The sequence below is a fragment of the Thiocapsa roseopersicina genome, from assembly GCF_900106925.1.
Taxonomy (GTDB): Bacteria; Pseudomonadota; Gammaproteobacteria; order Chromatiales; family Chromatiaceae; genus Thiocapsa; species Thiocapsa roseopersicina.
Genome location: NZ_FNNZ01000006.1, coordinates 55,392 through 113,062, shown reverse-complemented (window position 1 = coordinate 113,062; position 57,671 = coordinate 55,392). Strand labels below are relative to the sequence as shown.

At 63.0% G+C, this 57,671-nt stretch carries 44 protein-coding genes and 1 riboswitch (2 of these 45 cut by a window edge); of the genes, 24 read left to right on the top strand and 20 right to left on the bottom strand.

The features are described from left to right. Positions 1-797: the 5' end (the start) of a YfhO family protein gene (locus tag BLV04_RS08630; protein ID WP_093030082.1), read on the bottom strand. It extends 1,675 nt beyond the left edge of the window; the window shows 797 of its 2,472 coding nt (coding positions 1-797); its start codon is at positions 795-797; its stop codon lies off the left edge, out of view. A gap of 121 nt (positions 798-918) precedes the next feature. Between BLV04_RS08630 and xrtH the strand changes: the two genes are divergently transcribed. The 10 genes from xrtH to BLV04_RS08580 all read left to right on the top strand — a co-directional run bounded on the left by xrtH (position 919) and on the right by BLV04_RS08580 (position 14,611). Beyond that, on the top strand, positions 919-1,575 hold the full coding sequence (xrtH, locus tag BLV04_RS08625) for an exosortase H (protein WP_093030080.1): 657 nt from the start codon (positions 919-921) through the stop codon (positions 1,573-1,575). Then, positions 1,562-2,191, top strand: a complete 630-nt coding sequence (locus tag BLV04_RS08620) for an exosortase H-associated membrane protein (protein ID WP_093030341.1) — start codon at positions 1,562-1,564, stop codon at positions 2,189-2,191. The genes xrtH and BLV04_RS08620 overlap by 14 nt, the downstream gene beginning before the upstream one ends. 12 nt (positions 2,192-2,203) lie before the next feature. After that, positions 2,204-4,582 (top strand): O-linked N-acetylglucosamine transferase, SPINDLY family protein, encoded by a 2,379-nt coding sequence (locus BLV04_RS08615; protein ID WP_093030078.1) that lies wholly within the window; start codon positions 2,204-2,206, stop codon positions 4,580-4,582. Then, complete coding sequence (locus BLV04_RS08610) at positions 4,579-7,023, top strand: tetratricopeptide repeat protein (protein WP_139191888.1); 2,445 nt, start codon at positions 4,579-4,581, stop codon at positions 7,021-7,023. The genes BLV04_RS08615 and BLV04_RS08610 overlap by 4 nt, the downstream gene beginning before the upstream one ends. A gap of 456 nt (positions 7,024-7,479) precedes the next feature. Then, positions 7,480-8,526 carry a hypothetical protein gene (locus BLV04_RS08605; protein WP_093030074.1) on the top strand — a complete coding sequence of 349 codons (1,047 nt, stop codon included), beginning with the start codon at positions 7,480-7,482 and terminating at the stop codon, positions 8,524-8,526. A 234-nt stretch (positions 8,527-8,760) separates the two neighbouring features. Then, positions 8,761-10,548 (top strand): beta propeller repeat protein, encoded by a 1,788-nt coding sequence (locus tag BLV04_RS08600; protein WP_093030072.1) that lies wholly within the window; start codon positions 8,761-8,763, stop codon positions 10,546-10,548. Between the two features lie 118 nt (positions 10,549-10,666). After that, positions 10,667-11,842 (top strand): glycosyltransferase, encoded by a 1,176-nt coding sequence (locus BLV04_RS08595; protein WP_093030070.1) that lies wholly within the window; start codon positions 10,667-10,669, stop codon positions 11,840-11,842. A gap of 168 nt (positions 11,843-12,010) precedes the next feature. Continuing rightward, on the top strand, positions 12,011-13,117 hold the full coding sequence (locus tag BLV04_RS08590; protein ID WP_093030068.1) for an acyltransferase family protein: 1,107 nt from the start codon (positions 12,011-12,013) through the stop codon (positions 13,115-13,117). 80 nt (positions 13,118-13,197) lie between these two features. Continuing rightward, complete coding sequence (locus tag BLV04_RS08585; protein ID WP_093030066.1) at positions 13,198-13,836, top strand: class I SAM-dependent methyltransferase; 639 nt, start codon at positions 13,198-13,200, stop codon at positions 13,834-13,836. A 112-nt stretch (positions 13,837-13,948) separates the two neighbouring features. Continuing rightward, positions 13,949-14,611: a sulfotransferase gene (locus BLV04_RS08580; protein WP_139191886.1), complete on the top strand. Its 663-nt coding sequence runs from the start codon at positions 13,949-13,951 to the stop codon at positions 14,609-14,611. An 80-nt stretch (positions 14,612-14,691) separates the two neighbouring features. Here BLV04_RS08580 and BLV04_RS08575 read toward each other — a convergent pair whose 3' ends face one another. The 3 genes from BLV04_RS08575 to BLV04_RS08565 all read right to left on the bottom strand — a co-directional run bounded on the left by BLV04_RS08575 (position 14,692) and on the right by BLV04_RS08565 (position 22,179). Then, complete coding sequence (locus tag BLV04_RS08575; RefSeq protein WP_217633676.1) at positions 14,692-16,635, bottom strand: glycosyltransferase; 1,944 nt, start codon at positions 16,633-16,635, stop codon at positions 14,692-14,694. 82 nt (positions 16,636-16,717) lie between these two features. Further along, positions 16,718-17,491, bottom strand: a complete 774-nt coding sequence (locus tag BLV04_RS08570) for a hypothetical protein (protein ID WP_093030060.1) — start codon at positions 17,489-17,491, stop codon at positions 16,718-16,720. A 59-nt stretch (positions 17,492-17,550) separates the two neighbouring features. After that, positions 17,551-22,179, bottom strand: coding sequence for a glycosyltransferase (locus BLV04_RS08565; RefSeq protein WP_175534550.1), 4,629 nt, complete (start codon positions 22,177-22,179; stop codon positions 17,551-17,553). Positions 22,180-22,959: 780 nt separating this feature from the next. Here BLV04_RS08565 and BLV04_RS24860 point away from each other — a divergent pair. The 6 genes from BLV04_RS24860 (at position 22,960) to BLV04_RS08535 (ending at position 30,805) form a co-directional block, all read left to right on the top strand. Continuing rightward, complete coding sequence (locus tag BLV04_RS24860) at positions 22,960-25,035, top strand: glycoside hydrolase family 99-like domain-containing protein (protein ID WP_217633675.1); 2,076 nt, start codon at positions 22,960-22,962, stop codon at positions 25,033-25,035. Beyond that, positions 25,029-26,384, top strand: a complete 1,356-nt coding sequence (locus BLV04_RS08555; RefSeq protein ID WP_245731802.1) for a glycosyltransferase — start codon at positions 25,029-25,031, stop codon at positions 26,382-26,384. Before BLV04_RS24860 ends, BLV04_RS08555 begins: the two co-directional genes overlap by 7 nt. A 62-nt stretch (positions 26,385-26,446) precedes the next feature. After that, complete coding sequence (locus BLV04_RS08550; protein WP_175534548.1) at positions 26,447-27,811, top strand: glycosyltransferase; 1,365 nt, start codon at positions 26,447-26,449, stop codon at positions 27,809-27,811. A gap of 16 nt (positions 27,812-27,827) precedes the next feature. After that, positions 27,828-28,856 carry a glycosyltransferase family 2 protein gene (locus BLV04_RS08545; protein WP_175534547.1) on the top strand — a complete coding sequence of 343 codons (1,029 nt, stop codon included), beginning with the start codon at positions 27,828-27,830 and terminating at the stop codon, positions 28,854-28,856. 93 nt (positions 28,857-28,949) lie between these two features. Next, a complete protein-coding gene (locus BLV04_RS08540; RefSeq protein ID WP_093030050.1) occupies positions 28,950-29,801 on the top strand; it encodes an ABC transporter permease in 852 nt (283 codons plus the stop codon). Between the two features lie 11 nt (positions 29,802-29,812). Continuing rightward, positions 29,813-30,805 carry an ABC transporter ATP-binding protein gene (locus BLV04_RS08535; RefSeq protein WP_093030049.1) on the top strand — a complete coding sequence of 331 codons (993 nt, stop codon included), beginning with the start codon at positions 29,813-29,815 and terminating at the stop codon, positions 30,803-30,805. 4 nt (positions 30,806-30,809) lie between these two features. Here the strand turns inward: BLV04_RS08535 and ubiB are convergent, their stop codons facing one another. The 6 genes from ubiB to hslV form a co-directional block, all read right to left on the bottom strand. After that, complete coding sequence (gene ubiB / locus BLV04_RS08530; RefSeq protein WP_093030047.1) at positions 30,810-32,471, bottom strand: ubiquinone biosynthesis regulatory protein kinase UbiB; 1,662 nt, start codon at positions 32,469-32,471, stop codon at positions 30,810-30,812. Beyond that, positions 32,468-33,118, bottom strand: a complete 651-nt coding sequence (locus BLV04_RS08525; RefSeq protein ID WP_093030045.1) for a ubiquinone biosynthesis accessory factor UbiJ — start codon at positions 33,116-33,118, stop codon at positions 32,468-32,470. Before BLV04_RS08525 ends, ubiB begins: the two co-directional genes overlap by 4 nt. Beyond that, on the bottom strand, positions 33,115-33,864 hold the full coding sequence (gene ubiE, locus BLV04_RS08520) for a bifunctional demethylmenaquinone methyltransferase/2-methoxy-6-polyprenyl-1,4-benzoquinol methylase UbiE (protein ID WP_093030043.1): 750 nt from the start codon (positions 33,862-33,864) through the stop codon (positions 33,115-33,117). Before ubiE ends, BLV04_RS08525 begins: the two co-directional genes overlap by 4 nt. 219 nt (positions 33,865-34,083) lie before the next feature. Further along, entirely contained in the window at positions 34,084-34,446 is a 363-nt protein-coding gene (locus tag BLV04_RS08515; RefSeq protein ID WP_093030041.1) for a gamma-butyrobetaine hydroxylase family protein, read from the bottom strand. A 157-nt stretch (positions 34,447-34,603) separates the two neighbouring features. Continuing rightward, the gene (gene hslU / locus BLV04_RS08510; RefSeq protein ID WP_093030038.1) at positions 34,604-35,935 is read right to left on the bottom strand and encodes an ATP-dependent protease ATPase subunit HslU; all 1,332 of its coding nucleotides are present in this window, start codon (positions 35,933-35,935) and stop codon (positions 34,604-34,606) included. Positions 35,936-36,125: 190 nt separating this feature from the next. Continuing rightward, entirely contained in the window at positions 36,126-36,671 is a 546-nt protein-coding gene (gene hslV / locus BLV04_RS08505; RefSeq protein WP_093030036.1) for an ATP-dependent protease subunit HslV, read from the bottom strand. 481 nt (positions 36,672-37,152) lie between these two features. Here hslV and BLV04_RS08500 point away from each other — a divergent pair, with 481 nt between their 5' ends. The 6 genes from BLV04_RS08500 to BLV04_RS08475 all read left to right on the top strand — a co-directional run bounded on the left by BLV04_RS08500 (position 37,153) and on the right by BLV04_RS08475 (position 44,556). After that, complete coding sequence (locus BLV04_RS08500) at positions 37,153-39,876, top strand: glycosyltransferase (RefSeq protein ID WP_093030034.1); 2,724 nt, start codon at positions 37,153-37,155, stop codon at positions 39,874-39,876. Positions 39,877-39,950: 74 nt separating this feature from the next. Next, complete coding sequence (locus tag BLV04_RS08495; RefSeq protein WP_093030032.1) at positions 39,951-41,051, top strand: class I SAM-dependent methyltransferase; 1,101 nt, start codon at positions 39,951-39,953, stop codon at positions 41,049-41,051. 51 nt (positions 41,052-41,102) lie between these two features. After that, positions 41,103-42,233 carry a DegT/DnrJ/EryC1/StrS family aminotransferase gene (locus BLV04_RS08490; RefSeq protein ID WP_175534546.1) on the top strand — a complete coding sequence of 377 codons (1,131 nt, stop codon included), beginning with the start codon at positions 41,103-41,105 and terminating at the stop codon, positions 42,231-42,233. Continuing rightward, positions 42,217-43,185: a glycosyltransferase family 2 protein gene (locus BLV04_RS08485; protein ID WP_093030028.1), complete on the top strand. Its 969-nt coding sequence runs from the start codon at positions 42,217-42,219 to the stop codon at positions 43,183-43,185. Before BLV04_RS08490 ends, BLV04_RS08485 begins: the two co-directional genes overlap by 17 nt. Then, positions 43,178-44,152 carry a WxcM-like domain-containing protein gene (locus tag BLV04_RS08480; protein ID WP_093030026.1) on the top strand — a complete coding sequence of 325 codons (975 nt, stop codon included), beginning with the start codon at positions 43,178-43,180 and terminating at the stop codon, positions 44,150-44,152. Before BLV04_RS08485 ends, BLV04_RS08480 begins: the two co-directional genes overlap by 8 nt. After that, a complete protein-coding gene (locus tag BLV04_RS08475; RefSeq protein ID WP_093030024.1) occupies positions 44,149-44,556 on the top strand; it encodes a GtrA family protein in 408 nt (135 codons plus the stop codon). Before BLV04_RS08480 ends, BLV04_RS08475 begins: the two co-directional genes overlap by 4 nt. Positions 44,557-44,724: 168 nt before the next feature. Here BLV04_RS08475 and BLV04_RS08470 read toward each other — a convergent pair whose 3' ends face one another. The 10 genes from BLV04_RS08470 to BLV04_RS08430 all read right to left on the bottom strand — a co-directional run bounded on the left by BLV04_RS08470 (position 44,725) and on the right by BLV04_RS08430 (position 54,558). After that, positions 44,725-46,206 carry a hypothetical protein gene (locus BLV04_RS08470; RefSeq protein ID WP_093030022.1) on the bottom strand — a complete coding sequence of 494 codons (1,482 nt, stop codon included), beginning with the start codon at positions 46,204-46,206 and terminating at the stop codon, positions 44,725-44,727. Between the two features lie 124 nt (positions 46,207-46,330). Further along, a complete protein-coding gene (locus tag BLV04_RS08465) occupies positions 46,331-46,702 on the bottom strand; it encodes a diacylglycerol kinase (RefSeq protein ID WP_093030020.1) in 372 nt (123 codons plus the stop codon). Beyond that, a complete protein-coding gene (gcvPB, locus tag BLV04_RS08460; RefSeq protein WP_093030336.1) occupies positions 46,699-48,168 on the bottom strand; it encodes an aminomethyl-transferring glycine dehydrogenase subunit GcvPB in 1,470 nt (489 codons plus the stop codon). Before gcvPB ends, BLV04_RS08465 begins: the two co-directional genes overlap by 4 nt. A 156-nt stretch (positions 48,169-48,324) precedes the next feature. Next, a complete protein-coding gene (gene tpx, locus BLV04_RS08455; RefSeq protein ID WP_093030018.1) occupies positions 48,325-48,822 on the bottom strand; it encodes a thiol peroxidase in 498 nt (165 codons plus the stop codon). A 222-nt stretch (positions 48,823-49,044) separates the two neighbouring features. Then, positions 49,045-49,179, bottom strand: coding sequence for an SUI1 family translation initiation factor (locus BLV04_RS25865; RefSeq protein ID WP_281241826.1), 135 nt, complete (start codon positions 49,177-49,179; stop codon positions 49,045-49,047). After that, positions 49,176-50,546, bottom strand: a complete 1,371-nt coding sequence (gcvPA, locus tag BLV04_RS08450; RefSeq protein WP_093030016.1) for an aminomethyl-transferring glycine dehydrogenase subunit GcvPA — start codon at positions 50,544-50,546, stop codon at positions 49,176-49,178. The genes BLV04_RS25865 and gcvPA overlap by 4 nt, the downstream gene beginning before the upstream one ends. A gap of 250 nt (positions 50,547-50,796) precedes the next feature. After that, a complete protein-coding gene (gcvH, locus tag BLV04_RS08445) occupies positions 50,797-51,189 on the bottom strand; it encodes a glycine cleavage system protein GcvH (RefSeq protein WP_093030014.1) in 393 nt (130 codons plus the stop codon). A 173-nt stretch (positions 51,190-51,362) separates the two neighbouring features. Beyond that, positions 51,363-52,454 carry a glycine cleavage system aminomethyltransferase GcvT gene (gene gcvT / locus BLV04_RS08440; protein ID WP_093030012.1) on the bottom strand — a complete coding sequence of 364 codons (1,092 nt, stop codon included), beginning with the start codon at positions 52,452-52,454 and terminating at the stop codon, positions 51,363-51,365. 387 nt (positions 52,455-52,841) lie between these two features. Beyond that, a riboswitch (glycine riboswitch) is annotated at positions 52,842-52,930 on the bottom strand. 372 nt (positions 52,931-53,302) lie between these two features. Then, positions 53,303-53,821 (bottom strand): SCP2 sterol-binding domain-containing protein, encoded by a 519-nt coding sequence (locus BLV04_RS08435; RefSeq protein ID WP_175534545.1) that lies wholly within the window; start codon positions 53,819-53,821, stop codon positions 53,303-53,305. A gap of 197 nt (positions 53,822-54,018) precedes the next feature. Continuing rightward, a complete protein-coding gene (locus tag BLV04_RS08430) occupies positions 54,019-54,558 on the bottom strand; it encodes a zinc ribbon-containing protein (RefSeq protein ID WP_093030010.1) in 540 nt (179 codons plus the stop codon). Between the two features lie 260 nt (positions 54,559-54,818). Between BLV04_RS08430 and leuS the strand changes: the two genes are divergently transcribed. Both leuS and BLV04_RS08420 read left to right on the top strand, forming a co-directional pair. Further along, entirely contained in the window at positions 54,819-57,479 is a 2,661-nt protein-coding gene (gene leuS / locus BLV04_RS08425) for a leucine--tRNA ligase (RefSeq protein WP_093030008.1), read from the top strand. A 26-nt stretch (positions 57,480-57,505) separates the two neighbouring features. Next, a protein-coding gene (locus BLV04_RS08420) for an LPS-assembly lipoprotein LptE (protein ID WP_245731801.1) crosses the window boundary here: on the top strand, positions 57,506-57,671 show its beginning. It continues 392 nt past the right edge of the window; only the first 166 of its 558 coding nucleotides appear in the window; it begins with the start codon at positions 57,506-57,508; its stop codon lies off the right edge, out of view.

Genomic DNA, 57,671 nt, shown 5'->3' with positions numbered 1-57,671 from the left:
ACCCGAGGGGCGTCGATCATCTGCGTTGCGATCGGCAGAAACCACGCGGAGCTGATCAGGACACCGAGCAGGGCGAGTCCCGCCAAGACCGCTGCCCGATGGAGTGGGCTCGGCGAAGCAGGGCGTTGCTCCACCAGGCGAACAAGGACGTACGTGGCGAAGAATAGACCGTAAAACCAATAATTTGCCCCGGCGAGCAGGGCGGTTGCCAGCGGAACCATGCCCCATTTGCCCTTGTTCAGATAGCGCTCGATCGACCACAGCGCGAGAGCTGCCAGTACAAGGGTGTAGGAGTACGCCCACCAGGTCGTTCCCAGGAGAAAAAGCCCCGAGAATGCCAACAGCAATGTCCCGATTGACCTCGCCCATGGGGAGATACCAAGACAATGCAGATAGGCGTAAAAGAATAGACCGGCAACCACAAGCTTGCTCCACTCGACCCACCCGAGGCCGTACGCGAGCCGTTCGGGGCCGAGCGAATAGAGGATCCAGTTGAAAGGGTTTTCCAGGCCAGCCGGAAAGATACCCTGCCCAAGTCCGTGGTGAAACGACCACCCCGGCAGGCCCGTGTCGTTGAGGTACCTGGCGGCCTGGATGAGCTGCGGGTAGGCGCCGTTTAGGGTGTCGCTGCCGATGTCCTTGTAAAGCAGGATCTTCTGAAAAGTCAGGAAGTCCCAAAAAATTGCGGAACTCAGTGCAATAACCAACAACGCGGTCACGGGGAATGCCCAGCGCTCCGGCAAATCCATTGCGCGCACGTCGCGAGCAGCGGCAGCGGTATCCTGGTTCAAAGGCATAGGGTAGACCGATTTTTTGTCGAGTAAGTCAGACCGGGATCTCGGCCGAAATGCAGCATCGGCAACCGCGTGATGCCGAGCTTTCCGCTCCGTTTGGCCCCTTCGATCATTCGCGAATTGTGTGTTCTGGCTGCCCTGGCGGTCAAGTCACTGGAAATCCGATACTTTCGCGCTTGTGATCGGCTCGGCTGGTCTATCGGTCCTTGAAAAAACCGACACCAACCCATTAGACTCACCCCGCCATCACGCAAGCCCTCGGCCCATTCGCATGCTCCGTTTCGTCTTACTGTTCGTCCTGATCGTGACGGTGCTGCTGATTGCCGAGCTGACGCCGCCGGTGCAAGCCGCCTTTGTCCTGCCCTTTACCGCCCTGATCGCCGACATCAGCGCATGGGTCATGCAGACCTTCGACGACCAGGTTCGCGCTCAGGGAAAAGTCATCTGGGATCAAGCCTCCGGATTCGCCGTCTCCATCGAGGCCGGTTGCAACGGGGTCGAGGCGGGGATCGTGCTGGTCGCTGCCATGCTCGCCTTTCCGGCCTCGTGGCGCGAGCGCGCGATCGGCATCGGGGTGGGGTTGTTCACTGTCCAAGCGCTCAATCTGGTCCGCATCGTCAGCCTCTTTTATTTGGGCCAGTGGAACAAGAACTTCTTCGAGTGGGCTCACCTCTACGTGTGGCAGGCCCTCATCATGCTCGACGTTCTGCTGGTCTTTTTGATCTGGCTGCGCTGGATCTCGAAGCGAGCGCATGGAGCCGGCGCGCATGCCATTGCTTAGCCCGAGTCCGCTCACCCGCTTTTCGATCGCGACGCTCCTTTGGCTGCCGGTGTGCTTCGCGGTCTGGTACTTCTTCTCGATTCTGTTCGTGTTGCCCCTCTCCTCGCTCGTGAGTCTGGTGATGACCGGCTTCTTCCCGGACGTCGTCGCATCCGTTCACCCGAGCGGGAACGAGCTGCTCGTCACCACGCTGCTGACCATGCCGAATCCGCAGGTGCCCGGCGGGCCGGATGTCGAGATCCTCTTCAAGACCAATCCACTGAAGTACGGATACAACATCCCTCTCTACACGGCCTTGGTGCTCGCCGCGCCCGCCGACGGGTACAACAAGCTCTGGGTTTGGATCATCGGCCTCCTGATCTTGCTGCTGGTCCAGACCTTCGGCGTCTCGACCGACATGCTCAAGATCCTGGTCTTCCATGTCGGGGAGGATGCACGCGAGCATCTTGCTTTCTCGCAGATCGGCTACGAGGCCACGGCCATCGCCTATCAGATCGGCTACCTGATCCTGCCGGCGGTGTCCCCCCTTCTGCTGTGGGTGTGGCAGTTCCGCCGTTTCGTCTCGACCTTGGTCGACCTGCCGTCGGCCCGGTCTCCCGCTCCGCCGTCGCGATAACAGGAATCGAGGATGACGCACAACAGAATTTCGCCGACACAGCCGAGCCGTCCGTCCGCCCCGCATGCAGTCAAGCCCGCCTCCAGACTCCAACGCGGCATCGCGGCATTTCAGGCCGGGCACCACGCCGAGGCCCGGCGCGTCATGCAGAAGGTCCTGGAACGCGATCCCGCGGCGCCGGATGCGCTGCATATCCTCGGCCTCTTGGCGGCCCAAGCCGGCCGCATGGACGAGGCGGAGTCGCTCCTGCGTCGCTGCATCGCCGCGGCCCCCGACTATGTCGATGCGCACAACAATCTGGGCAACGTCCTGATGGCGCGCGGCCATCCCGCGCAGGCTCGCGATTGCTACGCGCAGGCGGCGCGGCTCGCCCCGCGCTATCCGTCGCCGCACTACAACCTCGGCAACGCCCTGCGTGCACTCGGGAACCTCGACGAGGCCGAGGCGGCATATCGGACGGCCATCGCGTTGGCCCCCGGCTATGTCGATGCGCACGTCAACCTCGGCAACCTTCTGCGCGAGCGGGAGGACTATGCCCAAGCCGAGTCGGTCTGCCGGGACCTGCTCGCCCGTCACCCCGAGCTGCATGAGGTCAGGCTCAATCTCGGCAACATCCACCGTCTCTGTCACCGTCTCCAGGACGCGGGCGCCGAGTACGAGGCCCTGCTGAGCGCCCGTCCGGGTCATCCGCGGGGACTGCTCTCGCTGGCGTTGCTGCGGCTGGCCGAGCATCGACCGGAGCAGGCCGAGACCTTGATCGAGCAAGCTCGGGCGTCGGGCGCAGTACCTGCCCATGAGCTGCTGTCGGCCGTTTGCGCCCTAAGGTTGGCCCAAGGCGATTGGCCAGCGGCACTGGTGGCGGCTACGCAGTCCCTCGCGGCCGGCGGTGAGACCCCGGGGCATGCCTTCACGATCGCCGAGCTCCTTGCCGAGATGGGCCGGCGCGGCGAGGCGGTCGAGGTCCTCCAGGCCAGTCGGTCGCGATTCGGCGATCGGCCGCGTGCCCTCTTGGGCGCTCTGATTTCCAACCGGCGCTATCTCTGTGACTGGCGCGACTGGGAGACGCAGGTGTCGACCCTCTCGGAGCGCATTCGCTCGGGCGATGGCTCGGTCATAGGCCCCTTCAGCGCACTCGCCCAACCGGGTCTGACGCCGACCGACCTGCTCGCGGTCGCGCGCGCCCACGGGACGCGGTTTCGCGCTTGGACCGAGCGCCGCGGTGCGGTATCCGGTGCAGCCCGGCCCGCGCCCAGGGAACGGCTGCGCATCGGTTATCTCTCCTCGGATCTGCGCCGGCACGCCGTGGCGTCTCTCACGGCATCCCTCTTCGAGGACCATGATCGAGACCGCTTCGAGATCTCGGCCTATGCGATTGGGCCCGCGGACGACAGTCCGATACGCCGCCGTCTCCTGTCCGCCTTCGAGCACTTCACCGAGCTCCGCGATCTGAGCCACGAGGCCGCCGCGCAACGCATCCGCGACGACGGCATCGACATCCTGGTCGATCTCAACGGCTACACCCGTCATGCTCGGCCCGAGATCCTGGCCCAACGACCGGCGCCGATCCAGGTGAGCTGGCTCGGCTTCCCCGGCAGCATGGGTGTGCCCTTCATCGACTATTTGATCGCGGATCCGATCGTGGCCCCGCCCGAGTCGGCCGATGCGTACGACGAGGCGCTGGCCTATCTCCCCGACAGCTATCAACCCGTCGATATGCGGCGCCCGGTCGGGCCGACGCCGACGCGGGCCGAAGCGGGCCTGCCCGAGAAGGGCCTCGTCTTCTGCTGCTTCAACAACCCCTACAAGCTCGCCCCGGAGGTCTTCGACGGTTGGTGCACGCTGCTGAAGGAGCTCCCCGACGCCGTCCTTTGGCTCTATGCCCCGGATGAGCCGGTGCGACTGAACCTCCTCCGCGAGGCGGCGGAACGCGGCCTGCCGGCCGAGCGACTGGTCTTCGCGCCGAAGTGCCCCGAGCATGCGGATCACCTGGCGCGGGTCGCGCTCGCCGATCTCTTTCTGGATACCCAGCCCTACAACGCGCATACCACGGCATCCGACGCACTGAGCGTGGGTGTGCCCGTCTTGACCTATCCGGGACGGACCTTTCCCTCGCGGGTTGCGGCCAGCCTTTTGACGGCGGCCGGTCTGCCGGAGCTGATCGCCACGGATGCGCGGGACTATCTCGACCGCGCGCGCCGCCTGGCCGGCGCGCCGCACGCGCTTGCGGACATCAGACGGCGCCTGCTCGACGCCCGCGCCACCGCACCGCTCTTCGACTCCGAGCGATTCGCCCGCGCCCTGGAGGATCTTTATCGACAGATGTGGGCCCGCCGGTGCGAGGGGCTGCCGCCGGCGCAGCTCCGCGGTTCTCCGACCGGACCGACGCCATGATCAATTACTCCTTTACTTGGACGCCCGCCGACGGCGCGCCCGCGCCGAGCCCCCCGCCGGATCCCCTGGCACTCGGCATCGCCGCCCACCGTCGCGGCGAGCTCGATCAGGCCATCGTGCACTTCACCGAGGCGCTGCGGGCACGTCCGAATCGCGTATTTGCCGCTCTGTGCCTCGGGGTCGCCAATATCGACAAAGGCATGGGCCTGATCTCGATCCCCTTCCTGCGGCGGGCCATGATGCTCCGGCCGGATTCGGTGCCCGCCGGCGAGGCGCTTCTTTACGCGCTGTTGCGCTCCGGGCGCCTCGACGACGCCGAGATGCTCCTGGCCGATGTCGAGGCCCGGCACATCCCGATCGACACGGCGGCTTGGCGAGACCGCCTGACACGCTGCCGCGACGGCGCGGATCCCGCGACCTTGGGTCTCCCCGCGCCTGTCCTCCCCGACCCGAAGCATGAGCCGCCTGACCCGTCCTTGACCTTGCAGACCGAGACGCCGGTCCATGCCGCACTGCGCGTCCCCTTCGCTCGGGCCTTGGCGAATCATCGCGACGGCAAGTGGCACACCCTGATCGCCGATCTGGATGCCCTGCTCGAGGCGCACCCGGACTGGGGTGAAGGCATGCACCTGCGCGGCGTCGCGCTGATGGCCATCGGCCGGCTCGATCCGGCGGTGAGCGATCTGCGGCGGGCCGGCAGGCTGCTCCCCGGTCGCTCGGAGATCCAGGACCATCTGAGCATCGCGCTCGGCCGGCTCGACGACCTCGCGGGCGTCAGAAATGCCTTCGAGCAAGCCCTCGCGCTCGATCCCCTGCGGCCCGAGACCTGGAACAACGCGGCCGATGCCGCCATCGCCCAACAGCGCGACATCGAGGCGTATCAGTACGCCTTCCAGGCCGTGCGCCTGCGTTCGGACGAGCCGTCCTTCGTGCTCAATCTCGGGCGCGCGGCCAAGGGGATCGGCAGTCTCGCCTTCGCCCGCAAGGTGCTGCTGCGCCTGCTCGACGCGCTGCCCGATCACGCGGCGGCGCAGCGCGAGCTCGGCGAGCTCTGTCTGCTCGAAGGCAAGCACGCGGAGGCGGTCGCGCACTTCGAGCGGGTCCTCGCCGGCGCACCGGACGATCTCGGGGTCCAGGGCAGTCTCATCTTCCTGAAGAACTATCTGGGCTCGGAGACCCAAGCCGGGATCTGCGCGCGCGCCCGGCGCTTCGGCGAGCTCCTCGAGACGGATCTGCCCGGGCCGGTCACTTGGCCCGACACGCCCGATCCCGCTCGGCGTCTGCGCGTCGGCTTCGTGTCCGGCGATCTGCGCACTCACCCGGTCGGGCGTTTTTTCTGCACGGTTGCCGAGGCGCTCGCCCGTTCCGACGGGCTCGAGCTGTTCGCCTATCCCACCACCCGTCAAGCCGACGCCCTCACGCAACGCATCCGCACGGCCTTCCCTCACTGGACGCCGATCCCCGGTCTGAACGACGAGGAGGCGAGTGCGCGCATCCGCGCCGACCGCATCGATATCCTGGTCGACCTCTCGGGCCACACCGGCAAGAACCGTCTCGGGGTCTTCGCGCGCCGTCCTGCGCCCGTACAGGTCACTTGGCTCGGTTATTTCGGGACCACGGGTCTGTCGCGCATCGACTATCTCTTGGCCGGCCCGTTGGACGTGCCGCCGCAGGAGGAGTGCGAGTTCGTCGAGCGGATCTGGCGCCTGCCCAGCACCCGACTGTGTTTCTCCCGGCCGGATGCGGATGTGGAGGTCGCGCCCCTGCCGGCCTATTTGCCGACAGGCCGCTCCGGGCCGATCACCTTCGGCTGCTTCAACAACCTGCGCAAGCTCGACGATCGGGTGCTGCATCTGTGGTCACGTGTGCTCGAAGCGGTCGCGGGTTCGCGGCTCTTTCTCAAGACCGCGGCACTCGCGTCCGAGCCGGTGCGCGAGGCGATCCGCCGCCGCTTTCGCGATGCCGGTCTCGATCCGGAGCGACTCATCCTGGAAGGCGGATCCCCCTACGCGGAGTATCTCGGCGCCTATGCCCGCGTCGACATCGCACTCGATCCCTTCCCTTACACGGGCGGCACCACCAGCATCGAAGCGCTCTGGATGGGCGTGCCCGTCTTGACGCTGGCGGGCGATCGTCTCCTCTCGCGGCAGGGGGAAGGAATGCTCCGCGCCTTGGGCCTGGAGGATTGGGTTGCCTCAGACGAGACGGATTATCTGGATAAAGCGGCTCGCCATGCCGCTGCGCTCGACTCCCTAAAGGCATTGCGCGCCGGCTTGCGCGCGCGGCTCGAAGCCTCGGCCCTGATGGATGCGCCGCGGTTTGCCCGAGATCTGGAGGCGGCCCTGCGCGGGATGTGGGTCGACCGGCGCGCCGCGGCGAGCGTTGCGACTGTGGCTCCCGGTGCAGACGACGCGCCCCCGGAGCTGCCCCGGCACCGATGAGCCGCTTGCCGCCATCGCGCCGCCCGCGTCGTTGGACTCGGGCTGTACACCTGCTATCATCGAAAGGCGCAACTCGGGCGCCTTGGCGAGAGTGAATCGCGAGGTCGGGCGGCGACAGGGTAGGGGACGACGAGATTGACGTGTTTTGTCCAATTGTTGCGCAACGGAGACAATCGGTCATTTCCTGTCAGCTTTGCAATCCCTCCTATCGATCTGAATCGGCTCGCCGAACCCGCATAACTGCGGGGCGGGCAGACAATTCCGTGTCTGTGGGTTGACAACAACAACCTGTGGTGTAAACTCAGTCACGAACCGCAAGCAACGGACGTGGCGCGGTACCGCTCTTAGGCCGAGGATGCCGGGTCCAAGTCACACTTCCGCGGGTGGTCCCTCGACGACAGGCAATACAGCAGTTACGCCGTTTGACAACGTGTGAACAACAGGAGAATCTCAGCAATGTTTGCCAAGCAAAAACTCTCATCCGCGATCGCGATCGCCCTTGGTGCTTCGGTCGCCGCCCTGGCCCCGATGCAGTCCGCCAATGCCGACAGCGCCTTCTTCCCGCATGTGGTCGTCAGCCCGACGGTTACCACCATCGTCAGCGTCATCAACACCGGGGACAATAATTACTTCCCGAACGGCGACGACGAGGGTACCAACCTGCACTACCGCCTCTTCTACAAGGATGCGGCCGACAACACGAGCGCGTGCGACGAGGTCAACGTCTACCGCTCGACCAGCTACAACGACATCCAGACCATCGACCTGGGCGGCGTTTTCGGTGCCGACACCCTGGGCGTCCTCTTCAACGATCCCAGCTTCTACAACGACTGGATGGCTCCGAACCAGAGCTATGCTCTGGGCCAGAACCGCGCTCCCATGCGTGGTTACTTGCTCGTCGACAATGCCGAATCCGGCACGTTGACCGTAACCGGCGAGGCATTCGTGTTCGAGTTCGCCAATGGCGCGACTTGGGGCTACGAGGCCTATTCCGCTCCTGGTGAAGTGACTGCCGGCGCGCCTGAGTTTGACTACGGCTTTGCGGCGTCCAGAAGCCCGGCTCAAGTCGCGATCATGCCCTTCGACCAGATTACGACCGCCTTCATGGTCACGCCGGTCGACACGGACATGACTGACGGCGACGGCGTTGCTTCGATCAAGCTTGGCGATTTGTCCGGCGGAAACAGCTACGTTCTGTTCGATCGCGACGAGTCGCAGGTCTCCGGCACGGTTCCGCGGACTGTGCAATGCGTCGGTCGTATCAATGCCGAAGACCTCCTGACCGCAGGCGCCCTTGAGGAAGTGCCGGATGGCGGCTGGGGCAACCTGTGGAACTACGTCGGCTCGCCGACTGCTTCGACTTGCGGCTCCTCCTCCATCGAATCCTGCAACGAGGCTGCTGTCGTGATCAAGCTGGAATACGGGGTCGAGGTCTTCGACGACGAGCCCATGATCGGCGTCTTCAACAACGCCTTCACGATCCGTCCGTCTGACGTCGACTAAAGTTCCATGCGCCGGTCCTCACGGATCGGTGTCGGAATTTGCCCCCATTCGGGGGCGTTCAAAAGCCGCCTTCGGGCGGCTTTTGTTTTTCCGGTAACATGTCGGTCCTGTAACTTGTGTGCCGATGTCCGGTTTGAGATCCTGCCTGACTGATTCCAACCCCGAATGATTTCAATGCTGTGTAAGGAGTGCCTAATGACGATCGAGGTCCGAGCGCGCCGACGGACGTGGCCGATGTCTCTGCTGTCCACCACCCTTGCGGTCTTGGCGAGCATGGCGGCCGGCGCGGCGGTCACCGCTCCCGAGCCGATGACGACGGCGGAGATGACAACGTCGGGTGATTGGGATGCGCGCCTGGACGGCGAGGGGAAGCTCTGGTTGGCCTATTACGACACCTCCAGGTTGCTGCGGCTGCGTCAACCCGACGGACAGCATCGGCTCATCGTCCCCGAAGGACGCGGCCAGGCGCCCTCGGGATTGGCTATGGCGGCGCTGGATCAAGGCGCCGCGCTGCTGTGGCGCGACAAGGTGCCCGAGAAGGGGCTCTATGTCGCGCGCGCCGACCAGCCGCAGCGCCCCGCGGTCGAGCTGGCCGGCACCACTCAGCCGCTCGTGCGCTTCGAGTCCGCCGTGGCGGGGGGGCGTCTGCATGCGCTCTGGTATGGCGAGGCGCCCGTCGAGGGCAGCAGCGACCGCTACAACCTCTATTATCGCTCGATGGATCTCGCCGAGACGGAGACCCCAAGCGAGGCCCTGTCGCCCACCGAGCGTGTCTTGCCTGGCATCTACCCGGTGTGGGCCACCGACCCGAGCGGTGCGGTCATGGTCTTCAGTTGGCTGGCCAACGAGACGCCGCAGCGGATCGCTGCGCGGTTCCGCCCGGCCGGTGCCGATGCCTTCGGCGAGACCCTCTCGGTCGCGGAAGTACCCGGCATCACCCCGATCTTTCGGGCCTTCCGCAGCGGCAACCGCTGGTTTGCCGTCTGGCTCTCCCAGTATGGACCGACCCGGACCGAGTTCCTGCTCGAGGGCGCCTACACGGACGACGAAGGCAAGACCTGGACCGCCTTTGCATTCGATGACTTGCGCGGATTCGATATGGCCAGTCTGGACGTCATCGCGGACGATGCGGGCCATATCCTGATCGCGGCGACCGCACGGCAGCGCGTCGAGGATGTCTTGGGCAAACACGACATCAAGCTGATCCGCTCGCTTGATCGCGGCACCACCTGGAGCGCGGCCGAGTCTCTGCGTCCGGCCGCACTCGCCGGCGAGTTCCAGGCCCGCTACCCCTCCTTGGCCTTCGGCGCCAAGCCCGGCGAGGTGCTGCTGGTGTGGGAGGATTGGCGCGAGATCCGCGGGCGTGTCTATGCCGCCTTCTCGACCGACTACGGCGCGACCTGGGCACTGAATAACGTGCCTCTGCCGCACAGCCCCGAGACGAACCTGACTCTGACGTCCCGGCGCAATGGGCTCTATCGTCACGGCGACCGTTTCGAGCTGATCGCCGAGCAGGCGACGAGCGACAAGCTGGCCTTCAAGTCATTGGTGCGTCTGAGCTTTACGGCCGAGGATCTGGGCGAGCTTGCAGCGGCCGAGAAGTCGGCTCCGGCGCCCGAGGCTGCCGGGGCGGACGCAGCCACGGATCCACGCTCGGAAGCGGCCCTGCGCGAACGGATCCAAGCCTTCTGGAAGGCGATGCTCGAGAAGGATTTCGACACCACCTATGCGATGCAGGACCCATTCTTCCGGGCTCGCCATGCCGATCAGACCTACAAGTCCAACATGGGTCGGATCCTCTACGCGGATTTCAAGATCGACGAGGTCAAGGTCGACGGGGCAAGGGCCGAGGTGAAGACCCGCGTGCGGGCATCGATTCCGCCGTTTCGCGCCAAAACAGGCGAGATCATCTCCCGGCCCGAAGAAGAGATCGCGATCCCGGAGGTCTGGGTCTGGGTCGACGACGCCTGGTATCGCGAGTACTACAGCGACGGCCAAGAGGCGCGTTTCACACCCTACTGAGCCCCTGTGGGTTGGCTTCAGTCCGACTCGCACGTTTCGGCGAGCCTCGGTCCCTGTCCTTGACGGGCCGACGCTCGCCGTCGTCGGGCTGAAGCCCGGCCCACCGAGAGATCTTCGCATGCGATTGCTGATCCTCCACCAGGCGAACGTCTTCGGCGGCGCCGAGCGCACGACGCGCAATCTTCTGAGCCATCTCGACCGCGATGTCGTGACCCATATCACGCTCGCCGCGCCGCTGGCCTTGCGCGCCTTCATGCCGGATGTCTACGACGACTTCGTCGACACCGCGTCCTTGATCCGGCACGGCTGGTTCGGCACGCCCGACAGCCTGCGTCTGGACATTCGGGCCGGTGCCGAGCTGATCGATCGGGTGCGGCCGGACATCGCGCTCGGCATGATGCATTACTCCGGGGCTCTGATCGCCTTGGGTGCGCGTCGCTCCAGCCATCGCCCGCGCACGGCCGCGAGCTTTCGCGGTCCCATCTTCGAGTACATCCGCCGTTACGAGCACGGCTTTCGGCGGCTGGCGTTTCTGCGCGTGGCGATCGGTCTTGCCGCGCGCGCGGCCGATCGCGTTTTGGTGCCGTCGCAGGGTACTGCGGACGACACCTGCCGGCATTTTCTCGGGCCGCGCTCGCGCACCCTGGTGATCCCCAACGGCATCGACGGCGCGGCCGTGCGTGCCGCGGCGGCCGAGCCGGTCGTCGGTCTGGAGCATCTGCCGACGGAGCTGCCGCTGCTGTGCGTGGCCGCGCGTCTGTCGATCGAGAAGGATGTGCACCTGCTGATCGAGGCGTTTCGGCGCTTGCAGCAGACCCATCCCTGCACACTCGCGGTCGTCGGCGACGGCCCGGAACGTCTGCCGTTGGAGCAGCGGATCAAGGATTGGGGGCTGGCCGATCGGGTCGCCTTCGTGGGTCACCGCGAGAACGTCTTTCCCTATATGCGGCGCGCGGATCTGTACGTGCACACCTGTCAGTTCGAGGGATTCGGCTACACCATGCTCGAAGCCATGGCGTGCGGCACGTCGGTGCTGGCGACGGACTGTCCGTCCGGGCCCCGCGAGGTGCTCGGTGCGGGTCGATTCGGGGTCTTGGTGCCGCCCGGAGACGCCGGCGCGCTGGCCGACGGAATCGCGGGCCTGCTCGCCGATCCAGGGCGGCGTGAGTGTCTCGGTGTACTGGGACTGGAGCGCGCCGAGGAGCTCTCGCTCGCACGGATGGCCGAGGGCTATCAGAACGCCTTCCGGGATTTGCTGCAAGGTCGCCCGCCTCGGCCCGCCGGCGAGACCTGAGCTTTCGATGTCGAGCCGCCAGCCGTCCGTAGGGTGGACGAGCGAGAGCGAAGTCCACCGAACCCAGCTCCGGCGTTGGTGGACTGCGCTGCGCTTGTCCACCCTACGGCGCTTATTCTTACGCTCTGTCGATTCTGCGATCCAACCTCGCCGGATGTGGCCTGACCCATGAGCACGGCCGAGCCGGCGGTTCGAGCTCGGCCCGCGGAGGTTCTCAATGTCCAGGGCCTGCGTGCAGTCGCTGTTCTGTTGGTGATGTTCATGCACCTGCGCGATGCCGAGCGCATCTACAGGCCGGATCCCGTCCTCCCGGTCTGGGCGGACATCGGGCATGCGGGCGTGGATCTCTTCTTCGTGATCAGCGGCTTCATCATGGTCCTGATCGGACACGCCTATCCGGCGACGGCCCGCGCCGCGGGTCGCTTTCTCTATCATCGCTGGGCCCGGATCTATCCGACCTATTGGGTCTGGTTTCTGATCAGCCTCGCCATCTATCTTACCGCCCCCGCATGGCTGCGGCTGGCGCCCGGCAAGATCACGCATCTGGTCGAGTCGTTCTTCTTGATCCCGACCTGGACCGAACCGTTGGTGCTGGTGTCCTGGACGCTGAAGTACGAGATCTATTTCTATCTCGTCTTCGCCGCCGTGATTCTACTGCCGCAGCGCTGGCGAATACCGGCGCTGCTGCTCTGGGCGCTCTACATGCTGATCGGGCAGCAATTTTGTTACTCGGCGCCCGATGTGCTCTGTCACAAGGCGCTGTTTCTGACCATGCACCCGCTCGCGTTCGAGTTCCTGTTCGGCGCCGCCATTGCCTGGCTTTATCTGAGGTCGCCTCTGCGTCGGCCCTTGCCCGTGCTGCTGCTGGGCCTGTGCTTGCTGATCGGCGGCTTTCTGTGGTTTGTCCTGGGCGGGGTGTCCCTGAACGCCAACAGCTGGAATCGCGTTCTTTTGTTCGGCCTGCCCGCCGCCGTGATGCTCTACGGGGCGGTGGAGCTGGAGCGCGCCCGCGGCCCCATGACGCCGCGATGGCTGGTTGCGATCGGCAACGCCTCCTACTCCATCTATCTCTCGCACTTCCTCGTCTTGCTCGTGCTCTTCAAGGCGTTTGCCTCGCAGAGTCTGGTGCCGACCCCCCTCATGACGGGCGGCATCCTCGTCGTTGCTCTCGGGATCGGCCTCCTGGCGCACCGCTGGGTGGAGCAGCCGCTGCTGGACCTGTCGCGTGGCCGGTGGCGCCGCGCGACCCTTGCCACCCCGAAGGCCGCGGCTTAGCATGTCCGGGGTTGAGGTCCGCCGGTTCGGCTGGCCTCGAGCCTCCCCCGTCATCCGTGCAGTCGAACAGGTACGCCGCCATGCCCGAACAGCCTCGCTCCGAGATCGTCGACCGGCTGTTCGCCGACCTGCCGCAGGTCCATACCGAGCTCGGTAACCCCGAAGGCGGGGTGTGGCGCACCGATCGGCCCTGCTACGAATTCATCGCGGATCACTGCGAGCCTCGATCGCGAACCCTGGAGACCGGCCTTGGCTTGTCGACCATGCTCTTTGTTCTGCTGGGTGCCGAGCATACCTGCGTTGCGCCCTGGACATCGGAGATCGATGGCTTGTTGTTGCACTGCCGCGAGCGGGGAATTGCGACCGATCGCTTGACGTTGATCCAGGGCTTTAGCGACGAGGTGCTGCCGACCCTTCAACCAACCGAGCTGGATCTGTTCTTCATCGACGGCGGGCATGGTTTTCCGACCCCGATGCTCGACTGGTACTATGGTGCCGGACGCCTGCGACGCGGCGGAATGCTGGTGATTGACGACATACATTTGCCGGCCGTTCAGTTGTTGCTTGATTTCCTTGATGTAGATCCGCGCTGGCAATGCGTGGGCAAAACCCGAAAGTGGGCCGCATACGAGCGTCGCGGCGAAGGGACGCTGCGGGAAGACCACTTGGGCCAAGGATTTCTGAAACGCCGGGAGCAGTCGGAGCGAGCGTCGGACTAACGGCTGGACTTATTGCCGATCGTCCGTGCCGCCTCGGATTCTTAATGGGCATACGCCGGCTCGCCGGAATGCCGGTCTGGTTCGCCTGCATTGACCGTCGGGATCAATAGCGATGATGTCGGAAACCTCTCTACAGTATCTATGTATTGTGACCTACGGCCGCTCGGGCTCGACCTTGATTCAAGCGATTCTGAACGCCATCGATGGCTATTGTATTCGCGGGGAGAACAACTTGGCGCTTCTGCCGCTGTTTTGGAGTGCCATAAGGCTTGCCGACGCCAAGGTAACTTACTCGGAGAACAGCCAGTGCGGCAATCACCCCTGGCACGGGATCGGCGACGTCGACCCCGAACGCTATACGCGTCGTTTGATCGAGACGTTTCGGGACGAAGTCTTACGTCCTCCGCAGGGTTGCAGGGTCGTCGGATTCAAGGAAATCCGCTTTTTCGAGGTGGAGAACCTCGCGTCCTTCTTGGATTTCATTCGGACCGAACTGCATCCCTGCAAGCTGATCTTCAACACGAGAGACGCCGACGCGGTAGCGCGTTCGGCCTGGCACGCGGATGGTGATCCCGCGCCGATCGTATCCATGGTCCATCGCCTGGATCAGGTCTTTCATGCCTATCGATCGGAGCATCCGGACGACTGCTTCGTTTTGGAGTACGACGCGTACAAGAACGATCCCATGGCGCTTGAGCCGCTGTTCTCGTTTCTGGGTGAACCCTTCGATGTGCAGGCCGTTTCGAACGTCCTTATGCACCGCCTAAACCACTGAAACGCCTCTTCCGGGGCCAACGAGGTGCCGTGTCTCCGAGGTGATCGGCATCCGCCGCCCGTCTTGAGTGGACCCCTTGTTTACCTCCTCGCGGCGGCGATGAAAGGCTCCTCCTCTTTTCTTCCCATAAATAACATTTGTGCCGAGCCGAGATGGCCGAGCTCAAAGGATCCAAAGAAGGCGCTTGATGGGTTGCTGAATCCGGCACCGCGGATGGCGTCGATCAAATCCCAGCCGAAATGATAGAACGCCAGGCATCCGTCAGGTCGCAGGGGATCGCCGTGATACTCGGGCTCGGTGAGGTGCTCGATCGATCCGTCCTCGAGGATCCGCGCTCTGATCAGCGTTTCGGGAGCGTTCGGTCGGAAAGGTACGCTCAGCAGAAGTCTGCCGCCGGATCTCAGGACGCGGTGGAATTCGGCCAAGGCGGCGCGATAGTCGGGCACATGCTCAAGGACGTCGAACGAGAGGACGTAGTCGAAGCTGGCGTCCGCGAAGCTCAGACGAGTGACGTCTTCGTTGCGGATGCCGCGGTCGTCGACCGATCCGGAGCGCCGGTCGCTGCCGAGAAACTCGCTGCCGATGACGCGGGGATAGCGTTTGCGCAGCAACGCATGGAATCCGGTCGCCTGCTCGGTGATATAGATGTCGGCTTGTGGTCCGGGCCGGCATTCCTGCTCGAAGACGTTGATGGCGCCTCGCATTCGGTTGTTCAGGCCGCAGCCCGGGCAGGTCACCGTTTCACGCCAGTTCGGCGTCAGCTTGCCGTCGAGCAGATAGGCGTGAGCGAAATCGACCTTGAACCTGACGGTCTTGTCGCAGACATGGCAAAAGCCCTCGATCTCGGTGGCTTTGCCGCTGTCGATGATGCCTGCTTCAAGCGCCGACGGCTTGGTGTCCGAGTGGTCGGCGGTCGACGCGAATGCGCGGTATTCATCGAGGCTTGCGCAATGCGTGATCGACAGGATCGGGCTTGCGCTGCGGCGGCCGTGCGCGTCTTTCGACGGCGTTTCCCGCAAGGCCGTGGGTTGCGCTGCCAGGGTGCCGAGCTTGCGCTCGATTGTGCCTTGGATGCGATTGGCTCGAAAAGCGGCCGCATAGAACTGGTGAAGAAGCTCCGTCGTGATCGGATCGATGTGCAGGTCCATCCGCGCGCGCGCTTGAGCAAAGCGATCCAGATTACCCGCGGCCTTCATGAGATCGTCGAATCGGGGGGCGATCTGCGCCCATTCAAGCTCCGCATGATCGATTTGAGCCCACGCCTGAACGGACGGGTCCGGATGCAGTTGACTGAATGCCCAATTGGACTGGCCTTGTAGGCGACAACGTCTGCAAAAGTCCTCGAAGGAGAGGCTTCGGACCATGGAGCTGATGGCTGCTGCGTTGTAGACGACGCGAAGGCCGACCTTCTCGAGCCGGAAACCCAGCTCGATGTCTTCCGCGCCGAAACGAAAGACCGGGTTGAAAACCCCGTATTCGAGAAGAAAGCCGCGTTTGCACGATGAACGACCGCCCCAGAAATAGCTGAAGTCCAGGATCGACTCGTGCTTGATGTGCGGGTAGGAAAAAAGCTGACAGCCGACATCCGTGACATAGCGCATCAGCGGCGAGCGCGCCGGTTCTTCGGCCAGTCCGGTGTAGCCCAGCACCGCGTAACTGGGTTGCGCAAAGCGCTCATGGGTTTTGTGGTGCTCTTCGAGGCAATGCGGATCCAGGACGTCGTCGTCGTCGAGAAACGCGACGATCGGCGCCCTCGACAGGAAGAGGCCGTGGTTCTTGCCGCTGGCGAGCCCGGAATTCGCCTGATAGGCGTAACGCAGATGGAGCACGCCGGAGAAACGCTCGGCGACCTCGCGCGTATCGTCGGTCGAGCCGTCGTCGACGACGATGACCTCGAAACGATCAAGTCCGATCGTCTGCGCGCAGAGCGCGCCCAACGCCTGCCGAAGCAGCGGTGCTCGGTTGTAAGTACAGATGACCGCACTGATGAGCGGCTCCGGGACAGATGGGGCAAGCTGTGTCACGATCGTTCGTGCCTTATTGTGTGCTTCCGTGGCAAATCGCGCATACGATGCGCGCTCTGCGTGCCGATGGATGAGGCGATCGTCAAGGCGGTCCCGGTCGATGGCCGGCGTCATGCGCGGGGTCGGATTCGCGAAGCGGATAGGTCTCGAGCGCGACGAATGCCGCCGCATGACTCAGATGCACGCGATCGCTCAGAAACCGCTCCATGGCGGCGCTCGTTTCCGTGTAGTCGTAGGTGGTGACAGGCTTACGGAGTGCATGCCGCACGGGCGAGGCATCAATGACGCCGAGGCGACAACCGCCCGCGTCCAACTGGACGGGCCAAACGAAATCGAGCCCCCAACCCATCGGGGCTTCCTCGTCGAACGGGAGCAGGCGCGCAAAGCCATCGCGGCGCAGGGAGAAGACCGGACCGATCTCGACGAATTGCGTTTGCCGCGCCTCGACCCCGAGGAGTTGAGCCACGAAATAGTGATCGATGTAGCTGTCGTGCGTTCGAGCGGGCTGTGCCAAGGTCAGGTTATGTGCCGTTTGATAGGCGAGGAAGCGGTCGAGAAAGCCTGATTCCAGCTCGATGTCGTCGTCGACGACGACCAGGAATCGATAGGGGGAGAGGTCGATCTCGGCAAGCAGTCGATTGAGGATGCTGAATTTGGGCATCCGCTCGGTCATCCTCAAAACCGTGAGCTCGCCAAGTCCGTCGGGGATGTTTCCCTCGCCGACAGCTGCCCATCGCAGATCGATCTGCCATTGGTTCCCGGCGAGCAGATCTGCCGAGATCCGTGCTGCGTGGTTCGCGACGGACGGCAGATAGACGCCGAGGACGAGAACGCGGTTGTCTTTCGGCTCAGACATGAAACCCCGAGGTGTGATGGGCTTGTGCATGATGAGGGGTTGGTATTGTCAAGACGTCTTCAGCTCACAAGGGGCAGCAGCATGGGTAGAACAGCCTCTTTCGAGTAGTGGCGCTCGATCAGCTCTTGTCCGGCGGCCGACATTCGGTGCCAGAGCGAGTCGTCGGTGTAGAGCCGCAACACGGATTGCGCGAACCTGCGCGGATCATCCGCAATCAGGGCATCGATCTCGTTGGTGAGGCCCATGCCCTCGGCGCCGATCCGAGTGGTGACGACCGGGAGTCCGTGGCTCAAGCTCTGCCCGATCTTACCTTTCATGCCTGCACCGTGTCGCAGCGGCGAGACGAAGACGCGGCTCTGCTCGAACCAGGCCGTGACATCCGGCACGTAACCGACCGGATTCACCAGTGCGGACGCGAGCGCATGGATCTCCTCGGGCATGTCGCTGCCGATGATATTGAATCTGATCCCGGCTTGTTGTTCATGGATGAGCGGAAGGATGTCGCGGACGAAGTAGATGACGGCGTCGACGTTCGGTCTATGGCTGAAGCCGCCGATAAAGAAGAGATCCTGCCGCGCCGAGGCGGGTGTCACGCACGCGCAGAGCCGGTGTACATTCGGAAGGATCTCCACGTGGAGCTGTGGATCCTGCGCGAGAAGCGCTCGCTTCTCTTCGGGCGTGATGGCGATGGTGAGGTCGGCCGCCTGCGCGTTGGACAACTCGATCCTGCGATAGCGATCGGCCATGTTCGTCAGGCGTTCCGGATGGTCGTCGAACGGGATGCCCCGCTCGAAGCGTATCCAGTGAAGGTCGACGGTATCGTAGATGACCCGCGCCTTGACGGCGAACGCGCGCACGATCGGCAGATAGATCTCGGCAAGCTCGGGACGAGAGATCCAAACCGCGCGGTATCGACCACCGTTGCTGCGAAGATGTGAGATTGCGGCTTCGTGCCCGACGACGACGGAGATCCCGTTGCGCGTGAGCGCGCGCGCGTAGCTCGTGTCTTCGGCGGGGCGATCCGCGATGAAGTCGACCTCTTGATCGGCCTCGCGAAGGAGCTCCAGGATCATATGCATGCGGTAGGAGCCGGAGTCGCGATCCGGGGTGGGGGGCTTCCAGTCGATGACGAGGACGCGTTGCGGAGACACCTCCTGCGTCGGCAGCAGGGCTTCCCAGTAATGCTGCCAATGAATGCCGGATCCAGTCGCGGGCGGAGAGGCAATCGCGAGCGTATCGCGAGCCGATGTGCCGTCGGCCCGACCCGTTTCGATTGCGTCGGGACGCGGTAAACGCCCTTCGGCTGCACCCGCGATCACATAGTGGACCAGAGGATTCATGCATCGGGTGTCGGGATAGGTCGTCCGATACCAGAGGGTGTCGAACTCCGGGCCGGGATTACGTCCCTCGTCTGCGCCGAAGATGAGATAGTCCACCAGAGGATTGCGTCCGCTGGTGGCGACCTCGGGATACTCGCGCAAATACCATGCGGAATCGAAGAGCGGGTGAGGTCGGCGTCCTTCCGCCGCTCCCGCCGTAAGATAGTGATACAGCGGGTTGGCATCCAGGATGTCCGGATTCTCGCTTCGATACCAGTCGGTGTCGAAGAGCGGGCAGGGGTCGCGGCCCTCGAATGCACCGGCCTCGAGATAGTGTGCGAAAGGGTCGATTCCCGCCTCGCGCACGTCTGGATTGTGCTCCAGATACCAGGTGATATCGAACAGCGGATGTGGGTTCCGAGATTCGGTCCAGCCTTGGCAGACGTAGTGGATAAAGGGCGCGATGCCCGCCTGTGCGACGTCGGGATTGGTCGCGCGGTACCAAGCGCCATCGAACAGGACGTGTGGATCCATTCCCTGCGCCATTCCCCGCGTGACGAAATGGATCAGGGGGTTGGCGCCGGCAGTGCCGACATCGGGATTTCGCTCGAAGTACCAGGGAATGCGAAACAGGGGGTGAGGATCACACCCGCTGAGAGCGCCTTCCGCGATGAAGTGGATCAATGGATTGACCCCGGCCGCGGCGACCTCCGGATTTCGATCGCGATACCAGTCGATGCGGAACAGCGGATGCGGATCACGCCCTTCATCGGCGCCTTGCTCGATGAAATGGACCAAGGGGTTGATTCCGGCAGCCGCGACATCCGGGTTTTGTGCGAGGTACCAGTCGACATCGAAGAGCGGGTGCGGGTCCCGGTCCTCGTGGGTTCCGTTGCGGATAAAATCAGCCAGCGGATTGGCCCCGCGATCTGCAACCTCTGGGTTTTTCTCGATGTACCAGCGCGAGTCGAACAATGGGTGCGGATCTGTGCCGGATCGAGCCCCATGGTCAAGATAGTCCAGAAGCGGATCGAAAAGCGGATCCGGCTCGGTCTGCTTTCCCGCGGCGCTTCGGGCCAGATACCAGGCTCCGTCGAAGAGCGGATTCGGATCACGGCCTTCGCGCGCTCCGACGGCCAGCCAGTGAAAGATCGGGCGATAGCCGCAGAGCAGTACATCCGGGTAGCGCTGCGCGTACCAAGTCTCGTCGAATAAGCCGGATGCCAGAATGCGGCGTGCCCGCGCACGTCGCCGCAGCGCCTGCCGCCAGCTCAGGGTCAGTGTCCACCACGTGGCTCGGGCCACTGCGAAGGCCGCGCGGGTCAATCCGGGAAGGCGTTGTTCGAGGTGCATCAGCCGACCGTTCAGGGACCAGCTGGCGCTGGTCTGCAGGGCGGCCACTCTGGTTAGGAGCTTCTGTCTTTGGCTTTCGGTCGCGCTTGCCGTGTTCCTTGCTGCCGCGAGGGCGCGCTCGAGGCCTGCACCCTTGGCATCGCATGCGGACAGGATGCCTTTGAGCTCATGAATCCGTTCGCGCCCCGAGTCCAGCTCGGATCGTGCCGACACAAGTTGCGCCGTCGAGGCACGAAGCGACGCTTGGAGCTCCGTGATCGCCCTCTTGTTGTCGGCGAGAGTATCCGAGAGGGTGTCGGAAAGGTCATGGATGCGTGCCGACTGTTCGGCGTTGTCGGCCTCGAGCTTGCCGAGGCGGGCCTGACAGGTCGCGAGCGCCGCGGATAATCGGCCCAGATTCGTCAGCCGGCCGTCGGTTGCAACCTCCAAGTTGGCAATTCGCGTCTCGCGTGCCCTGAGCGTTTCCTGCAACTCTTCGACCGTCTGCTCGAGCGCGGCCTGTGCCGCCACTTTTGCCTGAAGGCTGTCCAGCTCGGACTGGACCTCGGCACGATACTGTCGCGAATCGTCCCTGGCCCGCGCGACTTGATGCTTGGTATAGCCTGCGATCGCGATGACCTGCTCAATCGACCAGCGGGCGCGCCAGCGGGCAAAAAACGTCGCCAGACTGCTTTGCAGCTCGGGGTCGGTCGTGCGGACGCCGAAACCACTTGTCGATGCAATCCGGTAGACGGCTGTAATCCGATCGACGTGGACAAAATTGGACCGCGTGCTGAGCTGGACCCAGAAATCCCAATCTTCGTAAACGTTTAAGGTTTCCTCGAAGCGCAACTCATCGTCGACCAAAGACCGTTCGAACAGAACCGCGTGGATGGGCAAGTAGTTCTCGATCAGGAGCCGCGTTGCATCGTGCGGTTCGTTGAAGACGTGAACGACCTCCCAATCGCCGGCCTCGTTGCGCCTCCGGCACTCGATTCCACAATAGGCGACACGCGCCGTGTTGGAGCGCTGAAGTGCCGCGACGAGGCAGGCGACATGGTCCGGCAGAAACCAGTCGTCGTCGTCCAAGAAAACGACATAGTGCCCGGTTGCGGCCATGATCCCGACATTTGCGGCAGCACCTCGGCCGAGATGCGCTCCGGTCGATGCAGTGCGCAACGGAAATTGTCCGCACCAGGGCTCGGGCATCAGGGTTCCTTGCCCCTCGACATCGACCAGGATGACCTCGATGTGTCGGTAGGTCTGGGTGGCGATGGAGTCGAGGGCATCGGCTAGCTCGGGCCGATTTGCGCTCCGAATCACGACGGAAACCAAGGGCCGGTCCGACGGACATTCGGTCCAGCTCTTCAGGCGAGTCGAGGTACCTGCGACCGGCCGGGATAGGTCTTCGGCTCGAACGAGCGTGAGCCCCTCGGCGGCTTTGACCGATTGGGGAAGCATGTATGCACGTAGCCTATTCAGCGCGGCGATCTGCTCGCACCTTGACTGCATGTCGGGTCGCGAGACGAAGCACGCCATCGCGGCCTGCTTGAGATCGAAGACGTCCGTGATATCGAGGAAATGGGTTGGTTGAAGCGGGACCTCGACCTCGTAAACCGCCAACACGCAGTCGATCGACATACGACGGACCGCCTCGCGGGCGATCATGCCGAGCACCGACCGCGTCGGATCCGGGTCGTAAACGGATGGGGCGTACACGAGCCTTGCTCCGGTTTCGGCGACGAGCTGTGCGAGTCGGCTCACCATTCTTTCGCCATACTCGATCGCCGTTGGTGATTCTTTCCAGAACAACGGCTTGTGATACTCAAGGACTTGAGCGGCCGAGTGACATTCGGACTCGAGGTTGCGCCTCATCTCCGCCTGTACGACCGGATCGGAAACCCCGTGATAGCCATCCGTGACGACCAGGACGTGAACGTCCTCCCCCGCCTCGGAGTGTCGCCGACAGGCGCCGCCGCAACCGAAGACCTCGTCGCCGGGCGAAGCGGCGACGACGAGTACGGAGCCTGAGCCCAAGATTGCCGCCGATGAATCCGGAAAAAGGGCCTGAGGCAGGTTCGTCATCATACAGAATGAGGGTGTTCGAGCGATCAAGTAGGCTGGTTTCAGCCGCGTCAATGGGCTCGGCAGCTGATCTCGGTCGACTCGCTTATGGGGCCCGGCGGTCGGCCCCTTTGGGCCGTGTCGATTCACCGGGTGTATGGTTCTTCTCGCCGCCGCTGCGCTCCGGGACCGGGAGCGTCCAGGCGGTCTCGAGCTAGGCGGCGTGACTGAGGTCGCATAAGCCGCCAGCGAGGATGATACGTGAGAACCGCTTCCGGGTGCTAATCGCCGACGGCGGAACCTGTCGGCGACCTCGGCCGAAGGGAACGCTGCCCGCGGCCTTGGGTGACGGGGCAACAGGGGGCAAGATCAATGCTGGTTTGTCTCACCCCTGCTGTTAAGATACCGGGGCTTCGGCAAGTGATCTCCGCGTCCTCGGGCCGATCCCTTTTCCACTTGTTTCGGCCTCGGCAGTCGCCGGTGCCCGCAGCTCCCGTTCGTTCGGAATCGTTCGACCGAAGCGGATACAGCAGCCGCGCGGGAGCATCGATGCGGTTCGGGATCCGATCATTTCTTGAGTTAAGCCCTAACCGTTTTCGTTTTCTCGTCGACATGAAAATCCCTCGTTCCCTGCTCGTGATTCCCTTCCCTCATCCAAGAGCGATCGTAGGGCGAAGCCTGCGTGCCATCTATCACCGACTGCCGCTGACGCCGAGCGGGCGGTCATTCCTCAAGTCGGCCTCGTATCGCTTTTTGTCCCCCCTTATCGAGGGCACTGCCAGCTATCGCCACTGGCGGGAGGAACAGCAGGCCAAGGACGACGTGGAGGTCGATGTCGACCTCGACCGGGAGGAGCGGATCTCGACGATCACTCCGCCGCAGATGTTCCCGGTGCCCGACGCGGGGCTCGTGGAGGCCGCTGCCGGTCTCGTGTTGCCGTTCGCCGAGGATCCGGAAGTCACCATCCTGATGCCGGTTCACAATCAGGCCGGTTTCACGTTTTGCTGCCTACAGTCGATCGCCGCTGTGCCGCCGCGGGCGTCGATCGAGATCATCGTGATCGACGACGCATCGACGGACGAGACCCCCGAGCTGCTCCGGTCCGTGAGCGGAATCCGCTACCTGCGGAACGACCCCAACCGGGGTTTCCTGTTGAGCTGCAACCGGGGTGCTGCTTTGGCGCGCGGCCGTTACCTGCTTCTGCTGAACAACGATACTCAGGTTCAGGCGGGATGGCTCGATGCGCTGCTCGACGTCTTCAAAGAGGAGCCCGGTACAGGTATCGCGGGCTCCAAGCTCATTTACCCGAGCGGCCACCTGCAGGAGGCGGGCGCTGCGCTCAAGCGAGACGGCCGTGTCGAGTTGATCGGGCTGAATCAAGATCCCGCGGAGCCGATCTATAACCGGCGCCGACGGGTCGATCATTGCTCGGGGGCGAGTATCCTGATCGAGAAATCGCTGTTCGACCGTCTCGAAGGATTCGACGAGGTCTATGCGCCGGCATACTATGAAGATTGTGATCTCTCGTTGCGTGTGCAGTCCCTCGGCTACGATGTGGTCTACGAGCCCAAATCGGTGGTCGTGCATCATCTGAGTGTCTCGACGAATGCCCGGCCGACCGAAAAAATGGCGCGCATTGCCGCCAACAGCGCGATCTTTCTCGACCGCTGGCAGGCCACGCTCGATGAGCTCGATGCCGTCCGGCTCATTGCGTTTTTTCTGCCGCAGTTCCACCCGATCCCGGAGAACGACCGTTGGTGGGGTAAGGGATTCACCGAGTGGACCAATGTGACCCGCGCAAGGCCGAACTTTGCCGGGCACCAACAGCCGCAGCTTCCGGCCGATCTTGGCTTCTATGATTTGAGGCTCGCCGAGACGCGCCAGGCTCAAGCGGATCTGGCGCGCGACTACGGTATTCACGGTTTTTGCTACTACTATTACTGGTTCGGCGGTAAGCGCTTGCTGAACCGACCGCTCGACGAGATCCTTGCATCCGGTCAGCCGGATTTTCCCTTCTGTATCTGTTGGGCGAACGAGAGCTGGAGCCGGCGCTGGGATGGGCGCGAGTCCGATATCTTGATGGCCCAGCAGCATTCGGAGCCGGATGACCTGGCATTCATTCGTCATCTGCAGCCGCTGCTGCGGGATCGGCGCTATATTCGGATCAACGGACGTCCATTGATCCTCATTTACCGGATCGAGTTGTTTCCCGATCCTGCCCGCACTGCCGAGGTTTGGCGCGAGTATTGTGCTCGGGCAGGGCTGGGCGAGCTCTTCCTCGCCTGCGTTCAAAGCTTCGGGTTGACCGCCGATCCACGGGATTTCGGGTTCGATGCGGTGGTCGAGTTTCCGCCGCATGACCTCTCTGTCCCCGTAGACCCGCAGCCGCCAATGGATAATCCGGATTTCACCGGCCGTGTCTATGATTATCGGGCCACCGCCGAGCGCTTCATGCAGCGACCGCTACCCGAGCATCGTTTCTTTCGTACGGCGATGCCGAGTTGGGACAATACCGCACGTCGACAGGACGCCGGTACGATCTTTTTGGGCTCGACGCCTCGACTCTACGAGCATTGGCTTTCGACGTTGGTCGAGCAGTCGAGACAATTGAATTCGCCGGGTGAGCGGTTTGTCTTTGTCAATGCGTGGAACGAGTGGGCAGAAGGAAATCATCTCGAGCCGGATCTGCGTTACGGTCATGGCTATTTGGACGCAACGCGTGCCGCGCTCGGAGGGCTGATCCCGCTACGACCTGCGTTAACCCGTGAAACCGCCGTGACGGAAGTCTCGGCGCGATCGACATCTTCGGGCCGAGTCGGGGCATGTTGATCAGAGTGCGTCATATGCTCGCACACCCCGATGGATTCGTTCCGGCGATCAAGCGGCTTTTCACGGCTGCTCGGGTTCGAGTGGACGGGCGCCTGCGCGATCTGCTCCGTAATCATCGGAACCGGCGATTCGGCAGTGAGTCGCCCTTGCCGATAACGCCGCGTCCCGAGCCTAGGGAATCCGGCTCGCGCCGTCGTGTCTCGCGCGCAATGATGGCGCCGGGAGCACTGCTGATCGGGCATCCGTATGCGGTGCTCGGGCGGGCGGAGGATATTCGCACCGCGGCGTCGGCCTTCGATGCGGCTGGCGTTCCGTTCGCGATGCGAAATCTCTATGGTGACTATGGTCGGGAGATGGCCGCAATGCACAAGGACTTCGACCTGATGCACCGCGAGGATGCGGCCGCGGTCTATCGTGCAAACATTCTTGTTCTGAATGCGGACGAGATGGACAAGGCGTGGGAGTATCAGGGCACGAGTCTTGAGCGCGGAGCTTACAACATCGGGTATTGGGCATGGGAGCTGAGTCACCTTCCGGATGCTTGGCTGCCGGCATTAGATGGCTTGGATGAGATTTGGGCGCCCTCGCGTTTCATCCAGCAGGCGGTTGCCGACAAGGCGGATTGCCCGGTCGTCTGGATGCCGCTTGCAGTCGAGCATCGACAGACCGAGGTTGCGAGTCGCGAAGCCCTTGGGTTGCCGGATGACCGATTCCTCTTTCTCTTCTTTTTCGATTTTCGCTCCTTCGTGAGCAGAAAGAATCCCATGGCAGTCGTTCGGGCGTTTGAGCAGGCTTTTGCAAGCTCCGACGAGTCGGTTGGTCTTGTGATCAAGACAAACGGCATGTCCGAGTGCTCGGATGCATACGAGGCATTCAAGAGCGGTGACGTTACGAGCGACCCGCGTATTCTTTGGATCGATCGTGTAATGGACGACCGCGAGATCAGATCGCTCGTGAATGGATGCGATTGTTTCGTTTCGCTTCATCGCTCCGAAGGTTTCGGCCGCGGTCTCGCGGAAGCCATGTTGATGGGTAAGCCTGTCATCGCGACTGGATATTCCGGAAATCTCGATTTTACGAATGAAGAGAACTGCTGTCTGGTCGATTATGTCCTGGTTCCGGTCGAGGAGGGCGAATATCCGTTCGGCGCGGGTCAGCTCTGGGCCGAGGCCGATGTCGAGATGGCCGCGGATTTTATGCGCGCCTTGGTGAGCGATCCCGCGTTTGCTCGCGAGAAGGGGGAGGCCGGTGCGCGATACATTCGTCGATATCACAGCTTCGCGGCAGTCGGTGCGCGCTACCGTCGGCGTCTCGAACAGTTGGGCTTGGTCGAGCGGTCGAATGGGTGATACCCGGGTCTGCACGATCAGGGATGGCGATGTGGCAGGCGAGGGCTGTCCGCGATTCAAGCATGGCTATTCGCGATAAGATTGGCCGGGGTTCCGGATCTTTTATCAAAGAGGCGCTGGTGCAATGGACAAGCGCTGCCGGACGTCGCGTGCGCGGTTTTTATCGTCTGCTTCCTCTTGGAGAGACCCGACGCGGTCGTATCAAAGCGGTCGTCAACGCCATTTGGCTGCCGCTGTCGAAATTGTTCTGTTCCGGAGATCCGAAATGGTCGCAGGTTCTGCCTGACTGGCACTCGGATTGGTCTTCCCTATTCCCACCGATTGAAACAGCAGATCGCCGTATCCTGGTGATTGACTGGAAGGCGCCGACGCCGGATCGGGATTCGGGCTCGTTTCGGATGCGGATGATCTTGGATCTGATGGCCGAGGCGGGCTGGGCCATTGATTTCATCGGCGATCGTCCTGCCGAGTCTCTCTCCTACGAGACTTCACTCAAGGAACGAGGAATCCGGGTGATCGTCGGTCAAGAGTCGGCGTTGAAGCATCTGATCCGCCATGGCGGGAGCTACCAAACGGTTTGGATCTCGCGCCCGGAGATTGCCGAACGCTATTTGCCTATGGTGCGCTCCTTGATTGTTCAGGCGCGTGTGATCTACGACACCGTCGACCTCCACTGGATTCGGTTGCGTCGGGGCATTCCTTTCAGCGATAAGCCTGAGAAGGTCCGCAGAGACGCCGAACGGTATCGAGAAATCGAATTGTGTAATGCGCGATGTGCGGATTTAACGATTGCCATCAGCGACGATGAAAAGTCAGCGCTCCTGAACGAGGTACCGGGGCTTGCTGTTGCAGTGTTGCCCAACATCCATACGATCTTCCCTTACGTCGAAGCGGTCTTGGCGCGATCCGATCTGTTTTTTATCGGCAGCTTTAATCATCCTCCGAACGTCGATGCCGTGTTTTATTTTGTGAGGGAAATCTTTCCTCTGATCCTCGAGCGAGTGCCCGACGTGCGTTTTCATATTGCGGGCAGTGACATGCCGTATTCGGTGCGGGCGCTTAAGTCGAAAAGGATCAATCCGCTAGGGTACGTTCGAGACGTGACGCCATGGTTCCAGCGAGCGCGTGTCTTCGTTGCGCCATTGAGGCACGGGGCCGGAATGAAGGGGAAGGTCGGTCAGAGTCTTGCCTTTGGCTTGCCGGTCGTCACGACGAGCGTCGGCGCAGAGGGCATGGGGCTGGTCCATGAGATCGACGCTTTGATCGCGGAGGATGCCGGGGGCTTTGCCGAAGCGGTTATTCGTCTCTACTCGGACGACACCCTCTGGCAGCGCATCTCCTGCGGAGGGCAAGATCTTATGAGGCAGCACTTTTCGAAGGAAGCAGTTGGACGTGTCCTGACGCCTGTACTTTGCTCGAATCACTAGCGGCGAGTCAACGGACGTGAAACCACATGAAGCGACCCAATCGTTACCTCTGATCAGTGCGATCGTGCGTGTATCGGACAGCTCGGATGCAGTCAGTCCGTCTTTGGAGGCACTCCGTGCACAAAGTCTCGATGTCGGTCGATTCGAGGTCTTGGTCGTCGATGATGGCTGCACGGATGAAATGTGGACCGGAATCGAGGCAACCTCGTCGGCGCTTCACTTCCAGTGCGCGCGATGGAAGGGCGGTGGGATTGCTGGCTGGCGAAATCTGGGATTGTCCTTGGCCCGGTCGCCCATCGTGCTTTTCATCGAGGAAGGCGAAGTGCTGGATCCAGCATGTTTGGAGGAGCACTATCGTGCCCATGAGGAGCACCCGCAGTCGCACTTTGCCGTCCTCGGTTATACTGGCTTGCGTGGCGAGGCGGAGCGCTCCCCACTCATGCGTTATCTTGCCGAGGCCGAACGGCGGGATATCTGCTGCGTCGACTCGCTGGAGTCGTGCGCCGGTGATGGCCCCGGGTTTGGTTGCCGGCTGCCCTCCTTTAAGCGGCTTTACCTCCTTGATCACGGAGGGTTCAACCCTGTTTTTCCGGTCGGTACCGAAGCGCGCGAGCTTGGAATCCGACTGAGTCGAGCCGGTCTGTGCGTGGCTCGGAGCGCCGGCGCAGAAAGTGTCGTGATCCGACCGTGCAGTCTCGAAGAAGTCTGCACGTATTGCTATTTGCAGGGGCGGGCCGATTGGCTACTCGCTCGGCTATATCCGGAGCAAGATGCTGTGACATGGGCGCGCCTCGATAGTGTCGAATCGGAATGGATGGCGATCGCGCCGCTTTTTCCAAGCGTTATGAAGTCAGCTCGAGAGCTGGATCGGTTTGCTCGCGAGCGATGTCGGGCTGATCTCCCTTTGGATGATCTGACGACGCGTCTTCTTCATCGTGCCTATGCTGCTGCTTTACGCGCAAACCGTATTCGGGGAGTGTTCGGCGCGATGTCGGAGGCGAGACTCGATTCCACTCCGCCGAGCTTGCCGTGCACTGAAGCCTAAGTATGAAAATCCGATCGCTCTTTGCGCTGCCAATCCCGATGAATAGCTTTAAGTTTGAAGCGCTTGAATCCGTGCGGTTTCTGGAAAAAACTCATGATATCTAGCACCACTAAAGTCCAATCGCCCCTGATTCAACAGCTTCGCCATGGACTGGAGCCGGAGCAGTTCAAGAACGCCTGGCTCGATATTGTCGAGGGTTGGCGCCGTCGCGAGCTTTGGGCAACGCTCGGACTTCACGATGTGCGCCAGCGCTACCGGCGCTCGACGCTCGGTCCGTTCTGGATCACGATTTCCATGGGTGTCATGGTCTTTGCTTTGGGGCTTCTATACGGACAGATCTTCGGCCAGGAGCTGCATGAGTATCTTCCGTTCCTGGCTGCAGGTTTCGTGATCTGGGGCCTCCTCTCCGAGATGATTTTAGGTGGCTGTTCGACCTTTATCTCTGCCGAGGGCATGATCAGGCAGCTCAATGCGCCCGTGTCCATCTATGCCTATCGTGAGGTTTGGTCGGCGGTGATTGCATTCGCCCACAATATCTGGATTTTTTTTGCGGTGGCTTGGTGGTACGACGTGGGTCTGAGCTGGAATGCGCTCTGGGTGCTGCCCGCGGTCTTGATTCTTCTGATCAACGGTTTCTGGATGTCGCTCTTCTTCGGTCTCTTGAGCGCGCGTTTTCGGGATGTTCCTCTCATCATCGGCAGCGTCGTCCAAGTGCTCTTTTTCATGACTCCGGTGATCTGGCGGCCGGAGATGTTGCCGGATCGCGCCTTATTCCTGCAGCTCAATCCCTTCTATCACATGGTCGAGATTCTCCGTGCGCCGATGCTGGGCCAAACACCTGCCTTCGAGAATTGGCTGGCGGTCTTGCTCATCGCGGTCTTCGGGTGGGCGATCACGCTCTTTTTCTACTCCGCCTACCGCTGGCGGATCGCCTACTGGGTCTGAGGATAGGGACGATGGCATCGATCACGCTGGAACAGGTTTCGGTCTCCTTCCCGGTCTATAGCTCGGCGACGCGATCCATAAAGAATCGTTTGATTCAGAGCGCGACCGGGGGGCAGATTCGCTCGGAATCGGGCTCGGATCGGATCTCGGTCGTACAAGCATTGCAGGACATCAATCTCCGTCTCGAGAGTGGCGATCGAATCGGGTTAGTCGGTCACAACGGCGCAGGCAAAACGACACTCCTGCGCGTGCTCGGCGGTATCTACGAGCCGAACGAGGGGCGTGTATCCATCAAGGGCTCGACCGTGCCCTTGTTCGATATCAGTCTCGGCATGGATCCTGAAAGTACCGGCTACGAGAACATCGTGCTCCGCGGGCTCTATCTGGGCCTGAGCCGCTCCCAAATGCGGGCGCGATTGGAGGAGATTGCCGAGTTCACGGAGCTTGGAGATTTCCTCAACCTGCCGATCCGCACCTATTCCGCCGGGATGCGGATGCGCCTCGCCTTTGCCGTGTCGACCTCGGTCGCTCCAGACATCTTGTTGATCGACGAGGGTATCGGGGCCGGTGATGCGGCCTTCCTGCAAAAGGCGAGTGAGCGCTTGAAGCTCTTTACGGAGCAGGTCTCCATCATCGTACTCTCCTCTCATTCCGAGGCGTTGATCTCGAAGATGTGCACCAAGGCAGTGCTCATGGAGCACGGTCGCGTGGTCGGGGCAGGGACGACCGCGGAGGTATTGGAGCAGTACAGGGAGTCACGCGATGGGCCGTTGAAAGCTCCGGAGCCCGAGGCCGAAGCCTCTCGGGAGCCGGAGACCCAACCGGAGCAGGCCGGCGTGACGGCGTTGGGGGGGGCGTCTTCCGAGGGCACGCCGGAGGAGCGCGCCGACTGGGCGGATCGGACTGCTCATCTGCTTCGCGAGCGCCGCTGGCAGGATGTCGATTTGGACCGTCTGGTCAACGAGGTGGAGTCATTGGCGCACCCTCATCCGCGGACGCAATGAGGGGTTAAGTGTGCCGCCCCGCAGAGAAAAACAGCAGGGCGCCCGCAAGGTAGCAGCCTGCGACGAGCGCAACCCCGGTCGTCGCAGGTAGCCACGGACCCGGGCCGAGCAGCAGGACGAGGGTCCCGCAGACGATGACGGTGGCACCGCCCAGTGCTCGGACCGATTGGGATGTTGCTGCGGCCTGGTCTTGGCTGGCGCTGCGGCCATGGTTTCTGAGTGATTCGGCCTCGGCCGCCCGCAGACGTTTGTCGTAGGTGCTGAGGATCCGGTAGGCCATCAAGGGGATCTCGGGCGTCTGGTCGGCGACGGAGATGACGTTGCGTTTGGTCCGATCGAGCAGCCCCACGACCCCGATCTGGTCTTTCATCCAGCGTTCCATGTAGGGCTTCGCGGTCGTCCAGAGATCCAGCTCGGGGTAGAGCTGACGGCCGAGACCCTCGATGTTGAGCAATGTCTTCTCCAGCAGCACCAACTGCGGTTGGATCTCCATGTCGAAGCGTCGCGCGGTCTGAAACAGTCGCACCAAGAAGTGTCCGAAGGAGATCTCGGCCAGCGGTTTCTCGAAGATGGGCTCGCTGACGGTGCGGATGGCGGACTCGAATTCATCCACGCGTGTGCCGGAAGGGACCCAGCCGGATTCCACATGCAGCTCGGCAACGCGCCGATAGTCGCGCTCGAAGAAGGCGAGCAGGTTTTCGGCGAGATAGCGCTGATCCTCGGTCGTGAGTGTGCCGACGATGCCGAAGTCGATCGAGATATAGCGCCCGGACGGCTCGACGAAGATGTTGCCGGGGTGCATGTCCGCATGGAAGAAGTTGTCGCGGAAGACCTGAGTGAAGAAGATCTCGACGCCGCGCTCGCCGAGCTGTTTCATGCTCACGCCCTGGGCCTTGAGGGTCGCGACATCGCTGACCGGGGTGCCGTAGATGCGCTCCATCACCATGACGCCCGGGCGGGTCCAATCCCAGTAGATCTCCGGGATGTAGAGCATCTCGCTGTGGATCCAATTGCGACGCAGCAGGGAGGCGTTGGCGGCCTCGCGTTGCAGATCCAGCTCGTCGTAGATGGTCTTCTCGTACTCGCGGACCACCTCGACCGGGCGTAGCCGACGCCCGTCCTTCCAATACCGCTCGGCGAGATGGGCGACGGTGTACATCAGCCCTAAGTCACCGCGGATGGTCCGCTCGATGCCTGGTCGCAGCACCTTGACCACGACCTCGGTCCCGTTCTTCAGACGTCCGGTATGGACCTGCGCGATGGAGGCGGAGGCGAGCGGGACGGGGTTGAACTCGTCGAGGACATCGTCGACCGAGCAGCCCCAAGACTTCTCGATGATGGCGCGTGCCTCGGCACCGTCGAAGGGCGGCACTCGGTCCTGGAGCTTGGCCAGCTCGACGGCCAGGTCGTCCGGCAGAAGATCGCGCCGGGTCGAGAGGATCTGCCCGAACTTGACGAAGATGGGCCCCAAGTCTTCCAGCGCGAGGCGCACGCGCACCGGATAGGAGCTCGGCAGGTCGCGTTTGAACCAGTGCCAAGGCGAGATGTACATGATCCAGCGCAGCGGCCTAAACAGATGGGTCGCGAGGATGACCTCGTCGAGTCCATGGCGCAGGAGGATCCAGTTGATGCGGAAGAGCCGCAGGGCCTCGCGGGGTCCGATCATGACGGAGTGCCGGACCCCGCATGTGTGCGAGCGAGGCGCTCGAGGCGTTCGATACGTGCCTCGGCGCGCTCGACATCGTCGCGCAGGATGTCGACCTGCGCGAGGAATGCCTCGACCTCGTAGCGGGTCGGGGTCAGGCGTGCCTCTTCCTGAAGGTACTCCTGAAGATCGGCGCTCAGGGACTCGGACGTCTTGCGTGCCCACTGCGCCGCTGCACGTGCTTGGTTGCCGACTTGGTGGGCGAAGGGGTCGCCGATCACGCGCGCGAGCTGCTCCTCCCAATCTACGTCGAGGCCGGCGATCGCACGGTTGAAGGCTTGTGCCAGGGAGGTGTCGCCCAGGATCTCGACCTCGCCCTGGATGATCTGTGTCTCTTTGCGCTCGGCCATGCTCATGCGGGCGAGGGCAAGCGGGGTGCCGCGGATCAAGCAGTCGGGCTCGGCATCGTACCCGCCGAAGAGCTGGAGGCGCCGGTCGCTCGGGATGATGGTCACGCGCGTGCCGAACCCCTTGAGCTCGATGCCGATGATCCGTCCTTCCAGCCCAGCGAATGCGGCTGAGCCCTCCGGGTCCAGCGCCATGTAGCGGTTCAGTGCCTGCTCGACGACGGCCAGCACCGCGTCCGGGATCTGGATGCCTTCGGTCACAGCTTGTAACCTCGGTGGATCGCGACGATACCGCCGCTGTGGTTGAAGTAGTCGCAACGCTCGAACCCGGCCGCTTCCATCATGGCGCGCAGCGTCTCTTGGTCCGGGTGCATGCGGATGGATTCGGCCAGATAGCGATAGCTCTCGGGGTCGTTCACGACCAGGCGCCCGAGTGTGGGAAGGACCGAAAAGGAGTAGAGGTCGTACGCCTTGCTCAAGGGGCGGCTGACCGGGTGCGAGAACTCCAGGATCAGCGCACGTCCGCCGGGTCGCAGCACCCGCTGCATCTCCACCAGTGCGGCCTGCTTGTCGGTGACGTTGCGCAGACCGAAACCGATGGTGACACAGTCGAAGTAATCCGACGGGAACGGCAGCTTTTCGGCATTGATCAGGGCGTAGTGCAGGTTGCCGACGCGTCCGCGGTCGAGCATGCGCTCGCGCCCCTCGGTGAGCATGGACGCGTTGATGTCCGACATGACCACCAGCCCCTGCGCGCCGACGATGCCGGAGAAGCGCTCGGCGAGATCGCCCGTTCCGGACGCGAGGTCCAACACCCGCTGACCGCGGCGCACGCCCGACAGCTCGATGGTGTGGCGCTTCCAGAGCCGATGGATGCCCAAGGACATGAGGTCGTTCATGAGGTCGTATCGGGAGGCGACCGAGTCGAACACCGCGCGCACGCGCGACGCCTTCTCCTCGACCGGAACCTGCTGATAACCGAAATGTGTCGTCTTGTCTTCGGACATGCTGTGTCCCTGCTGAACCGCGCTTGATTGGATCTGCACCGCTTCGGGGTCTGCTTGGCCTTGTCGCTAACAAGGGCCGTCGGCGGCGCGGTTCAGATCAATGAGTATTTTCGAAGGCCGATGCCCGGCTGGGGCGACGGCCGTGTGATTCGGGTCGGTCGACGCGACGCACGTCGGCGCGATCCCGAGCCGCTAAGTTTACAACAACAGCGCCTCGGATCAGGACGCGCGGACCTTTCGCTTCTGCCCGGCCTTCTCCAGCTCGTCGAGGTACTCCTTCCAGAGATGCTCCTGCTCGACGCCGAGCTTGTAGAGATACTCCCACGAGTAGATCCCGGTGTTGTGCTCGTCGTCGAAGTGCAGGCAGATGGCGTAGTTGCCGACGGGCTCGATCTTGTCGACCCCGACATCCTCCTTGCCGAGCTGCAGGACGCGCTGCCCTGGTCCGTGACCCTGGACCTCGGCCGAGGGGGAGTAGACGCGCAGATACTCGCACGGCAGGTTGACATGCAAGCCGTCGTCGAAGGTGATCTCGAGGATCCGCGATTGTTGGTGAAGATTGAGCTCGGTCGGTGTGGGCATGGGGTTCTCCGGCGCCCGCGAGGCCGCTGCGGGCGTTTGTGAGTGGGATGGATCATATCCGGGGGGGCGCCGATCGAAACCGCGTAGGGTCGGCCGGCGATCAGTCGATATGGGCCCGAGAACACTCGAAACCAGCATCGGCCGCACCGGACGCGGTTTATAGGATGTAGCGCGACAGATCCTCGTCGGCAGCGAGCCCCGCGAGGTTTTGATCGACATAGGCCGCGTTGATGGTCACCGTCACGCGATCCAGATCCGACGCGTTGTAGGACACGTCCTCCAGCAGCCGCTCCAAGACGGTGTGCAGCCGTCGCGCTCCGATGTTTTCGGTGCGCTCGTTGACCTGCCAGGCGATCTCGGCGAGTCGACGGATCCCGTCCTCGGTGAACTCCAGGCCGACGCCCTCCGTGGCGAGCAGGGCGCGGTACTGATCGGTCAAGGAGGCGTCCGGCTCGGTCAAAATCCGCACGAAATCCTCCGTGGTCAGCGCCTTGAGCTCGACGCGAATCGGCAGGCGGCCCTGCAGCTCCGGAATCAGATCGGACGGCTTGGAGAGATGGAAGGCACCGGAGGCGATGAAGAGGATGTGATCCGTGCGCACCGAGCCGTGTTTGGTCGACACGGTGCTGCCCTCGACCAGCGGCAGGAGGTCGCGTTGGACGCCCTCGCGCGAGACATCGGCGCCCGCCATGCCTTCGCCGCGCTTGGTGACCTTGTCGAGCTCGTCGAGAAAGACGATGCCGTTTTGCTCGACGTTCTCGATGGCGCGCAGCTTCAGTTCTTCATCGTTGACCCGTTTGGCCGCTTCTTCATCCTTGAGAAGCTGTCGGGCATCGCGGATGCGCAGCTTGCGACGCTTCATGCGACCCTGGCCGAGGTTCTGGAAGAGCCCCTGAAGCTGATTGGTCATCTCCTCCATGCCGGGCGGGGCCATGATCTCGACCCCCATCGGCGAGGCAGAGACCTGGATCTCGATCTCGCGCTCGTCGAGCTCCCCGGCGCGCAGGCGATCGCGGAATTTTTCGCGGGTTGCCGAGCTGGTGACGGAGCGGCTTTCTTCCTCGAAGCTGGACGGCGGCGGGAGGAGCGCATCGAGGATGCGCTCCTCCGCGGCGGCTTCGGCCTGTCCCGCGAGCTTGGCCATTTCCTGCTCGCGCGCGAGCTTGATCCCGATGTCGGCGAGATCGCGAATGATGGACTCGACATCACGCCCGACGTAGCCGACCTCGGTGAACTTGGTCGCCTCGACCTTCAGAAAGGGTGCATTGGCCAGGCGCGCCAGGCGCCGCGCGATCTCGGTCTTGCCCACGCCGGTCGGGCCGATCATCAGGATGTTCTTCGGCGTGATCTCCGAGCGCATCGGCTCCGGGATTTGGGAGCGACGCCACCGGTTGCGCAAGGCGATGGCGACGGCGCGCTTCGCCTCGTCCTGACCGACGATGTGCTTGTCGAGCTCCGAAACGATGCGTTGTGGGGTGATTTCCGACATCTGGATCTGTCCGTCGAGGGGGTCGCCCGGGTCGAGCGACCGATTTGGATGGAGGATTGGCCTCACGAGGCGTCGTTGCAGACCGCCGCCTGGTCAAGGAAGGAGTCGGCGGCGCGGGCCGAAGGCCATCCTTGCGGGAGACGATACCGGTTTCCGGCAAGGGGCTCGGCCATGGCGCGACAAACAGGCTTCACCGGTCCGTGTCGAGCTCTTCGAGCACCAGATTGTGATTGGTATAGATGCAAATGTCCGCGGCGATGTTCAAGCCCTTCTCGACGATCTCGCGGGCGCCGAGCTCGGTGTTCTCGAGCAGCGCTCGGGCCGCGGCCTGAGCGAAGGACCCGCCGGACCCGATGGCCATGAGGTCGTTTTCGGGCTCGATCACGTCGCCTGTTCCGGAGATGATGAGCGAAGTCTGCGCGTCGGCGATGCAGAGCAATGCCTCGAGCCGACGCAGCATGCGATCGGTCCGCCAGTCCTTCGCCAGCTCGACGGCGGACCGGGTCAGATGTCCCTGGTGCTTCTCGAGCTTGCCCTCGAAGCGTTCGAAGAGCGTGAAGGCGTCTGCCGTGGCCCCCGCGAACCCGGCGATGACCTGCCCTTTGAAGAGGCGACGGACCTTACGCGCGTTGCCCTTCATGACCGTCTGACCGAGCGAGACCTGCCCGTCGCCGCCGATCACGACCTTGCCGCCGCGCCGAACCGAGAGAATCGTCGTACCGCGAAAACTTTCCATCGTCGTGCTTCGCTGTTGTTCCGATCCCGCTATTCTACGGCATCGGCGGGTGAAACGATGCGCTTCGAGGGCGCGCTGTCGGGCTCGATCTTGGACTTGATGTCGGTCCGCACGCGCCGGTCGGAGCCATCGGCCCCCGGCAGTCGCCGCCTGTGCGGTGCCCTTCGCCCGGCAGGCGATCTCGACGGCGTTGCTGTCGACGGGCTGGTTCTCGGCAGCTTGATGTGAGCAATCCAGAGATGGCGGGGCTCCGAGCTAACTTGTCTCGATTCCTGGCTTCCTGCATCATGGCGCGGTGTCCCGCCGAGCTCTCCACGAACCGGTAGTCGTGCTCCCTGCCTCGACGTGCATTGCCGGAAGCTGCCTCCTGCCCATTGCGTTCATCAAGATCGATACATGCCCTGCAATCAGGCGATCGAATAGGCTAAAACATGCGTTCAGTTTGTAAGTGTGCGTCCCCGTCGTTCAGGTTTTCCGTGTAATGAAGGTCCTTATTGTCACCCATGGCTCGGCATTTCAGCCCGACCAGGTCCTGTCGGGCAACTCCATCCGGGCGTATTACCTTGGCCGAGGGCTTGCCGAGCATGGGGTCGATGTCGCATTTGCCTATCCGGGGTCACGGTCCTCTCATCGGGAAGGTCGCAGCGAACCCGGCGCTTCGGAATCCGATATCCGGTACTTCGGAAACAGCACCGAACTGCACGCATTGATTCGCGAGGTCAAGCCTCAAGCGATCCTGGTCGGTTATTGGGAGCTGCTGGAACCCTTCCCGTACGATTTCGAGATCCCGCTGATCGTCGATCTGATCGCTCCCCGGATCCTGGAGATCCTGTTTCAGGAGGGCGAAAATGTCGGTCACTATGCCGCTCGAATGCTGGCACAGTATCGCAAGGCGAGCCGCTTCATTTGCGGAACCCGGCGCCAGCGTCAATTCCTGATTCCCTGGTTGATCCTGGCTGGATTCGACTGTCGATTCAATGCTCCGATCGACATCATCCCGATTTCCACGGAGCCTTTTTCTCCCCTGCCGCGTCGTCGATCCTCGGATGAATGGGTAGTCGTGACCGGCGGCGTGTCCTGGCCCTGGCGGATGGGCGAGCGTTATCACCGATCCATCCGTGAAACGCTTGCCGACGGCTCCAAGATGCAGGGGAAATTGGTCGTCCTATCCGGAGGCTATGTTCACAAGGCGGCGTCCGGTGATGCGCCGGATGCGAATGGCGAGCCGCTGCCTGATCCGGATTCGATACCCAAGACCCCGGGGTTGCTGCCCTATCGCGATATGGCGCAACTCTTCAGGGATGAATGCGATATCGGGATCGAGTTGTCCGACTACAATATCGAACGGGATTTCAGCGCCTCGTTCCGGTCCGTCGAGTTCCTGCGCTGCGGCCTGCCGGTGATCTGCAATAGGACCCTGGATCTGGCTCGGGATCTCGCGGACTACGACGCCGGCTGGGTCGTCGATGATCCGGAGGATCTGCCCGAGTTGCTCGGCTCGATCTCCGGGGCGGCTTCCGATTATGCCCGGAAATCGGAAAACGCCATCCGTCTGGTCAACGAGCGCTTCCATTATCTGAAAACGATTCGGCCGCTCGTCGAATACCTTCAGTGCCCGGAGCCTCCCGCAAAACAGACGGATTGGCTTTTCATCGACGCCGAGCCCCAGCTTGCCAGGCTAAGTCAGGAGGTCCTCGAGCTCGATCGTCAGGTTCGACTCAGGGACGAATGGATCGACGAGCTGCGCCATCATGTGGAAAAACTACAGCATCGTCTCGACGAGGTCATCAACAGCACGAGCTGGCGACTGACCGAGCCGCTCAGGATGGCCTTGATCAATACGCGCAGCTGGGTTGGTTCATTGCGTCATCGTCTCTGGCAGGCGATCAGGCTGGCTTGGGAAGAGCCCGCGCCTTCGGATGCCTTTCACGCATCGGGCGATCGATACGCGGCTGCCGCCGATAGGGTGGCGAAGCCCGACGATGGCGAGCGCCGATCGGGCTATGTCGCAATCGTCTCGCGCGAGGATGTCTTTCCGACCAATCATGGCGCGGCGGTCAAGATCGAGCGAACCGCTTGGGGGCTTTCTCATTTTGTCGACGGTGTCCTTCTGATCAGCGGTGATTGGGGCCGTTACTACCTCTTCAAGTCCGGTGTCGCCGAGGAGCATCTCTTTCCGCGCTGGATCCGTCTGACCGGTCTCATGAATCGGTTCAGCCGCAAGAAGGTTCTGCGCTCGGGCATGCCGCTGAACGAGGCTTACATCTATCAGGCGTGGCATGATTGGAGCTACACCGCGAGGCTTCTTTACCTAGCATTCAAATACAGGATCATCCTCTACCAGGCCGAGTTTCCAGCCTATGCCAAGCCGTGCTTGCAGGTCAGTCGTTTGAAGTCGGCCAAGACCCTGCTCGTGGAGCACAACGTGGAGTGCGACCGCATCCGGGCGCAATATCCGGCGACGACGCCGAAAGCCTACGAGTGGTTGCGGAAATTGGAGATCGGTGTCTGTAATCAAGTCGATCAAGTGATCGCCGTATCGCAGCCGGATCGCGATCTGCTGATCGCGCACGGGGTGGAGCCACGGAAGGTGCAGGTGGTACCGCATGGTGTCGACCTGCGACTCTTCGATCGGAGCTATTCATTCGGTTTGCGTGATCTCTATGAGGTCCCGTCGAGCAGTCCCATCATCGTGTATCACGGGATCTACAGCTATCGACCCAATCTCGAGTCGGTCGAGTTGCTCGCGTCCGAGATCCTGCCGCGTCTGAGCGCGCGAGGGATCGATGCCAGGGTGTTTGCGATCGGTCCGGAGCCCCCCGCCGAGAGCCCGCATCCGGATGTTGTCTTCACGGGGTCGGTCGATAACCTCGCGCCGTATCTGAAGAGCGCCGACATTGCCGTGGTGCCGTTGCAAAAGGGTGGGGGCACGCGTATGAAGATCCTGGAGTATTTCGCCGCGTCCGTGCCGGTCGTGGCCACGCGCAAGGGGATCGAAGGGATACCCGCCGAACCGGGAATCCACGCCGTGATCGTCGACGATTTCGAAGGGATCGCGGACGCGGTCGTCCGTCTGCTCGAGCATCCGCAAGAAGCGCGAGCCATTGCCGAGCGCGCCAAGGCCTATGTCGACGCGTTGGACTGGACGTCGATCGCGAAACGCTATTTGGACCTGCTGAAACCGGAATCCGGCACATCGACATAAGCGGGAATCGACACGCGGATGAGGATCAAGGCCGGTACCGTACAACATCTCCCTCGGGTGGAGCCTATTGGATCATGACGACTCCCATACGCACGGCTCCAGGCTGGCTCGCGAGTGTCATCGGGCTCGTCGCGCGCCTGCGCCGGGTGATCTGGTGGACGTTGACGTTCGAGCTGCTGAATAAGCTCGACAAGCGACGCCTGCTGCGGGCCTTCGTCATTCCCAGGGTGCGCCCCGAATATCGGGTCGAGATCAGGATCCCGGATTATGTCAGGGAGTCCGCCGCGCCATACCAGATCGAGGAGTTTCGCGAGCTCATCGAGCGTGTCGATATTCGGGGGAAGCGAATCCTGGAGATCGGCAGCGACTATCATATGTGCTCGGCGCGCCTTTTCCAGGCGAACGGCGCGCGCGCTGTCGTCGGGACCAACATGGGCGATTGGCGCAGCGACGAGGCCCTGCCGGCGGGCGTCGAGATTAAGGTCGGCGATGTCTCCGACGTCGCATGCCCGCCGGAGAGTTTCGACATTATCTATGGGATCGCGGTCCTGGAACATATTGCCGATCTCGAAAAGGTTTGTCGTGCGATCAAGACCCTCCTGCGCCCCGACGGCGTCGTCTATCTCCAGGGTCAGCCACTGTGGTCCGGGCCGTCGGGCCATCATGTCTGGTATCACCCGGAGCCTTCCGCCGAATCCGCCGCCTCGGCGCATGGCCGGGTCGATGTGCCGGTCCTCTACCGCTTCGATCAGGCCGAGAGGAATCCGATACCCGATTGGGCCCATTTGGTGCTTGGTCCCGACGAGATGGAGGGGTTGCTGATTCGGAATGGCGTGCCGGCGTCGCACGCGGCCGGGATCACCCGATTCGTTTATAATCTCGGCGACGAGAAAACAGGCTCCAGCTCGAATTTTCAAAGTGCCGGCGCGATCCTCGACATATTGGCGGAGTTCTTCGATATCGAAGCGGAACGGATCCCTTTCGATATCGACGAGGAACGGATCCATTCCTCCACCAAAAAAAACACATACTATCGCCGGGCGCTTCGGCGCTATTCAAAAGAAGATCTTTGGACACAGGGCCTCAGAGTCTGGATGCGGCATAAGACGGAAAGTCGTGCTGCGTTTCGCATCGAGCGCGACGCGCTTGAGTCCGGCAACCCGGCATCCGGATGATCGACGCCTTGCCCCGATCACCGACCGATTCTCAATGATGGGACAGCGACCTTGATTCAGATCAACGAACCCGCGCGCGAATATGCAGCGCTCGCATCAAGCATCGAGGCCGCCGTCCTCGCCTCGTTGCGCAGTGGCCGCTGGCTTTTTGGCGAGGCGACCGAGGGTTTCGCTCGGGACTTCGCCCGTTATCTCGACGTGACGCATGTCCTGCCCGTCGCCAACGGAACGGATGCGCTCGAGCTGGCCTTGCGCGCCGTCGGGGTCGGCGCGGGCGACGAGGTTGTCACCGCCGCGAATGCCGGGGGTTACACCTCGATTGCCTGCCGGGTCATCGGGGCGACCCCGGTCTACGCGGATATCCTGATGCCGACGATGACCCTTGACCCGAACGATGTCGTCGCGCGTCTCTCGGATCAGGTGAAGGCCGTTGTGGTCACTCACCTTTACGGAAATCTCGGAGAGGTCGATGGGCTGCGCGTCCTGCTCGACGCGGCCGGTCGTGCGGATATTGCAATCGTCGAGGATTGCGCGCAAGCCCATGGCGCGCGGATGGGCGAGCGACTCGCGGGCAGCCTCGGGGATATCGCGACCTTCAGCTTCTATCCGTCCAAGAACCTCGGCGCGCTCGGAGACGGCGGTGCCGTGGCGACCGCCCGCGACGACTTGGCGCATCGAATCCGCCTGTTGCGCCAATACGGGTGGGAGCCGCGTTATCACAACGTGGCCGCCTACGGTCGCAATAGCCGGATCGACGAGGTCCAGGCGGCCGTGCTGCGGATCAAGCTTCAGCATCTCGATGCCATGAATTGCGCACGCCGGGCGATCCTTCAGGCCTATCGCGATGCCCTCCCCGAGGGTTATCGGCTCTGTGTCGCGGAGGGCGAGGCAACGGTCGGTCATCTCGCCGTGCTGCTGTGTCCGAATCGTGAGACAGCGCAGGTTCATCTGAACCGGATGGGGGTTCAAACGGATATCCATTACCCGACCCTGGATCCCGATCAGCCGGCCTGGCGCGATCTGCCGATGCGCTCCGGCCCTTTGTCGACCTCGCGTCTTGCGGTCGATCGCATCCTGACCCTGCCCTGCTTTCCCCATCTCACCCAAGCCGAGATCGCCCGGGTTTGCGAGGCACTTCATTCACTGCCGTCGGCGAGTCAAACTGATGCCGCAGCCCATTGACCAATCCATCGTCATCCCGGTTTACCGTAACGAGGAGAATGTTCCGGATCTCCTGAAGGCGCTGGAAACCCTCACCGCGTCGATCGAAGGCAAGACCGAGGTCGTCTTCGTCGTCGACGGATCGCCCGATCGTTCGGGCGAATTGCTGCGCGATGCGCTGGCGGGTTGTCCCTTTCCGTCGCGACTAGTGTCGCATAGTCGAAACTTCGGATCCTTCGCGGCCATACGAACGGGTCTCGTGCATGCGCGTGGCGAGCGATTTGCGGCGATGGCCGCCGATCTGCAGGAGCCGCCCGAGCTGGTCTTCTCCTTCTTCGAGATCCTCAAGCGGGACGAGGCCGACGTGGTCTTCGGTCATCGCGCCGAGCGTCACGATCATGCGACCAGCAAGCTCCTGTCGAATCTGTTTTGGGGCTTTTACCGGCGCTTCGTCCTGCCCGATGTGCCGCGGGGCGGGGTCGATGTCTTCGCCTGTAATCAGAAGGTGCGCGATGCGCTCCTGCGCATCGAAGAAAGCAACAGCTCGCTCGTCGCCCAATTGTTCTGGGTGGGATTTCGGCGCAAGTTCGCGACCTATACACGGCTGGCACGCGAGAAAGGCAAGAGTGCCTGGTCATTCAGGCGCCGCTTCAATTACATGCTCGACAGCATCTTTTCCTACTCGGATCTTCCGGTCATGGTCCTGCTGTGGACCGGCATCATCGGGATTCTCTTCTCGTTGCTGCTGTCGCTGCTGATCCTGATCGCGAAGATGCTGGGCTGGATCGAGGTGGCGGGTTATACGCCCGTCATGCTCACCATTTTGATCATGGGGAGTTTCACTCTGTTTTCGCAAGGCTTGATGGGATGTTATCTGTGGCGCACCCTGGAGAACACCAAGCACCGGCCACTCAGCCTGGTGTCGGACGAGCAGGATTTTCAAGGTCGAATCGAGGGCCAGCCTCATGACTGAGCAAGCCTATTTCGTTCATCCGGCCGGGATCTGCGAAAGCAGTACGGTCGGCGCGGGAACCCGTATTTGGGCCTTTTCCCATGTCCTTCCGGGTGCGCGCGTCGGCAGCGAGTGCAACATCTGCGATCACGTCTTCATCGAGAACGATGTCAGCCTCGGCGACCGCGTCACGATCAAAAGCGGCGTGCAGCTTTGGGATGGCATTCGAGTGGGCGACGATGTCTTCATCGGCCCGAACGCGACCTTTACCAACGATCGGTTTCCGCGCTCCAAGCGTTATCCGGACAGCTTTGCGGTGACGACCATCGAGGATGGCGCCTCGATCGGCGCGAATGCGACCATCCTGCCGGGTTTGACGATCGGAAAGCGTGCCATGGTGGGTGCCGGTGCTGTAGTGACTCGGTCGGTCCCGCCGAACGCCGTCGTTGCCGGCAACCCGGCGCAGATCATCGGCTATCAATCGGCGTCCGAGACCAAGCAGGCGCGTCTCGGCACGTTATCGGTCCTGGAGGCGAGCCGCCTCGCCGTCGATGGTCTGCCTGAGCTTTCGGTCAACGGGTGCACCCTGGTGCAATTGCCGGTCTTCAATGACCTGCGCGGCGATCTGATGGTCGCCCAATTCGATCAGCATCTGCCGTTTTCGCCGAAACGTGTCTTCTTTGTCTACCATGTCCCGAACGATCACGTGCGCGGCGAGCACGCACATCGCGAATGCGCGCAGTTCCTCGTAGCCCTCAACGGCGGCCTGTCGGTGGTCGTAGATGACGGTGTGGAGCGACAGGAGATCCGGCTCGATCACCCTGGGGTTGGTCTCCTCATCCCGCCCCTGGTCTGGGGCATCCAGTACCGCTTCTCCGCCGATGCGGTCTTGGCGGTGTTTGCGTCGCACGACTACGAGTCGAATGAATACATTCGTGATTACGACGAGTTTTTGCGTCTGGTGACCGCGCTTGAATCACCGACATGATGAAGCGGCTTTTGGGCGGGCACGGTCTGATCGGCGATGGTTTGCGGTTTGTCATCGTCGGGGCAGGCAATACGCTGTTTACCCTTGTTGTCTTCCAGCTGCTGCTGTTTTGGCTATCGCCTTTGATCTCCTATTATCTGTCTTGGGCGATCGGTTTGGCGGTCCTGCTGGTGGCTTTCCCGCGCTATGTCTTCAAAGGCAGCACCGCGACGGCGTGGCGTGCCGCATCCACGGTCGCCATTTATCTCGCAAGTCTCCTGATCGGCGGTCTTCTCTTGAACGAGCTGACCGCATTCGGGATGAATCCGCGTTTCGGCATCCTGATTACGATCGGCTTTACGACCCTCTTTAATTTTGCGGCATCTCGGCTGGTGTATCGGTTGATTCGGCCGGATCCGGCTTAAACCGCGCCCGGTGCGGCATGCGTCGTGTGTGGTTTTGGCTTGGCCGCGCCAGCTCCGACAACTGTCGGAGCTGGCGCGGTTTAAGGTATTAAAAGATTAACTTTTAAACCGCGCATTGAAAAGGTCGAAAAAATCCTTGAGCCCGACACAACATGAAAACGTCGCATATCACTCTGGGCGCGGTTTAATGGGGTCCGCCGATTCGGGACTCCGCGCTTGCTGCTCCGCCAGAGCGCTCAAATAGGCGGAGAAATCCAGTCGATGGCTGTTCAGGAGCTCGTCGCTCAGTGTCTTGGGGTCGAACGGTTCCCAGGCATCCTCTCCCGCATCGGGATTCGCGATGATCGTCTGCACCTTGCCCTGCTCGGCCAGGAGCACGCTCATGGTCGGATAGGTCCAACCCCAGCTCATGTTCACAAGTTGGCGCCCGGATTCGGGGGAGAGCTCGGCGAGGGCCTGCTCGTGAGAGAGAAGGCCGCGATGGTCATCCAAGAGGCCGCGAAAGCTCGCGATGTAATGCCGCCACTCGTTCGTTGCAGCGACATTCCAGCCGACCTGTCCGAGTGCGAGCGCAAGCACCACACCCGCGACGAAACCGGACTCGATATAGGCCTTGGTTTGGGCCGCGCGAAGCGAGACAACCGCCATCAAAAGCACCAACGGCGGGATCAGGATAGGGCCATAGCTTCTCGCGTCGAACTGCAGCTTGGCGGAGAGTGCCCGTTCGGAAATCAGCGGAGAGAGTGCGATGAGGAGCGCGGCTAGTGCGATGACCACCCACAGAATCCGCTGGACCTTCACCATTCCGCGGCGTGTCGCATAGACCCCGACGAGCAGGATGAAGCCGGCGATCAGGCCGAGGATTGCAGGTGGATTGTAGTAGCCGTAGCTCCGGATGAATGCCAGCGATGTGATGGTGGAGAAGTACGACAGAGAGCGGCTCTCGTAATATTCTGATTTCGGGACCAAGATGAATGAGAGAACCACGACCGTGACGGCGATCAAGAGTGCGGTCAGGGCAGCGAAATAGAGGCGGTCGCCGGTACTCTTCGATCGAAATAATCGGTAGAGCCCTGCCAGCGCAAGGAACGGCGCCATCAGAACGAAGGTTTCGTGGATGACGAAGATCGGTAGTGCGAGTGCAAAGACGAGGAGATTGGTGAAGAGCCCGGTCCGGAAAAACAAGATCGTAAAGAAGAGGAGCCAGAAATAGCTCCCGGCGAGCTGCGCCTCTCCGATTGCGGAGAAAGCGCCGGCCATGACGCCGGCGAGATAGTAGAACACCGGGAAGATGAAGAGATGTTTGTACTCTTTCGGGAGGACGAAATAGGAGAGTGCGACAAAGACGATCGGTGTCATCAACATCGTCAGGCCGTGAATGCGCGCCAAAACGACCAGGTCGTCGATGCCTAGTTTCATGGCGAGGATCGTGGCCCACTGATGCAAGGCGTAGGACGCGTTGCGTGGCGTCTCCCAAAAGAGAAACTTCTCGCCGGTCGCGAGACTCAGCAGATGAAAGGCCCCGTCGGCGTGGAGGCCGCGCAGTGCGTAAGCGCCGTAGGCGGCAGCGATTGCGCACAGCAGCATCGAAAACAATAAGACGAAAGATGTATAGGATCGGTTGGCCGACGGATTTTCGATGACGAACATGGTGACGGGTCCTTGTATTCCTTCAAGACATCAGCTTGCGCGCTGGCGAATGAATGACATCGGCGATCGGGCGATCGGGCGATCGGGCGATCGGGGTGCATCGCGTCTTCGAAATCCTGCCGCATCAGAACAGCTTCGGAATCAGGATCAGCGCCCAAACGACAACGGCAAACACGATACTCGAAAAGACCGCTGCGGAGGCGATGTCTTTGGCACGCGCCGAGAGCTCGTTGCGCTCCATGCCGACACGATCGACATTCGCCTCGATCGCCGAGTTCAGCAGCTCGACGATGGGGACGATGAGCAGGCTGCCGACGAGCATGGCGCGCTCCACTGCGGAGTCGCCGAGCCACACCCCGAGCGGGATGAGCGGAATCAGCAGGAAGACCTCCTGGCGGAAGGCCTCCTCGAGCTCGAAACACGCCTTGAACCCCTTCATCGAGTAGCCGAAGGCGTAGACAACCCGCCGCCAGCCCTTGGATTTTCCTTTGGTCATGAGGATCCTTGTTGCTGCCCTTGAGGTTGCCAGGCGAGATCGAGCTGACGCGCGGCGCGCACGTCGTCGAGTCGGCGCACCGGCATGGTGTGGGGGGCGGTCTTCACCAACTCGGGATTGGTTTGTGCCTCCTCCCTGATGGCGATCATAGCGTCGACGAAGCCGTCGAGATCCTCCTTGCTCTCGCTCTCGGTCGGCTCGATCAGCAGACATTCGGGAACCAGCAGCGGGAAGTAGGTGGTCGGTGCGTGATAGCCGTAGTCGAGCAGGCGCTTGGCGAAATCCATCGCATTGACGTCCAGCTCCTTCGACTCGCGCTTGAGCGTAATGATGAACTCGTGGCTGGCGCGACGTTGCGGGTAGGCGGCATCGAAGCCGGCGGCCTTGAGCCGTGCCATCAGATAGTTGGCGTTCAGGGTCGCGAACTCGGAGACGCGGCGCATCCCTTCGCGTCCCAGCAGTCGCGCGTAGATATAGGCGCGCAGCAGGATGCCCATGTTGCCGCCGAACGCGGTGAGGCGCCCGATGCTTTCGGGGCGCTCGTGCTCGGCGAGCCAGCGGTACTCCTCCCCGTCGAAGGCGACCAGCGGGACAGGAAGGTAGGGCTCCAGGCGCGTCGAGACTCCGACCGGTCCGGCACCCGGACCGCCCCCGCCGTGTGGCGTGGAGAAGGTCTTGTGCAGGTTCATGTGGATGACGTCGAAGCCCATGTCGCCCGGGCGCACCTTGCCGAGGATGGCGTTGAGATTGGCGCCGTCGTAGTAGAGCAGACCGCCGGCCGTATGGACACGCGCGGCGATCGCCTGGATGTTGCGGTCGAACACGCCGACCGTGCTCGGGTTGGTCAGCATGATGCCGGCGGTCCGAGGCCCGACGGCCTGCTCGAGCGCGGCGAGGTCGACGTCGCCGTCCGGTCCGGTCGGGATCTCGCGGACCTTGAATCCGCACATGACCGCGGAGGCCGGGTTGGTGCCGTGTGCCGCGTCGGGGACCAGGATCTCGGTGCGGGCGAGATCGCCGCGGGCCAGATGATAGGCGCGGATCATGGCCACGCCGGCCAGCTCGCCTTGTGCACCGGCCGCGGGGGCCAGGGAGACCGCGTGCATCCCGGTGACCTCTTTGAGCATCTCTTGGAGCTCGTAGAGGCAGGCCATGAAGCCCTGGCTGTGGGACTCGGGTGCCAGCGGATGCCGCGCCAGAAATCCGGGCAACATCGCCAAGGTGTTGCAGGCCCGCGGGTTGTACTTCATGGTACAGGAGCCCAACGGGTAGAAATGGGTGTCGATCGAGAAGTTCTTCTGCGACAGCCGTGTGTAGTGGCGTACCGCCTGAAGCTCCGAGACCTCCGGCAGGATTGGCCTGCTCCGACGACGCAGCGCCGCCGGAATGTCCGTGACCTCGGTCATGGCGAGCGGCGCCTGCGCGCTGGCGCGGCGTCCGGGTCGGGAGCGGTCATGAATCAGCATGGCAGTCGGCTTCGGTGTGTGAATCGAGTCGGAACCGCAAAGGCGCAGCGGCGCGATGCGAGGCGGCGTCCGGGGGCTCGGCGACGCCGTCGTCGTGCCGAGCACGGCCTCCATCCTAAACGCGGTCGCGCCTTTGCGATTCGGAAAGAACGCGCCTCAGAGTGCAGCTAAGGCCGCGTCGTAATCGGGCTCTTGGGTGATCTCGGGCACGAGCTGGGTGTAGACCACGGTGTTGTCGGCATCCAGGACCACGACGGCACGGGCGGTGATGCCGGCGAGCGGTCCGTCCTCGATGAGCACGCCGTAGTCCTTCGCAAAGCTGCGCGAGCGCATCATGGAGAGCGCAACCACGTTCTCGATCCCTTCCGCCCCGCAGAAGCGGCCCATCGCGAACGGCAGGTCGGCAGAGATCACCAAGGCGACGGCGTCGGATTTACCGGCCATGGACGTGTTGAAGTGCTTGGTCGAGGTCGCACAGACCGGCGTGTCCAGACTGGGCACGATGTTGAGCAGCTTCTTCTTGCCGGCGAAATCGGCCAATGTCTTGTCGCCGAGATCCTTGTCGACCAGCTTGAAGTCGGGTGCGGTGCTGCCGACGGCGGGCAGGTCACCGGAGAGCTGGACGGGGTTGCCTTGCAGTGCTGTTTGAGCCATGAGTCTGTCCCGATCGTTGGTGGTTGGATGTCGGATTCGCGTCTGTCGTGCTCACGGTGCCCCCGGTCTGAGGGCTGGCGTCGCTTCGTCTGTTGGGCCTCAAGAACGATTCAAAACAACCGCAACACGTAGGATGGGTAGAGCGAAGCGAAACCCATCCAGCCCGCGCCATGGGCATCAGACCGAAACCCGAGAACGCGGCGGTTTGGAGGATGGGTTTCGCTATCGCTCTACCCATCCTACGCGTTCATCAAGGTGTTCATCTTCTTTCTGAATCATCACTTGTTTGCGCTCGGCCCGACCGGCAGGGTCGGTCGTTGAAGCGGCGCCGCTGAATTTTTTGGTGCCGCCGATCATGGTGCCTGCGTTCGAGAGGCGATGATACGCCCGAGCTTGCTTGCGTAGGACTGCATCTCTTCCTCCGTTCTCAGCTCGGTCGCGCAGACCAGGATCGCGGGATCGAGCTCGGGATACTCCGCGCCGAGATCGCATCCGCCCAATATATTCTGCGCGGCCAGCGAGCGGAGAACGTCCGCCGTGGGCGCCGGCAGACGCAGCGCCTGTTCGTGAAAGATCGGACGGTCGAACAGGGGCTCCACGCCCGGCACCGCGGACAGCAGCTCTGCGAGCCGTCGGGTGTTGGCATGACAGGCCGCTGCGACACGCTCCAAACCCTCGGCACCCAGAAGCGTCATGTGGATGGTCGCGGCGGTGACCAGCAGCCCTTGATTGGTGCAGATGTTCGAGGTCGCCTTGTTGCGTCGGATGTGCTGCTCGCGGGCCTGCAGGGTCAGGGTGAAGCCCGGCTTGCCGTCGAGATCGAGCGTGCGCCCGACGATGCGCCCGGGCAGTTGGCGCACGAGCTCCTGACGGCAGCAGAGGAACCCGGCATAGGGTCCGCCCGAGGCGAGCGGCATGCCCAAGGGCTGCGCCTCCCCGCAGGCGATATCGGCGCCCGCCTTGCCCCAGTCGCCGGGCGGGGAGAGCAGGGCGAGCGCGACCGGGTTGACGACCCCGATGACCAGGGCGTCGCGGGCATGGGCCCAGTCGGTCAGGGCATCGACATCTTCGAGCACGCCGAAAAAGTTGGGCTGATTGACCACGAGCGCGGCGTAGGGGCCTTGCTCCGCCAGTGCCTCGATCGCGGTGTGTCCGCCACGCGGGTCGAACGGCACCTCGACCAGCTCGATGCCTTGGGGGGAGACGATGCTCTGCAGCGTGCGCCGATAGGCCGGATGCAGCGATCGCGGCACGAGGACCTTTTCGGACTTGACCTTGCGGTTCGCGCGCACGGCCATCAAGACCGCCTCGGCCAAGCCCGAGGCGCCGTCGTAGAGCGAGGCATTGGAGACGTCCAATCCGGTCAAGGCGACCATCATGGACTGGAACTCGTAGAGCAGCTGCAGGGTGCCTTGACTGGCCTCTGCCTGATAGGGCGTGTAGGCGCTGTAGAACTCCCCGCGGCCGGCGATCTGCCAGACGGCGGCCGGGATGTGATGATCGTAGGCACCCGCGCCGATGAAGCAGAGCGGCTGACCATCCGCGCGCGCGCGCGACTGCATCAGTCGGCCGATGTCCATCTCGGCCATGCCGGCGGGGATGGCGGCGAGCTCCCCGATCTGAAGCTCGGCCGGGATCTCGTCGAACAGATCATCGATGGAGGCGACGCCGACGGTGTCGAGCATCGCGGCGATGTCGTCCGGGGTGTGGGGTACGAAGGGCATAGAGTGATGAGTAATGAGTAATGAGTGATGAGTGGCTAGAAACAAATTTGTGAACAGTGGCTTAGCGACCGGAAAGCCGAAAAACCGAAGCGTGTTGAGTGTAACTCAGGTTCCCGGCCGAACCGCGGCCGGTGCGGTCGTTTGCAGTGCCTGCTCGGCTTGACCACCCGAGCGTAGAGGCGACTTAAGTCGCCCCTTGCGTCCCGACATTGCGTTCGTGACGACGTGTCCACGAACCACCCAACGCAGTCTATGCCTCTTCCTCGACGACCTGCTGGTAGGCGGCTGCATCCAGGAGTCCGGCGAGCGCGGTCATGTCGTTCGGCGCGAGGCGGAAGATCCAGCCTTCGTCGTAGGGGCTGTTGTTGATCGCGTCCGGGCTATCGTTCAGGAGCGCGTTGGACTCGATGACCTCGCCTGCGAGCGGCGAATAGATGTCGGAGGCGGCCTTGACCGACTCGACGACCGCGCAGGCCTCGTCTGCGTCGACTTCGCGCCCCTGATCCGGGATTTCGACGAAGACGATATCGCCGAGCGCCTCTTGGGCGTGATCGGTAATGCCGACGGTGACGGTGCCGTCGCCGTTGTCTCTGATCCACTCGTGGCTCTTGGTGTATCTCAGTTCGGCAGGGGCGTCGCTCATGGTTCTCTCCGATCAATCGACGGGTTGTCTGTGCGCTCGTCGCGCCGTTGCGGTCTAGGTAAACGATTCAAAAACAATCGAGACACGTAGGATGGGTAGAGCGTAGCGAAACCCATCCTCACAGCTCAAACGCTGAGTCCGCGCCCGGCGCGGTTTAACCCTGACCACAAGGTTCAGAGGGCGATAAGGATCCGTCCGTGTCGTACGAACGGCGGTTTGACGATGCGTGCGCTCACGGGTTTGCCGCGGATGTCGACCGCGCAGTCCGCGGCTGTGCCGGGCTCGACCCGCGCGAACGCGATCGAGCGCTCCAAGGTTGGCGAGAAGCCGCCCGAGGTCACCTCGCCAACCACGCGGCCGCCGGCGAGGACGCTCTGGTGCGGGCGCAGGACGCCGCGGCCGGTCAAGAGGAGGCCGACGAAGTCGCGTCGGTCGGGATGATCGCGCCGAGCATTCAGGGCATCGCGGCCGATGAAGTCGCGCTCCTGCGGCTGCCAGGCGATGGTCCAGCCCAAACCGGCATCAAGCGGGCTGACCGTCTCGTCCATGTCCTGACCATAGAGGTTCATGCCGGCCTCCAAGCGCAGCGTATCCCGAGCGCCGAGGCCGCAGGGGCGCACATCCGCTGCAACCAGCGCGCGCCAGAGTGCCGCGACATCCGCGCTCGGCAGCATGATCTCGAAGCCGTCCTCGCCGGTATAGCCGGTGCGCCCGACGAACCAGTGCGCGTCTTCGGCGGCGAAGAAGGGCCCGACCTGCATCGCCGAGGCGCGCAGCCCGTCGGGCAACAGCGGCTCGACGCGGGCACGCGCATCCGGCCCCTGCACCGCGATCATGGCGAGATCGTCGCGACTTCGGATGTCGACCTGCCGGCCCTCGGCCTGCGCATGCATCCAGGCGATGTCTTTCTCGGCCGTGCCGGCGTTGACCACCGCGCGGTAGCGCTCGGGTCCGCAAAAATAGAGGATGAGGTCGTCGACCACGCCGCCCTGCGGATTGAGCATGCAGGCGTAGAGGGCCTTGCCCGGTGCGGTCAGCTTGGCCGCATCGTTGGCGAGCAGATGTCGCAGGAAGGGCAGGGCATCCGGCCCCTCGATGTCGACCGGGCGCATGTGGGAGACGTCGAACATCCCGGCGGCGCGGCGCACGGCGTGATGCTCTTCGATCTGCGAGCCGTAGTGCAGCGGCATGTCCCAGCCGCCGAACGGCACGATCCGCGCGCCGAGACGCTCATGCTCCGAAAACAGGGGGGGGCGCAATCCCATCCGACTCTCCGTTCGCCTGGTGGCTCGCCCGGCGGGCTGGCCTGTTGAGTCGGCACCGCTCGCGAGGCGTCGACTTGGGTTCTAAAGGGCGAAGGAAGCGGGTGATGTGCGAAGGTTGTGCGGGGTCTGCCGTTCGGTACGGGACGGCGAGCCGGAATTCGATCGCGCTCGACAATGGCGTCATCCCCGGTACGGGGACGACGGAGCAGGCGCGCGTCGCTTTCCGGACTCATGCAGGCACAAGCCTTCGGGATCCACCCGGATCCTCGACACCGCCCCTCTGTCCCAGACCTGAGAGTTTGCAGGCGGCCGAACGGATCGGCCTCTGCTGCCCCTTCGGTGGGCCCCGACTGTCGGTGCAGTCCGGACCGCTCTCCAGAGTCGGTCGTTATTCCCGCGGTCCTTTTGCCTGAGCGATTCCGGGCAGTGTTGCGCCTTCGGCGCCGGCCGAAGCCGGACTCTCCCGCGGGACTTGACGCGAAACGGGACTATAAGCGCGGTTCGATCGGATTTCCAGCCATGGCGGTTGCGGACTTAAACCGCGCTCGGTGCGGTATGTGTCGTTGGTTGGACTGGCTTGGCCGCGCCAGCTCCGACAACCCTCGGAGCTGGCGCGGTTTAAGGTGATTCACGGGAAAGGAATGATCTGCGTGTAGGTGCGAATTTATTCGCAGCACTGCTGACACTTGCCTGATCCGTCTGTCCGGGTCCGTCGACCGCAGGTTGTGCGGAGCCGTGCGAGGCACAACCAACCGTCGGCGTAAGTTGTGCTTCCTATCGTCAGCACAACCTACGTGTATGGAATTGTCCCGAAACCGCGTAAATCGCCCGCTCTATGGAGCCTTCGCCTACGGGCAGGCGCTCTTATCGCCCGGGACCTTACCCGTCAACTGCAGGAAGCTGTCGAACGGACCCATGACCCCCATGGCCTCCATCTTGGGTCCCTTGAACTTGAGCTTGCCGGTCGTCATTGCGCCCATCGCGCCGCAGCCTAGGCGGCCCTCGCCCATGCAGACCCAGTCCTCGTCGGTTGCATTCATCAGGTAGTCGACCTTCGGGTCGAGCGTCGTGGTCTTCACCGCGCCGCCGTAGGTGCACATGGCCTTGCCGTCCTTGTCGCTGATCTGCAGCTCCACGCGACTGCCCTCGCCGCACTTGGTGCGGTAGAGCTGGATGACCTTGTATCCACGACCGGCGTTGTTTGCCGCCCAATTATCGCCGGATAGACCGGCGGTGAGGGCGCCGGCCCCGTTCCAGGCCTCGCAGGCGGACGCCGCCCAATCGGCGTCCATGAAGGTTGCGGCCTGAGCGCCGGCGGAGACGGTCAATGCGAGTGCCGGAAGGGCGAGCGCGATGCGGCGAATCATGATGGTGTCCTCGTTTGGTGTTGTATGCGGGCATCGAGCGTGTCCGCTGTTGGTTTTGTCTTGACTAGCGTTTCGATGCTAGTCGTCGCAGGGCCTGTGATGCAACTGCGGGGCGACGAGCTGATCGGGTCGCTCGCGGGGCAGGGCTCGTTCGTCATGTCGGCGATGGCAGCACCTGGCGCGGAGCGCCACGGTCCTCAACCCTTGTCGCGAGGCTCGTCGCTGCGGCGGCGGAAGCTCATGCCGCCGCAGTCCGCGCAGGGTGGGATGCGCCCGGCCTTGACGAAGTGTGTCTCGGCACCGCAGCGGTCGCACACCAGGGTGCCGGGGCCGGTGACCTCCCCGGCCTGATAGAGGCTCATCTGGCGGGCAACCTCGGCCCATTGGGCCAGTTGCAGGCTGGTCTGGTCGGCGACCTTGGAAAAGGCGTCCATCATGCGCTGCTCGATCAGCTGCAGGTCGAAGCGCCACCAATCGCGGATGTCTTGGCCGGTCTCGGCGATATAGTTGGCCGCGTCTTCGATGTCGCGTTTGACGTAGTCGGAGACCTTTTCGGCCTCTTCGCGGGTCAGCTCGCCGAGCTCGACCATGTTGTCGCGGGCCTTGTCGAGGATCTCGCGGAACTTGGGTACCGTTTCTTCCTGGGTCTTTTCGATGGTCTCGTGGGTTTGCTTGAGCATCCGCTCGTAGGCATCCACCAGTTTGTCGGTCGTCGTGCCTTTGTCTTCTTCGTTCATGATCCTCTCCGGTGGGTAAAGCGCGGGACAGCGGTTGCCGCTGCGTCAACGCCTGACAAGTGTCACGCAAAGGCGCCGAGACGCCGATCCCTTAAACCTAGGTTAAAGTGTGCAGCATGGCCGCGATTTCGCAAGGACCGGGTGCATCGGCCGGGATCGCCCCTGGTACCCCCTAACGCCCCGGGTCGCCGCGGATCCGTCCGCTGCGGTATCCTAACGCGCATTGCCGTCACCCCCCCTTGCCGGAAGACCGAACATCCATGCAGACCGACTACGACCCGCAGGCTGTCGAGGCCGCGGCCCAGCGCTATTGGGAAAACCACCAGTCCTTCAAGGCCGTCGAAGACCGCTCGCGCGAGAAGTTCTACTGCCTCTCGATGTTCCCCTATCCCTCCGGGCGGTTGCACATGGGGCACGTGCGCAACTACACCATCGGGGACGTGATCGCGCGGCATCAGCGCATGCTCGGCAAGAACGTTCTCCAGCCGATGGGGTGGGACGCCTTCGGTCTGCCGGCCGAGAACGCGGCCATCCAGAAGGGCATTCCGCCCTCGGAATGGACCAAATCGAACATCGATTACATGCGCACCCAGCTCAAGCAGCTCGGCTTCGGCTATGACTGGGACCGGGAGCTTGCGACCTGCGACCCGGACTACTACCGCTGGGAGCAGTGGCTCTTTACGCGTCTCATGGAGAAGGGTCTGGTCTATCGCTCGCAGGCCACGGTCAACTGGGACCCGATCGACCAGACGGTGCTCGCCAACGAGCAGGTGATCGACGGCAAGGGATGGCGCTCGGGCGCGCCGGTGGAGAAGCGCGAGATCCAACAGTGGTTCGTGCGCATCACCGACTATGCCCAGGAGCTGCTCGACGCGCTCGACGGCTTGGACGGCTGGCCCGAACAGGTGCGCACCATGCAGCGCAACTGGATCGGGCGCTCCGAAGGTGTCGAGATGCGCTTCGGGATCGAGGGATCGGACGAGACCCTGGAGATCTACACGACCCGTCCGGATACCCTCATGGGCGTGACCTATGTCGCCGTCGCCGCCGAGCATCCGCTCGCGCGACGTGCCGCCGAGGATCAGCCCGCGCTCGCGGCCTTCATCGATGAGTGCCGCAAGGGCGGGACCTCCGAGGCCGAGATCGAGACGATGGAGAAGAAGGGCCATCCGCTCGGCCTGAACGCCCTGCATCCGGTGACCGGCGAGGCGGTGCCGATCTTCGCCGCGAACTTCGTGCTGATGGGTTACGGGACGGGTGCGGTGATGGCGGTCCCGGCGCACGACGAGCGCGATTTTTATTTTGCGCACAAATACGGCATCCAGATCCGGCCCGTGATCGTGCCCGAGGATTGGAAAGACCTCGCGCTGGAGGTTACCTCCCCTGACGGCATACCTGCGGAAAGCCGCCCGGTCATTGCGGTGCTCGGAGACGCATCACGCGTCCCGCTGGACTGGTCGCACTGGGACGAGCGTTTCGAGCAAAAAGGCGTTCTGATCAACTCCGGCCCTTTCTCGACCTTGACCAGTACCGATGCGTTCGAGTCTATCGCTGCCTGGCTGACGGAGCACGAAAAGGGCCGCAAACGCGTGAACTTCAGACTGCGCGATTGGGGCGTCTCGCGCCAACGCTATTGGGGCTGCCCCATCCCGGTGGTGAACGGTCCCGACGGCAGTCTGCGCCCCGAGACCGATCTGCCGGTGCGCCTTCCCGAGAACGTCATCGTCGACGGCTCCGGCTCGCCGCTCAAAAAGATGCCGTCCTTCTCGGATCTGCCCGGCGGCGAGACCCGCGAAACCGACACCTTCGATACCTTCTTCGAATCGAGCTGGTACTACGCCCGCTACTGCTCGGCCGATTGCGAGACCGCCATGCTCGACGAGCGTGCGAGCTACTGGCTCCCGGTCGATCAGTATGTCGGCGGGATCGAGCACGCCATCCTGCATCTGCTCTACGCGCGCTTCTTCCACAAACTGATGCGCGACGAGGGTCTGGTCGACTGCGACGAGCCCTTCGCCCGGCTCTTGACCCAAGGCATGGTGGTCGCCGAGACCTGGTATCGCGAGGACGCGGACGGGCGTAAGCAGTGGATCAATCCGGCCGAAGTCGAGACCGAGCGCGACGAGAAGGGCCGCTTGGTGCGTGCCTGGCTCGCGGCCGACGGTCTCCCGGTCACCTTCGGCGGCATCGAGAAGATGTCGAAATCCAAGAACAACGGCGTCGACCCGCAGGCCCTAACCGAGCGCTACGGTGCCGATACGGTGCGGCTCTACACCATGTTCACCTCCCCGCCCGAGCAGTCGCTCGAATGGAACGACGAGGGTGTCGAGGGTGCCTTCCGATTCCTGAAGCGGCTCTGGTGGCTGGCGACGACCGAGGCGGACACCATCCGCGGCGCGGGCGATCCGGCGGCGAGCGATCCGGACGAGGCGGCCGGCGAGGCCAGGCGGGAGATCCATAGCGTGCTGAAAAAGGCGCGATTCGACTACGAGCGCCAGCAGTTCAACACGGTCGTCTCGGGCTGCATGACCCTGGTCAATGTCCTCTACAAGCTCGACCCGGACGCGCCCGCCCGTGGCACCCTGTTGCGCGAGGGTTTGTCGATCGTGCTGCGTCTGCTGGCACCGATCGCGCCGCACGTTACCCATCATCTGTGGCGCGAGCTGGGGTTCGGCGAAGACATCTTGGGTTCGACCTGGCCCGAGGTCGACGCCGCCGCACTCGTGCAGTCGACGATCGACTATGTGGTGCAGGTCAACGGCAAGCTGCGCGATACCGTGAAGGTTCCCGCCGATGCGGATCGCGCGACCATCGAGGCCGCTGCGCTGGCGAGCGAGAACGCGCGCCGCTTCATCGGCGAGGCGACCGTGCGCAAGGTCATCGTGGTCCCGAACAAGCTCGTCAACATCGTCGCCAACTGATGCCGATGCCCGCCGTCCGACCCGTGATGCGCGTTCATGCCCCGGCCGCCGGACGGATCGGTGACTCGTCGCGCGCTCGCTCCGTGACGTGGGGGCGAGCCGCCGTTCTCCTGATCCTAGGGCTCGTTTGTCTTGCTCAGCTCGGCTGCGGTTTTCGCTTGCGGGGCGTCGTGGAGATCCCGGCCGAGCTGA

What these genes read in the sequence shown, in the direction of transcription:
- BLV04_RS08435 (WP_175534545.1), bottom strand. Translation starts at nt 53,821, where the DNA reads ATGATTCGCCGCATCGCGCTCGCCCTTCCGGCACTCGCATTGACCGTC.
- tpx (WP_093030018.1), bottom strand. Translation starts at nt 48,822, where the DNA reads ATGGCTCAAACAGCACTGCAAGGCAACCCCGTCCAGCTCTCCGGTGAC.
- BLV04_RS08580 (WP_139191886.1), top strand. Translation starts at nt 13,949, where the DNA reads ATGATGTCGGAAACCTCTCTACAGTATCTATGTATTGTGACCTACGGC.
- BLV04_RS08430 (WP_093030010.1), bottom strand. Translation starts at nt 54,558, where the DNA reads ATGAACGAAGAAGACAAAGGCACGACGACCGACAAACTGGTGGATGCC.
- BLV04_RS08605 (WP_093030074.1), top strand. Translation starts at nt 7,480, where the DNA reads ATGTTTGCCAAGCAAAAACTCTCATCCGCGATCGCGATCGCCCTTGGT.
- BLV04_RS08540 (WP_093030050.1), top strand. Translation starts at nt 28,950, where the DNA reads ATGATATCTAGCACCACTAAAGTCCAATCGCCCCTGATTCAACAGCTT.
- BLV04_RS08620 (WP_093030341.1), top strand. Translation starts at nt 1,562, where the DNA reads ATGCCATTGCTTAGCCCGAGTCCGCTCACCCGCTTTTCGATCGCGACG.
- BLV04_RS08470 (WP_093030022.1), bottom strand. Translation starts at nt 46,206, where the DNA reads ATGTTCGTCATCGAAAATCCGTCGGCCAACCGATCCTATACATCTTTC.
- hslV (WP_093030036.1), bottom strand. Translation starts at nt 36,671, where the DNA reads ATGGAAAGTTTTCGCGGTACGACGATTCTCTCGGTTCGGCGCGGCGGC.
- BLV04_RS08535 (WP_093030049.1), top strand. Translation starts at nt 29,813, where the DNA reads ATGGCATCGATCACGCTGGAACAGGTTTCGGTCTCCTTCCCGGTCTAT.
- gcvPB (WP_093030336.1), bottom strand. Translation starts at nt 48,168, where the DNA reads ATGCTGATTCATGACCGCTCCCGACCCGGACGCCGCGCCAGCGCGCAG.
- BLV04_RS08495 (WP_093030032.1), top strand. Translation starts at nt 39,951, where the DNA reads ATGACGACTCCCATACGCACGGCTCCAGGCTGGCTCGCGAGTGTCATC.
- gcvH (WP_093030014.1), bottom strand. Translation starts at nt 51,189, where the DNA reads ATGAGCGACGCCCCTGCCGAACTGAGATACACCAAGAGCCACGAGTGG.
- BLV04_RS25865 (WP_281241826.1), bottom strand. Translation starts at nt 49,179, where the DNA reads ATGATCGGCGGCACCAAAAAATTCAGCGGCGCCGCTTCAACGACCGAC.
- BLV04_RS08550 (WP_175534548.1), top strand. Translation starts at nt 26,447, where the DNA reads ATGGCTATTCGCGATAAGATTGGCCGGGGTTCCGGATCTTTTATCAAA.
- BLV04_RS08500 (WP_093030034.1), top strand. Translation starts at nt 37,153, where the DNA reads ATGAAGGTCCTTATTGTCACCCATGGCTCGGCATTTCAGCCCGACCAG.
- BLV04_RS08570 (WP_093030060.1), bottom strand. Translation starts at nt 17,491, where the DNA reads ATGTCTGAGCCGAAAGACAACCGCGTTCTCGTCCTCGGCGTCTATCTG.
- ubiE (WP_093030043.1), bottom strand. Translation starts at nt 33,864, where the DNA reads ATGTCCGAAGACAAGACGACACATTTCGGTTATCAGCAGGTTCCGGTC.
- BLV04_RS08590 (WP_093030068.1), top strand. Translation starts at nt 12,011, where the DNA reads ATGAGCACGGCCGAGCCGGCGGTTCGAGCTCGGCCCGCGGAGGTTCTC.
- gcvPA (WP_093030016.1), bottom strand. Translation starts at nt 50,546, where the DNA reads ATGCCCTTCGTACCCCACACCCCGGACGACATCGCCGCGATGCTCGAC.
- gcvT (WP_093030012.1), bottom strand. Translation starts at nt 52,454, where the DNA reads ATGGGATTGCGCCCCCCCCTGTTTTCGGAGCATGAGCGTCTCGGCGCG.
- BLV04_RS08480 (WP_093030026.1), top strand. Translation starts at nt 43,178, where the DNA reads ATGACTGAGCAAGCCTATTTCGTTCATCCGGCCGGGATCTGCGAAAGC.
- BLV04_RS08515 (WP_093030041.1), bottom strand. Translation starts at nt 34,446, where the DNA reads ATGCCCACACCGACCGAGCTCAATCTTCACCAACAATCGCGGATCCTC.
- BLV04_RS08595 (WP_093030070.1), top strand. Translation starts at nt 10,667, where the DNA reads ATGCGATTGCTGATCCTCCACCAGGCGAACGTCTTCGGCGGCGCCGAG.
- ubiB (WP_093030047.1), bottom strand. Translation starts at nt 32,471, where the DNA reads ATGATCGGACCCCGCGAGGCCCTGCGGCTCTTCCGCATCAACTGGATC.
- BLV04_RS08610 (WP_139191888.1), top strand. Translation starts at nt 4,579, where the DNA reads ATGATCAATTACTCCTTTACTTGGACGCCCGCCGACGGCGCGCCCGCG.
- BLV04_RS08465 (WP_093030020.1), bottom strand. Translation starts at nt 46,702, where the DNA reads ATGACCAAAGGAAAATCCAAGGGCTGGCGGCGGGTTGTCTACGCCTTC.
- BLV04_RS08555 (WP_245731802.1), top strand. Translation starts at nt 25,029, where the DNA reads ATGTTGATCAGAGTGCGTCATATGCTCGCACACCCCGATGGATTCGTT.
- BLV04_RS08600 (WP_093030072.1), top strand. Translation starts at nt 8,761, where the DNA reads ATGTCTCTGCTGTCCACCACCCTTGCGGTCTTGGCGAGCATGGCGGCC.
- BLV04_RS08475 (WP_093030024.1), top strand. Translation starts at nt 44,149, where the DNA reads ATGATGAAGCGGCTTTTGGGCGGGCACGGTCTGATCGGCGATGGTTTG.
- BLV04_RS08585 (WP_093030066.1), top strand. Translation starts at nt 13,198, where the DNA reads ATGCCCGAACAGCCTCGCTCCGAGATCGTCGACCGGCTGTTCGCCGAC.
- hslU (WP_093030038.1), bottom strand. Translation starts at nt 35,935, where the DNA reads ATGTCGGAAATCACCCCACAACGCATCGTTTCGGAGCTCGACAAGCAC.
- leuS (WP_093030008.1), top strand. Translation starts at nt 54,819, where the DNA reads ATGCAGACCGACTACGACCCGCAGGCTGTCGAGGCCGCGGCCCAGCGC.
- BLV04_RS08485 (WP_093030028.1), top strand. Translation starts at nt 42,217, where the DNA reads ATGCCGCAGCCCATTGACCAATCCATCGTCATCCCGGTTTACCGTAAC.
- BLV04_RS08615 (WP_093030078.1), top strand. Translation starts at nt 2,204, where the DNA reads ATGACGCACAACAGAATTTCGCCGACACAGCCGAGCCGTCCGTCCGCC.